Here is a 57,671-nt window from a genome sequence, read left to right on the forward strand (position 1 = left end):
GTATCGGGAGAATTCAGGTATTTGGGTTTGGAGTCATCCAATACGCGGCCACCAAAGCCGATGACCTGTCCGCGAGGATTGCGGATGGGGAACATAACCCGATGGCGAAAGCGGTCATAATGTTTGCCTTCGTTATCAATGACCATACCCGTATCCACTAACGCAGTATTCGGATAGGGTTGGAATACTTGCGCCAAAGGTTGCCAACCGTCAGGCGCATAGCCCAAACCATAATGCGCGATGACTTCCGCACTCAAGCCGCGCTTATCCAAATAAGCCTTCGCCACCGGATTGAATTTCAACTGTTGCGCATAAAAATCCGCCGCCGCCGCCGTCGTTTCTTCCAAAGTTTGTTGCTTTTTTTTACGTTCGGCACGGATTTCGGGGTTGTCTTCCTGCCCGCGAACTTTAGGCACTGTCATACCGACGCGATCAGCCAAAAACTGCACCGCCTCCGGAAACGACAGCCCCTGATGTTCCATCACAAAACCAATCGCCGAACCATGAGCCCCGCAACTGAAGCAATGGTAAAACTGCTTGGTCGGGCTGACCGAAAACGATGGCGTCTTTTCCTTATGAAACGGACAGCAGGCCATATAGTTCGCCCCGCCTTTCTTCAGCGGAACCTGTTCGTCGATAATATCGACAATATCGACTTTGGACAAAAGCTCGTCAATGAAATCAGATGGAATCATGGTTCGGCAGAAGAGGATGGACGGAAAATATTTCAGACGGCCTTATAAACAGACAAAGGCCGTCTGAAAATGGAATTTTAGATGAGGGTCGAGATGAGTTTTGTATTATAGCAAATAGTTGTAATACATGTGTCTTATCCTTTTGAGGTAGGGTATTAATAATCGTATTTCATTCGTTATTAAGATAGATATGATGTCGTTAAAGCAAAGGCCGGCTATAAGATATTCAGACGACCTTTGCTGTTGTCTTATTTTGCGATTCAGTTGCGCTTTCATGGTATGAATATGATAATGAACGTATATCCTCGGTTTTAGAAAGGTCGTTTCTCATGAAAGATTTTGCACGTTTGCTCAATCATCCCGATATTTCCTTTTCTCCGATTCCAGATGCCATTAAAGTTGATAACCCTGCAACAGGTGAGGCTTTGGCGTTTGTCCGTAAGACTGATTCAGACGGCCTGAAGCTTTTGATTCAAAAGGCAGAGGCGGCACAAAAATTATGGGCGGCAAAAACTGCGTTGGAGCGGGCCGATGTGTTGTGGCGCTGGTATTTTTTGATTAAAGAAAACAAAGAAGAACTCGCGCGTATCATGACGATGGAGCAGGGCAAAAGCCTGACTGAGGCGCGTGGTGAAATTGATTATGCGGCTTCGTTTGTGCGCTGGTTTGCGGAAGAGGCGCGGCGGATTGACGGCGATGTGCTGACAAGTGTGAAAGCGTCGCAAAAACTGGTTGTACTGAAACAGCCTGTCGGCGTTACCGCTGCGATTACGCCGTGGAACTTCCCGTCTGCGATGATTGCGCGCAAGGCTGCGCCTGCTTTGGCGGTGGGCTGTGCGATGATAGTTAAACCTGCATCGCTCACGCCTTTGAGTGCGTATGCATTGGTCGTTTTGGCTTATGAAGCCGGCGTGCCGCAGGATTTGTTGCCTGTTGTCAGCGGTAGTGCTTCGGAAATCAGCCATGAATTTGCCACGAATCCGACTGTGCGCAAAATCAGCTTTACTGGCTCAACCGAAGTCGGCGCGAAGATTTTTGCCGACAGCGCGGCAGACATTAAAAAACTCAGTTTGGAACTGGGCGGCAATGCGCCGTTTATCGTGTTTGACGATGCCAATTTGGACAAAGCCGTTGAAGGCGCTCTGGCCAGCAAGTTCCGCAACAGCGGTCAGACCTGCGTCTGCACCAACCGCGTTTACGCTCAATCCGGCATTTACGACGAATTTTGCAGCAAATTAAGTGAAAAAGTGGCTGCGCTCAAATTGGGCAACGGCTTGGATGAAGGCGTCAACCAAGGGCCATTGATTGAGGAAAAAGCGGTGGAGAAAGTCGAGCAGCACATCGCCGACGCGCTCTCCAAAGGCGCGGTTTGCCTGACTGGCGGCAAACGCAGCGCGTTGGGCGGAACATTTTTTGAGCCGACTGTTTTAAGCGGCGTTACGGCGCAAATGGCGGTAGCTCGCGAGGAAACCTTCGGACCTTTGTGTCCGGTGTTCCGTTTTGAAACCGAAGCCGAAGTTATCGAGGCTGCGAACAATACGGAATACGGTTTGGCAGCTTACCTTTTTACCTCTGACACCGCCCGTCAATGGCGCGTCGGCGAAGCCTTGGAATACGGCATGGTCGGCATCAATACGGGCTTAATCAGTAATGAAGTAGCACCGTTTGGCGGCGTAAAACGCAGCGGTTTGGGACGTGAAGGCAGTAAATATGGTGTGGACGAATATTTGGAATTGAAATATTTGTGTATTGATATGGCGGAATAAGGCTGTACAGTAAAGGCCGTCTGAAATTTGGTTTTCAGACGGCCTTTGTTTTAGAGTAGATCCTGGATGGCTGAACGCTCTTCTTCCAATTCGGCCAGCGTAGCGGCGATACGTTTTTGGCTGAATTCATCCGACAAGTCCAAGCCTTGGACGATGCGGTAGCTGCCTTCGTCACAAATGACGGGGAAGCCAAAAATCAAACCTTCGGGAATGCCGTAAGAGCCGTCGGATGGAACGCCCATGGTTATCCATTTACCACTGCTGCCGAGCAACCAGTCGCGCAGGTGGTAGATGGCGGCATTGGCGGCAGAGGCAGCGGATGATGAACCGCGTGCGGCAATAATGGCGGCACCGCGTCCGGCAATTTTCGGCATGAAGACTTCGGTGTTCCAGTCGGGTTCGGTAATCATGTCTTGGACGGACTCGCCGTTGCTGGTGGCGTAGCGGTAGTCGGCGTACATAGTCGGGCTGTGGTTGCCCCAGACACACATTTGCTCGATGGAAGTAATCGGGCGGTTGATTTTTTCGGCAATTTGGCTGACGGCGCGGTGATGGTCGAGACGCATCAGGGCGGTAAAATTTTCCGGAGGGATGTCGGGTGCAGATTTCATGGCGATGTAGGCGTTGGTATTGGCCGGGTTGCCGACAACGAGGACTTTAACGTTGCGATTGGCAACTTTGTTCAACGCCGCGCCTTGTACTTTGAAAATTTCGCCATTGGCGTGCAGCAAGTCGGCGCGCTCCATGCCTTGCGTACGCGGGCGCGCTCCAATCAAGAGGGCGATGTCGGCATCTTTGAAGGCGACTTCGGGGTCGTCTGTGGCGAAGATGTCGGCAAGGAGCGGGAAGGCGCAATCCTGCATTTCCATAATCACGCCGCGCAATGCCTGTTGTGCCTGCGGCAGGTCGAGCAGCTGTAGGATAACGGGTTGGTCGCGTCCGAGCATGATGCCGCCGGCGATACGGAAGAGGGTGGCGTAGGCGATTTGGCCTGCCGCGCCGGTAACGGCAATTCGGACGGGTGGCTTGAGGGTCATATTTTTCCTTTTGAAGTCGTTGTTTTACTTGATTTTCGGATTATAGCAGTATTATGGGGAGAATGATGTAGTAAGGCCGTCTGAAATTTGATTTTCAGACGGCCTTAAGTGTTTGAAAAGATTATTCGCCGTTTTTCTTTTCGGCTTGTTCTTCGGCAGCTTCATAGGCTTCGACGATTTTTTGCACCAAAGGATGGCGGACGACGTCTTCGCTGGTGAAGGTGTGGAAATACAGGCCTTCTACATCGCGCAGTTTTTCGCGTGCATCTTTCAAGCCGGATTTGATGTTGCGCGGCAGGTCGATTTGGCTGATGTCGCCGGTAATGACTGCTTTGGCACCGAAGCCGATACGGGTCAGGAACATTTTCATTTGTTCGGGCGTAGTGTTTTGCGCTTCGTCCAAAATGACATACGCGCCATTTAAGGTGCGGCCGCGCATATAGGCCAGCGGCGCAATTTCAATCAAACCTTTTTCCATCAGTTTGGTTACACGGTCGAAACCCATCAAATCGTAAAGCGCATCGTAAAGCGGTCGCAGGTAGGGATCGACTTTTTGCGCCAAATCGCCCGGCAGGAAGCCTAATTTTTCGCCTGCTTCGACTGCTGGGCGCACCAAAACGATGCGTTCGATTTGATGTTTTTCCATGGCATCGACGGCGGCGGCAACGGCAAGATAGGTCTTACCCGTACCGGCAGGGCCTAAGCCGAACACGACATCGTGGTTGAGCAAGGCGCGGATATAGCCGTTTTGGCGCGGGGTGCGGCCGCCGATGCTGCCGCGTTTGGTGCGGAAATAGTATTGTTGGTCGTGGTGTTTCTCTTCGTGTTTTTCATCTGCGGTTTTGGCTTCAACGGCCGCTAGGCTGATGGCGTTGTCGTCTAAGTCGCCTTTTTCTGCGGCTTCGGCAAGCGACAGCAAGGCACGGCGGCCGGCGTGTGCCAGTTCGCCCATGAAGGTGAAATGTTCGAAGCGGCGGCTGATTTGGATATCAAGGGCTTTACCTAAGGCTTCGAGATTGCTGTCGAGCGCGCCGCACAGGCGTTGCAACACGGTATTGTCAATTTCTTCAAACTGCAGATGGACGGTGTGGGTCATATTGGTTTCCGTAAATAAATCTAATTTTTCCGTATTATACCCTTGTTCAGACGGCCTGCTTTATAATACGTCGCTTCTTTTTAATAAACCGTTTCAATCAAAATGAATCACACTGCTTCTCCTCAATCGGAATTTCTGCGCGGTATCAAAGAATGTTCCCCCATGCTGATCGGCTTGTTGCCGTGGGCGCTGATTTTGGGCATGCAGGGCGGGCAAAAGGGCATGAGCTGGCTGGAAATGCTGTTGATGACGGGCATGAACTTTGCCGGAGGTTCGGAATTTGCCGCAGTCAATTTGTGGGCAAATCCTTTGCCAATTATGCTGATTGCAACAGTTACGTTTATGATTAATTCGCGCCATATCCTGATGGGTGCGGCGATTGCGCCGTATATGAGGGATATGCCGCTGAAAAAGGCGATGCCCGCGCTGTTTTTTATGTGTGATGAAAGCTGGGCAATGGCATTTGCTGAAATTCAAAAGCGTAAGGCGGCAGGTTTGCCTGCATTCAATATGCCGTTTTATGCCGGCGTGTGTTTTATTTTGTATGTAACGTGGATTGGTTTTGCGGCGTTTGGCGCGGCAGTCGGCCCGATGTTCGGCGATGTGGCGGCTTGGGGCTTCGGCATGGCGTTTCCTGCGGTGTTTTTAGTGTTGCTGCGCGGTATGTGGAAGAGCTTTGCGGCTTCACGCCCTTGGTTTGTCAGCTTGATTGTGGCGTGCGCAACTTATTTGACCGTGGATGGCGCATGGTATGTTCCGGCCGGGACGTTGTCGGGCTTGTTGGCGGCGTATGTGTGGGGAGAGCAAAAATGAAGGATTTGTTGTCGCTGCAATCGTTTTTGCTGTTTTTAAGCATGTTGGCCGTTACTTATTCAACCCGATTAATCGGCTTTTTTGCATTGCGCAACCGTATGTTGAGCCGTCGCGCGCAAGTGGTGATGGAGGCTGCGCCGGGCTGCGTGTTGATTTCTGTAATTGCGCCTTATTTTGTGTCGGACAAACCGCATGAGTTGATTGCCATTGCTTTGACGGTATTGGTGGCCAGCCGGTTTTCGATGTTGGTGACGGTATTAATCGGCGTTGGCACTTCGGGCATACTCGGTTATTTGATGAAATAAAAAATTTTCAGACGGCCTTACTTGTTATAATGGCCATCTAAATTTTTTGATAAAGCAAAAACATGGCAAACCAACGACTCATCTATGGCTTTCACGCCGTCAATGCCCGTTTGTGGCAAAACCCGAAATCGATTACCGAACTCTATATCCAAGAGGGCAAATCTGATGCGCGCACCCGCGATGTATTGGATAAAGCGGCCTCTGAAAACGTACGCGTGCATTTTGCTGATGCCGACCGCCTGAATGCCATCAGCAAAGGGGCGCGTCATCAGGGCGTGGTCGGATTTATCGATGCTTCCAAAAACCATGTTCATTTGGAAGATGTGTTGGAAAACCTGAGCGAACCGCCGTTTTTGCTGGTATTAGACGGTATTACCGACCCGCACAACCTTGGCGCGTGCCTGCGTACTGCCGATGCGATGGGTGTACATGCCGTGATTGCGCCCAAAGACAAAAGCGCCGGCCTGAATGCGACCGTCAGCAAAGTTGCCTGTGGCGCGGCGGAAACTGTGCCGTATATTACCGTAACCAATCTTGCCCGTACTTTGCGTGAATTGAAAGAATACGGCATTTGGATTGTCGGCACAGACATGGGCGGCGACTCCGACCTTTACCACTGCGACCTGCCTGACAGCGTGGCTTGGGTAATGGGCAATGAAGGCGAAGGCATGCGCCGCCTGACGCGCGAGCATTGCGATATGCTGGTATCGATTCCGATGTTTGGCACGGTAGAAAGCATGAACGTTTCCGTCAGCGCGGGCATGGTATTGAGTGAAACCCGCCGTCAACGGGTGTTGAAATCGGAAAAATAAAAAGTTTAATTAAAAGGCCGTCTGAATATTTTTCAGACGGCCTTTTTCAGGTTTTATTCTTTAACCAAAGGACCTGATTTCTTTTCGCTACCGGCGGCAATGCGTACCAATTGGAGAAATTCCGATTTCAGTTCAAACGGATCGTTGCCTTGGACTTGCTGCGCCATTTTTTCGATGTCGCTCCAGCCCAGTTTGCCGTTGTATTCACCGCCGCGCAGGGCTTGGGCATAGGAAGCTGCGGCAAGGGCAAGTAGGGTGTCTTTATCGGCTTGCTCCAGCAGTTTGCTGCCAACGGGAATTGCTTGTTCCATCAACTTGCTGTCTTTTTCTCCGGGCAGTTTGTAGCGTACTTTGACAAAGGCGTATTCGTTTTTACTGCCTTTGACGGCAGGGGCTTTTTGATAGCGTGATTCGTTCAGCCAGCCGTTTTTGCCTGCCGGAATGATTTCATAGATGGCGGTCACGCTGTGGCCTGAGCCGATATCGCCCGCATCTACTTTGTCATTGTTGAAGTCTTCATTGCGCAAGGTGCGGTTGGTGTAGCCGACCAAGCGGTATTCTTTGACAGTGGCAGGATTAAATTCGACTTGGATTTTGACATCTTGCGCAACGGTGGCAAGCGTGGAAGTCAGTTGCTGCTGCAGAACTTTTTTCGCTTCTTTTTCATTGTCGATATAGCTGTAATTGCCGTCGCCTGCATCGGCAATTTGTTCCATCATGTCTTCGTTGTAATTGTCTGTACCGAAGCCTAGCGTGCTGAGTGAAACGCCGGTTTTACGTTTTTCGGCAACTATGGATTTGAGCGTCTCGGTATCAGATACGCCAACGTTAAAGTCGCCATCGGTTGCCAGCAGGATACGGTTGATGCCGTTGGGTACAAAGGCTTTTTGCGCTTCTTCGTAGGCCATGCGTAAAGCGGATTCGCCCGAAGTCGAGCCTTCGGCTTTCAGTTTGTCGATGGCCTTCAGGATGGTTTCTTTATCTGAACCTGATGTAGGCGGAAGTACCAGCTCTTCGCCTGATGAATAGGTAATCAGGGTAACTTTGTCCTGAGGACGTAATTGTTGGGTCAAGATCTGCAGCGTTTTTTGAACCAACGGAAGTTTATTTTTTTCATCCATGCTGCTGGATACGTCCACGAGGAACACAAGATTGGCAGGCGGAAGATCTTTCTTTGCCGTGTCTTGTGCTTGGATACCGATTTTGATCAGCTTGGCTTCCGGTTGCCATGGAGAATCAATGGTTTCAGTGTGAACGGCAAATGGACGGCCGTCAGTAGGCAGTGGATAGTTATAAGGGAAGTAATTGATGATTTCCTCAATTCGTACAGCATCTGTAGGCGGCTGTTCGCCGCTGTTCAGAAATCGGCGGACGTTGGCGTAGCTGCCGGTATCGACATCGATGCTGAATGTGGAAACAGGTTCTTGAGCAACGGATTTAACCGGTTGGTCAGGTTGTTCTTGGTAGCGTTCAGTGTTTTCTGTAAGAGACAGATTTTCTTCAGCAACGGCAGCAGCAGGCAATGTTGAGTCCGGTGCGCCCTGAAGATTTTCGGTTGACGAGTCTGATCGGTCGAGTGGACCGGAACACGCAGTCAAAGCCGCTAAAGTGAGTATGGAAATGGTTTTCAGGAAGAAACGGGGCATGATTTAAGCTCCTGGGAAATATCACATGCTGATTGTTAAAAGTGTTGATGGCAGTGTATTGGCAGAGTTAACGCTGGCGCTGAGTTACTTTTTTTGAATTTTAATGTGTGAATAGTGGGTTAAGTTTAAATCAGGACAAGGCGGAGTAATGCGGTACTGGTTTAAACTTAACCCACTATGTTTATGACTTGGGCAAGATTTTGTCGGGCTGAGACGATTTTGTAAAGGCCTCAGCCCCGAATTATCTTACATTAACTTTTCTTCCGGCGACGTTCGCCTGGCAGCAGCATATCTGCCCATTTGATGATGTTGGCGACTTCTGCCGGATTGAGTTCGTAGAACTGGCCGCGTTTTAGGCGGTTTGGCAGGCCGATGGGGCCGAAGCCTACGCGGACAAGGCGGCTGACGGTCAGGCCTTGGCTTTCAAAAATGCGACGTACTTCGCGGTTTCGGCCTTCTTTGATGACGACGTTATACCATTTGTTTGCCCCTTCGCCGCCTTGTTCGTAGATGCGTTCGACTTTTGCCAAACCGTCTTCGAGCATCACGCCTTCTTCGGTCAGGACGCGCATTTGTTCGGTGGTCAACTCGCCCAATACGCGTACGGCGTATTCGCGTTCGACTTCAAAGCTGGGGTGGGCAAAGCGTTGAACAAGTTCGCCTGAGGTGGTCAGGATCAAAAGGCCGCTGGTATTGATGTCCAAACGGCCGATGGCTACCCAGCGGCTGCTGGCTGCTTGCGGCAGGCGATCGAAAATGCTGACACGGCCTTGCGGGTCGTCGCGGGAAACAATTTCGCCTTCTTGTTTGTAGTAGAGGATGATGCGTGGCAGGCGGTCTGCCCATTTGAGTTTGATGATGCTGCCTTTGACGGTAACATGATCGTCGGGCGTGACTTTTTCACCCAGTTGGGCTACGCGGCCGTTGACCGTTACCCAGCCGTTGCTAATCCATTCTTCCATTTCACGACGTGAGCCGACGCCGGAAGCGGCCAGGACTTTTTGCAGGCGCTCGGGTTCGAAGCGGGAAAGGTCGCTGCGGCGTTCTTTCAAATCGCGGGCGTGCTCCATGATTTTTTGGTTTGGGTTGCGGACCACCAGTTTTTTGGCTTTGGCAGCACGTTGTTTAGGTGCGGTATTTTGAGCTTTGGGGCCGTCTGAAACTTTTTGGCCGTAAGGTTTGCCTGATGTTTTGCGCTCGTCGTCTGGACGTTTTTTATTGGCAAAGGATTTGACCGGTTTGGAAGGTTTTTTGGCGGTAGATGATACGCCGTCGCGCCATTGGCGTTTGCTGGAAGGCTGTTTGGACATGATTTTTCCTAACTCGCTTGAAAAAGCGGTTCTTCTGCGGCAGTTGCGGCAGGGGTTGGATTGGGGGAAAAGGCCGTCTGAAAATCAGATTCAGACGGCCTGCCGATGAAAGGCTGTATTGTAACTCAACCAGTAAATTTTTGTTTGAAAATCCGAAAATTATGGCGAAAGGCGTTCGCGTATCCAGTTGCCGTCAACCAGGCGGTATTGGATGCGGTCGTGCAGGCGGCTGGGGCGGCCTTGCCAGAATTCGATACGGTCGGGAATAACGAGGTATCCGCCCCAATGCGGCGGGCGGGGAACATGCAGGGGATGTTTGACACCGACGGCCGCGGCCTTGGCCACCAATACGGTTTTGCTGGAAATCACTTCGCTTTGCGCGCTTGCCCATGCGCCGATACGGCTGGTATACGGGCGGCTTTCAAAATATTCGTCCGAAGCGGCGGCATCGAGTTTTTCAATGCGTCCTTCAATGCGCACTTGGCGTTCGAGTTCCGGCCAGAAAAAAGTCATGGCGGCAAAAGGGTGTGCCGTATAGGAGCGTCCTTTACGGCTGTGGTAATTGGTAAAGAAAACAAAGCCTTTGGGGTTGACTTCTTTCAGCAGTACCATACGGCTGTTGGGCCTGCCGTCTTCGCCTACGGCGGCAACATTGACCGCTGTCGGCTCGTTGACTTCGGCGTGAATCGCTTCGTTCAGCCATTGCTCGAATTGGACAATCGGGTCGGCGTGGCATTCGGCTTCCGACAGCTCGCGTTTGCTGTAATCTTCGCGGATATTGTGCAGTTCCATGATTTTTCTCCTTAGGTTTGACTGAATCATACCCCGTTTTTTCAGACGGCCTCAAGGGCATTTGTGTATAATCGTAGCCCTTTCCAATATAGAACAATACGGAGTCCTGTCATGCAAACCGAAGTCGAACTGAAAATCTTAAATCCGAAAATGGCCGATTCCCTGCCTGCTTATGCAACGCCCGGTTCTGCCGGTTTGGACTTGCGTGCCTGCCTGGATGAAGCTGTTGTATTGCAGCCGGGCGATGTGTATCTCGTGCCGACCGGTTTGGCGGTGCATTTGGCCAACCCTGCGTATGCAGCCGTTTTGTTGCCGCGTTCCGGCTTGGGTCATAAGCACGGTATTGTTTTGGGCAATTTGGTCGGTTTGATTGACTCGGATTATCAAGGCGAATTGAAGGTTTCTCTGTGGAACCGTGGTAAAGAAGCGTTTACCATCGAGCCGATGGAGCGCATCGCGCAAATGGTGATTGTGCCAGTTGTCCAAGCCGCGTTTAAAGTCGTGGACGAGTTTGCCGCCAGCGAGCGCGGTGAAGGCGGATTCGGCAGCACCGGCAAAGCCTGATGATTTGAAAGGCCATCTGGAACGGGATAAATTGAAATATTTGATTTCGGTTTGCCGCTGTTCAGACGGCCTTTTGGTTGAGCCAACCTTTGCATAATTACACACAAGATTGCATTTTTATATCTTGCCTGCATGGCCGACGCACCCAATAATACAGGCCGTCTGAAACCTTTACGGAGCGTTATTATGTCCCGCCCCTCACTTTTTCTGCCTCTGTTTTTGATTATCTTTGGCGCGATTTGGTTTTTACGCGCTACGGATATTTTGCCTGCGACATCGACAATGATTGCCGGCGCATTAATTATTTTAGGCCTTGCCGTGTTGATTATGGACGGCATCAACAAACAGTCCATCGTTTCCGGCCCGATGCTGGTTTATATCGGTACAGCCATTTATCTGCACATGAGCTACTGGATTTACCTCTCGCCGTTGCTGGCCATCGGCATGGTCGTGTTGGGTTGCCTGCTGTTGCTCTCGCGCAGCGACATGATTCCTGAGAAACACACAAAATAGAAAGATGAGAGATTTGGGTTTTGCCCTATAAAGGCCGTCTGAACAATGGTATAATCTCGCCGTTTCAGACGGCCTTTTTTATTGTGGTTTAAATTTGAAATTTATCCTCCCGGCCGCACCGTTTTCTTACATTTTGCAAAGTTTCCGCCATGACTCAAGACAAAATCCTTATTCTCGACTTCGGCTCGCAAGTTACCCAGCTGATCGCCCGCCGCGTGCGCGAAGCCCACGTTTACTGCGAACTGCATTCTTTTGACATGCCTTTGGAAGAAATCAAAGCTTTCAATCCGAAAGGCATCATCCTCTCCGGCGGCCCTAATTCCGTTTACGAATCCGATTATCAAGCCGATACCGGCATTTTTGATTTGGGCATTCCGGTCTTGGGCATTTGCTATGGCATGCAATTTATGGCGCACCACTTGGGCGGCGAAGTTACCCCGGGCAACCAACGCGAATTCGGTTATGCACAAGTTAAAACCATCGACAGCGAGCTGACACGCGGCATTCAAGACGATGCGCCAAACACGCTCGACGTATGGATGAGCCATGGCGATAAAGTTTCCAAACTGCCTACCGGCTTCTCTGTTATCGGCGATACCCCGTCTTGCCCGATTGCCATGATGGAAAACGCTGAGAAACAATTCTACGGCATCCAATTCCACCCTGAAGTGACCCACACTAAGCAAGGTCGCGCGTTGTTGAACCGCTTTGTCTTGGATATTTGCGGCGCACAACCAAGCTGGACCATGCCGAACTACATCGAGGAAGCCGTTGCCAAAATCCGCGAACAAGTTGGCAGTGACGAAGTGATTTTGGGTTTGTCCGGCGGCGTGGACTCTTCCGTAGCGGCCGCACTGATTCACCGCGCTATCGGCGACCAACTGACCTGCGTGTTTGTTGACCACGGTCTGTTGCGTTTGAACGAAGGCAAAATGGTGATGGATATGTTTGCCCGCAACTTGGGCGTACGCGTGATTCACGTTGATGCAGAAGAGCAGTTTTTGGCGAAACTTGCCGGCGTGACCGATCCGGAGAAAAAACGCAAAATCATCGGTGCGGAATTTATCGAAGTATTCGATGCTGAAGAGAAAAAACTCACTAACGCCAAATGGTTGGCGCAAGGTACGATTTACCCTGACGTAATCGAATCCGCAGGCGCAAAAACCAAAAAAGCCCACGCCATCAAATCCCACCACAACGTCGGCGGCCTGCCTGAAAACATGAAGCTCAAGCTGCTTGAGCCTTTGCGTGATTTGTTCAAAGACGAAGTGCGCGAATTGGGCGTCGCTTTGGGTCTGCCGCGTGAAATGGTGTACCGTCATCCGTTCCCGGGCCCCGGTTTGGGCGTGCGTATCTTGGGCGAAGTGAAAAAAGAATACGCCGACTTGCTCCGTCAAGCAGACGATATTTTCATTCAAGAATTGCGCAATACTACCGATGAAAACGGCACATCTTGGTATGACCTGACCAGCCAAGCCTTTGCCGTATTCCTGCCTGTGAAATCCGTCGGCGTGATGGGTGATGGCCGTACTTACGATTACGTCGTTGCCTTGCGTGCCGTGATTACCAGCGACTTTATGACTGCGCACTGGGCAGAGCTGCCTTACTCGCTGCTCGGCCGCGTTTCCAACCGCATCATTAACGAAGTCAAAGGCATCAACCGCGTGGTTTATGATGTCAGCGGTAAACCGCCTGCCACAATTGAGTGGGAATAATCCCTAAATAATAAAGGCCGTCTGAACAGATATTGTTCAGACGGCCTTATTTATTAGGGACTAAGCCCAATTAAAATTGATTTTTCAATTCACGCAAAGCGGCGAAGACTTCGAGTTCGCTGTTTAATTTTCGTCCGCTCAATTCTTCGGCACGTGCTTGAACTTGTGGCAGGTATATGCGGAAAAATGGGTTGACTTTGCGCTCGTGCGCCAGGCTGACAGGCAGTGTCGGCGTGTGTTCGGCTGCGGTCAAGGCCGTCTGAATGTCGGCATTGTCCGGTTCGATATGCTGGGCAAAACGCAGGTTGGAGGCGGTGTATTCGTGCGCCGGATAAAACAGCGTTTCTTCGGGCAGCTGGTTGAATCGGTGGAAACTGTCGTAAAGCTGCTCGATTGTGCCGGTAAATACGCGGCCGCAACCGGCGGAGAACAAGGTATCGCCGCAGAAAACGTGCAGGCCGTCTGAATTTTCCAGTAGATAGCTGATGTGGCGGTCGGTATGGCCGGGGGTCGCCCAAACGGTAACCAAGCCTTCGCCAAACGGGAACTGCGTACCTGCGGTGACGGTATGCGTCGCCACGTCGATGTCGCTTTCGCCATAGATTGGGGATTCTAAGAAGCCGTTGTGCAGCGCTTTTGCGCCACCGGTATGGTCTGGGTGCGGGTGGGTAATCCATGTTTGCGCCAGCATCAAGTGGTTGTGCACAAGGAATTTTAAGACCGGCGTGGCATCGGACGGATCGACGCAGACGGCATGGTTGCCTTCTTGAATCATCCAGATGTAGTTGTCGTTTAGGGCTTGGATTGGTGTGATTTTCATATGCTTTCTTCTGGTTTGGGGTTTCAGACGGCCTCTAAATAATCTTTGATATTCGGGCTTTGGCCGAACACGGCTTCATGGGCTTGCTGGATGCACAGTCGGTTGAACAGCAATCTTTGGGTTTGGTCGCCGTCGACAATCCGCACTTGGCCTTGCAGTTTGGGCGCGTCGTGATGAAAGGTGTTTTTAAACGCGTGCCAACGGTCAGCTTGCAGATGAACGATGGCAAACATATCGTGCGAGATATTAACGCCGATGCTGAATAGCTTGGATGAGGCTTGCAGGCAGAAACTGCTGTCGCCAAACAGGCACAGCCCCGTGTTTTCCAGATAGCGGAACAATTCGATTTTCACGGCTTCGGGTTCGGCAAAGATATTGCAAAACAGCCGTTCAAACAACGACGGCTGCGCCACGCCTTCGCTCAACATACCGTAAAGACCGCCCAGCCAATCGACATAGCCGAGAAAGGAAAAACGGTAGTCCTGCATAATGGCTTCGATGCGCTTGGGGTCGCGTTTGCTGATCAAGCGGACAAATTCAAAACCGACTTCCGGCAGCCGCGCCCGAAGCGTTTGGTGCAGGCGGTGGGCAAACAGGTTTTTATGGTTGTGCGGATTGCGCAGAATGCCGAGGAATTTCAGCCGCAATATCCGCCACAAGGCATCCGGTACTTTGACGGTATCGGCATTTGCCGTAGGTATTTTCAGACGGCCTGCAGGCAGGGTGCGCAGATGGTTGCAGGCATCTTCGTAGCCGCTTTCATGACGGTTGAACCAGCTTTCCAGATTGTATTGGTTGGCGGAGTCTTCGACAAAGGTCAGCGTATAGAGGTTTTTCGCCGCCAAGTTGCCGATGATGTTGACGCTTATCGCTTCGCTGCGGTTTTGTTCTTTGCTGCGGGCTTTTTCGCCAGGATGGAACATGGATAAGGGTAGCTTGTAAACATTCTGATTCTGCGGGCTGACCTGCGGATTATGCGCGTGCTGTCGCTGCTCGGTCTGGGCGACGAAGTGGTGCTCCTTAGTCGGATTCGCGGTCAATAGGGCGTAAGGCTTTTCGCCGCATTCGGAAAATTCGCAATCGCTGAGGATAAAGGCTTGTCGAGTCATAATGTCGGGAAAGGCCGTCTGAATATGTTGATTATAGTTTAAAAGAGGGAAATACAGAATGACGGCAGCCGGTTTCTATAAATAAAGTAAACTTAAAGGCCGTCTGAAAACAGGAGGCGGAAAATTTTGCCTTTCCTGTTTCAGACGGCCTTGCTTAAAGCCTGATCAAATCAAGCTTTTCATTAGCCCAAAGCTTTTCTTGCGCCGGCAAAGAGGCGATACCAGCCAGACAGTTCCGTCCAGTCTTCCGGTTTCCAGCTCATTTGCGCGGCACGGTACACGCGTTCCGGATGCGGCATCATGATGGTAACGCGGCCGTCGGTGTTGGTCACGCCGGCAATGCCTTGTGGCGAGCCGTTGGGGTTGAGCGGATAAGTTTGGGTCACTTGGTTTTGACCGTCCACATATTGCAGCGCAATGCCCAAATCGGTGGAAATATTGCCGCCGTGAAGCGCGAAGTCAGCGCGGCCTTCGCCGTGGCTGACCACGACAGGCAGGCTGGAGCCTTGCATTTCGTTCAGAATCAGCGACGCGGATTTCGGAACATGAACCATGCTCAGGCGCGCTTCAAACTGTTCGCTCAGGTTGCGCTTGAACTTCGGCCATGTTTCTGCGCCCGGGATAATCTCGGCAAGGTTGCTGACCATTTGACAACCGTTGCACACGCCCAATGTAAGCGTGTTCGGATCGGCAAAGAAGGCGGCAAATTGGTCGCGCAGAGCAGGGTGGAACAGAATCGATTTCGCCCAGCCTTCGCCCGCACCGAGTACGTCGCCGTAGCTGAAGCCGCCGCACGCCGCCAGCATTTTGAAGTCGGCAAGGTTAACGCGGCCTGCCATCAGGTCGGACATATGCACGTCGTAGGCATCGAAACCGGCGCGGGTGAAGGCGGCGGCCATTTCGATTTGCCCGTTCACGCCCTGTTCGCGCAGGATGGCGATTTTGGGTTTCGCGCCGCTGTTGACGAAAGGCGCGGCGATGTCTTCGTTCACGTCGAACTTCACGTCGGCAAACAATGCGCTGCATTCATTGTCGCCAATCAGGGCGAACTCGCTGTCTGCGCAGGCGGGGTTATCGCGCAGGCGTTGGATGGCGTGGCTGGTTTCCTGCCATGCGCGTTGCAGGTCGGTAAGGGATTGATTGAAAATTTCTTCTCCTGCATTGATGACCATATGGCCGCTGTCGGCAAACTCTCCCAAATGGTGAAGCGTGAGATTCAGTTTCTCGCACAAATTGAAAATATATTCGTGGTCGGCAGCGTGAACAGCAATAACGGCTCCTAATTCTTCGTTAAACAGGGTAGTTAGGACAAATTTTTGCCATTCTTGAGGCGAGTAATACTCGTTTTGAACGTTAATATTTTTACTTACCATTGTCAGCAGGTCGAGATTCATGCCACGGCGAGAAGCAAATGCCATTTCTGCCAGAGTCACAAACAAACCGCCGTCGCTGCGGTCGTGGTAGGCCAGCAACTTATCTTCTTGAACGAGTTGCTGAATTAACTGATAAAACGCTTTCAGATGGCCTGCATTAATATCAGGTGCTTCGCCGCCGCTTCGGTTATACACTTGAGCCAGTGCAGAACCACCCATACGGCACTTGTTGTTGCCTAAGTCAATCATCAGCAGAATAACGGACGAATTGGCATTGTCTTTTAATACGGGCGTAACAGTCTTGCGCACGTCTTGAACTGGCGCGAACGCGGAGATAATCAGGCTCAACGGCGAGACGACGGATTTTTTCTCTTCGCCGTCCTGCCAAACGGTTTTCATCGACAGGCTGTCTTTACCTACCGGAATGCTCAAATCCAATGCCTGACAGGCTTGGGAGACGGCTTCGACGGTGCGGTAGAGTTTTTCGTCTTCGCCCTCGTTGCCGCACGCCGCCATCCAGTTGGCGGAAAGTTTGATGTTGCCGATGTCGCCGATGTTGACCGCCGCGATGTTGGTGATGGCTTCGCCGACGCACATTCTGCCCGAAGCAGGCGCGTCAAACAGGGCGACGGTCGGTTTTTCGCCCATAGACATTGCTTCGCCGCGATAGGTGTTGAAGCCCATCATGGTAACGGCGCAATCGGCTACGGGGGTTTGGTATTTGCCGACCATTTGGTCGCGGTGGGTCATGCCGCCGACGCTGCGGTCGCCGATGGTAATCAGGAAGTTTTTGGCGGCTACGGTAGGCAGGCGCAAAACGCGGTAGGCGGCTTCGGTAATGTCGATATCGCCGGCGTTAAACGGTTTTTCAGACGGCGTAACTGTTTTGTCGCTGCGCGTGGTTTTGGGCGGTTTGCCGAGCAAAACGTTTAACGGCAAATCGACAGGGTTGTTGGAGAACAAGTCGTCGCGCACTTTCAAATGGCCGTCGTCAGTCGCTGTACCGACTACCGCAAACGGGCAGCGTTCGCGTTCGCAGATGGCGCGGAAGGTGTCCAAATCTTTTTCCAAAATGGACAACACATAACGCTCTTGCGATTCGTTGCACCAGATTTGCAGCGGGTTGAGGCCGTGTTCTTCCAGCGGCACTTCGCGCAACTTGAATACCGCGCCGCGTCCGGCATCGTTGACGAGTTCGGGGAAGGCGTTGGACAGACCGCCCGCACCGACGTCGTGGATGGAGATAATCGGGTTTTTGTCGCCAAGCTGCCAGCAGCGGTCGATCACTTCTTGCGCACGGCGTTCGATTTCAGGGTTGCCGCGTTGTACGGAGTTGAAGTCCAAAGACGCGTCGTTTGTTCCGGTATTCATCGAAGAAGCCGCGCCGCCGCCCAAGCCGATGAGCATGCCCGGGCCGCCCAGTTGGATCAGCAAGGCGCCTTCGGGGATTTCGTCTTTGTGTGTTTGTTGTGCCTGAATGCTGCCCAAACCGCCGGCAATCATAATCGGTTTGTGATAGCCGCGAACCTGACCGTCAAATTTTTCTTCAAAAGTGCGGAAGTAGCCCAAGAGGTTCGGGCGGCCGAATTCGTTGTTGAACGCTGCGCCACCGATCGGGCCTTCGATCATGATGTCTAAAGGGGAAGCAATATGGCCGGGTTTGCCGTAGGCTTGTTCCCAAGGCTGCTCCAGGCCCGGGATATTCAGGTTGGAGACGGTAAATCCGGTCAAGCCCGCTTTCGGACGCGAACCTTTGCCTGTTGCGCCTTCATCACGGATTTCGCCGCCCGCACCCGTTGCCGCGCCCGCAAACGGAGCGATGGCGGTCGGGTGGTTGTGCGTTTCCACTTTCATGATGATATGGGTATCTTCTTCGTGGAAACGATAGCCTTGATTTTCCGCCGCATTCGGATAGAAACGCTCGATTTTTGCGCCTTCGATCACGGACGAATTGTCTTTATAGGCAACGACTGTGCCTTCGGGATGCGCGTTGTGCGTGTCGCGAATCATGCCGAAAAGGGATTTCGGTTGTTTTTCGCCGTTGAGGATGAAATCGGCGTTGAAGATTTTGTGGCGGCAGTGTTCGCTGTTTGCCTGAGCGAACATCATCAATTCAACATCGGACGGATTGCGGTTTAAAGCCTGATAGTTTTCAACCAGATAATCGATTTCGTCGGCTGAAAGCGCCAAGCCCATTTCGGTATTGGCTTTGACCAAAGCCTCTTTACCGCCGCCCAAAACATCTACGCTGGAGAAGGTTTCCGATTGGATGTGGTGGAACAGTTGCGCCGCTGCATCGATGTCGGTCAACACGCTTTCGGTCATGCGGTCGTGCAACAGGGCTGCCCATTGTTGTTTTTGCCCGTCGGTAAGCGCACCTTCCAACCATACGGCCATGCCGCGTTCAATACGCTCAATGCCTTCCAGACCGCAGTTTTCGGCGATATTGGTTGCTTTGGAAGCCCAAGGCGAAATGGTGCCCAAACGGGGCGTTACCAAAAATAAATGCAAGCCCTCGCGCGCTTTGGGCGTTTGTTCAACGCTTTGCGCCGCCAGTAAGGCTTGCAGTTTTTCGACTGTCGCGGCATCAAGTGCTTTTTCGCTACCGACAAAATACCAAAATTCGCTGCTTAATTTGACTTCGGGCAGGCCGAGTGCGGCTGCTTTTTGAAAGAGTTTTTCAACACGGAAATCGGAAAGGGCGGTTACACCGCGCAAGGGCAGAACAACAGACATGGATTCAGCTCACAAAATGCAGTTGGGGAATCCATTATTATACCTGAAAAATGCAATTTTGCTTGTGAATTTATACTTGAAATGTTGACAATTTTTACTTGTGAACAGAAGACGGAAGAAGCCGTCTTTCCGTCCTTTTGTTTATTTTATATCTGATTATTCAGCTATTTTTATTTATTTTTGAAGGATTGGGCGAAATGGCGTTGGATAGGTGCGTCGACGTAAAGTGAGGATTATTGGATGGTTGTTTGTGATTTTTTGCTGACAATAAGGCCGTCTGAAACCTTGTTTTCAGACGGCCTTGCGTTATCCTTTCTTTTTATTCCCCAGCATATCCAGCAAGCCTGCTAAATGACTTTTGCCTTCTTCCTTGCTCACAATCGGATCGCCGCCTTTGCGTCCTAAAATCTTGATGTCTTCCTGCGGCATTTCGTCTATGAAGCGGCTGGGCTCGGGGAATTGCCATGTGCCTTGTTTTTTGCGTTTGAGGCAGTGGGTCAGTGTAAGCTGGCGTTTGGCGCGGGTGATGCCGACGTACATCAGACGACGTTCTTCTTCGACATTGTCTTCTTCGATGCTGTCGTTGTGTGGCAAGATGCCTTCTTCGCAACCGACAAGGAAAACGTAGGGGTATTCCAAACCTTTGGAAGCGTGCAGTGTCGAGAGTTTGACGGCATCGACTTCTTCTTCGCCTTTACCTTCTAAAAGCGTCATTAAGGCGATGGTTTGGGCAAGTTCGATGATGTTTTTGCCGTCCTGCTCGCCTTTGCGTTCCAGCCAGCCGGTCAGGTCGGTAACGTTGCGCCATTTGATTTCGCCTGCTTTGCCTTCTTCACTGGCAAGCAGGTGGTTTTCGTAGTCGATTTCTTTCAGTAGGTTATGAATAAGCTCGCCTGCTTCGCTGGTTTCGGCTTTGGCGCGGTAACTTTCCATCATATCCATGAAGGCTTGCAGGTGTTGGCGGTTGGTGTTGTTCAGCAAAGCAAGGGCTTCTACAGTTTGCGCGGCTTCATACAGGCTGCATTCGTGTTCGTGCGCGTAGGTGTTGAGCTTGCCCAGCGTTACATCGCCGATGCCGCGTTTGGGCGTGGTCACGGCGCGCAAGAAGGCAGGATCGTCGTTGGGGTTGGCAAGCAGGCGCAAATAGGACAAAACGTCTTTGATTTCGGCTTTGTCGAAAAAACTTTGTCCGCCGGAGAGCTGGTAGGGAACGCGTGCGCTGCGCAGGGCTTCTTCAAAAATCCGCGCCTGATGGTTGCCGCGGTATAACACGGCGAAATCGGCGTATTGGGTTTTGTCGCCGCCGACCAGCTTCTGCTTGACGATTTGGCTGACAACCCAGTCGGCTTCGTGCTGCTCACTTTGACAGGCAACGACTTTGACGATTTCGCCTTCGCCGAACTGCGACCAAAGTTTTTTGGTAAAGAGTTTGGGATTGTTTTCAATGACTTTGTTGGCGATTTTGAGAATCCGCGCGGTGGAGCGGTAGTTTTGCTCCAGCTTGATAACCTTCATCTGCGGATAGTCTTCCTGCATTTTACGCAGGTTTTCCATGTTCGCGCCGCGCCAAGCGTAGATGGACTGGTCGTCATCGCCGACGGCAGTAAACATGCCTTCCGCGCCGGTCAAGAGCTTCATCAGGGTGAATTGGCAGGTGTTGGTGTCTTGGCATTCATCAACCAGTAGATACCGCAGCCGTCGCTGCCATTTGTTGCGCACTTCACTGTTTTGCTGCAACAGCACGGCGGGCAGACGGATTAAGTCGTCGAAGTCCACCGCCTGATAGCTTTGCAGGGTTTCCTGATAGCTCGCATACACGCGCGCTGTTTGCTGTTCCCACACATTGGAGGCCGTCTGAAGCAAGTCTTTGGGCGTTTTTAAATCGTTTTTCCACAGGGAAATCTGGTGCTGCGCTTTGAATACAGCTTCTTTGCCCGTGCCGCCTAAAAGTTCGCTGATGATTTTCGCGCTGTCGGTAGAGTCGAGGATGGAGAAGTTTTTTTTGTAACCGATTTGGTTCGCCTCTTCGCGCAGAATCTTCATGCCCAAAGAGTGGAAGGTACAAATTGTCAGCCCGCGCATTTGCGATTTGGGCAGCATTTTGGCAACGCGTTCCTGCATTTCCGTAGCGGCTTTGTTGGTGAAGGTAATCGCGGCGACGGTATGCGGCAGATAGCCGACGTTGACAATCAAATGCTTTATTTTTTGCGTAATCACGCCGGTTTTACCGCTGCCTGCACCGGCAAGGACGAGCAGGGGGCCGCCAAGATATTGGACTGCGGCTTGCTGTTGGGGGTTGAGTTTCATTGAAGGGGGAAGACGGGTAATGTGGGGAACAATTATACAACAAGGCCGTCTGAAATTTTCAGACGGCCTTGGGCGTTTTTTAGCGTAAACCTTATGCTAAATATTTCAATTTGCCTTTGAAGTCTTCCAGTTTTTCGTAGCCTTTTTGCGCCATGATGGCTTTTAATTCAAGGGAAACCCGTTCAAAAATATCTACGCCTTGCTGGTGTAGCGCCGTGCCGATCTGCACCATGCTTGCGCCGCACAAGATGTGTTCAAACGCATCCCGGCCGCTGTAAACGCCGCCTGTTCCAATGACTTGAATAGACGGATCCAGTCTTTGATAGAACGCGTGGACATTGGCAAGCGCAGTCGGTTTGATGTATTGGCCGCCTATGCCGCCGAAGCCGTTTTTCGGGCGGATGACGACGGATTCGTCTTCGATATATATGCCGTTGCCGATGGAGTTGACACAGTTGACGAATTTTAGGGGATGATGGTTGAACACTTCTGCCGCTTGATCGAAATGGACGATATCGAAATATGGTGGTAATTTGATGCCTAAAGGTTTATCGAAGTAGCTGAAGGCTTCGCTCAAAATCTGCTCGGTGGTTTCAAAATCATAGGCGATTTGCGGCTTACCGGGGACGTTTGGGCAGGAAAGATTGAGTTCGGTAATGCCGTTGAATCCACTGTTTTGCACTTTTTTTAACAACATATGCGTTTCATCGGGCGACATACCGACCAGTGAGAGGAAAAATGTCCGTTCTGGCTGAGTCTCTTGGAGTGAAAGCAGGTAATCCAGATAGTAATCAATGCCTTGGTTTGGCAAGCCCATCGAATTGATGCTGCCGAGAGGAACATCGTGATAACGTGGCTCAGGGTTACCTTGACGCGGGGTAAGCGTTGCAGTCTTGGTAACGAAAGTGCCTGCTGAAGACTGTCTGACCGCTTCCAATTCCTCAACAGTCATACATGACACCCCAGCGGCATTCATCAGGCAGTTGTCAAAGGAAAAACCGGCGATTTGGGTTTTCAACGATACCATCTCCTGCTCCTTTTCTCTGTAAAATCAAAATGTTTGACAAGCGTAACATGAAGAGGCGGTACGATTTTTAACAAACATCAAATGACAGGGAATATAGGCGGATGTTGTTTTCAATATTGAAAAAAGGCCGTCTGAAAAACTTAAACGGTCTTTCAGACGGCCTTCACTAAGCTGTCGGCTGATTTAGCTATTGGGCTTTGAAAATCAGGCCAACCATTCGTTCAAAGCCGCTTCAAAACGTTTCAAGCCTTCGGCCATGTCCTCATCGTTCAGCAACAGGCTGGGGGCGAAACGCACCACATTGGCTCCGGCAACCAGTACCATCAGGCCGTGTTTCAAAGCAGCGGCGGTAATTTCCGATGCCTTGCCTGCGTATTCGTCTGCCAACACGCAGCCGAGCAGCAAGCCCATGCCGCGGACTTCTTTAAATACGCCGGTTTTCACGCCTAATTCACGCAAGGCCGTCTGAAGTTTTTGGCCTTGTTGCTCAACGTGTGCCAATGTTTCGGGCGCATTGATGATGTCAAACGCACGGCTGCCGACCGCGCATGCCATCGGATTGCCGCCGAAGGTTGAACCATGTGTTCCGGGGCCGAAGGTTGGGGCGATTTTATCGGTGGTCAGTATCGCGCCAATCGGGAAACCGCAACCCAAGGCTTTGGCGGAGCTGATGATGTCGGGTGTTACGCCGTAATGCTCGTAGGCAAACAGTTTGCCCGTATGACCCATGCCGGTTTGCACTTCGTCCAAAATCAGCAAAGTGCCGTGTTTGTCGCATAAACGGCGTGCGGCTTGCAGATATTCTTGGGTGGCAGGCAGAATGCCGCTTTCGCCTTGAATCGGCTCGATAATTACGGCGCAGGTTTTGTCGCCGACGGCGGCTTCCAATGCGGCAATATCATTAAATGGAACATGGGTAATATCTGACGGCAGCGGCGCGTAGTCTTTGCTGTATTTGGGCTGGCCGCCGACGGATACGGTAAACAGGGTGCGGCCGTGGAAGCTGTTGAGGCAGGAGATGATTTCGGTTTTGTGTTCGCCAAAATGATCGCGGCCGTATTTGCGCGCCAGTTTCAACGCGGCTTCATTGGCTTCTGCGCCGGAATTGCAGAAAAACACTTTGTCGGCAAAGGTGTTTTCGACCAGTTTTTTGGCTAATTCTTGCGCCGGTTGGGTAGTGTAAATATTAGAAATGTGCCAGAGTTTTTGAGACTGCTCGGCCAAGGCTGCGACCAAATCGGGATGGCAATGGCCCAGCGCGTTCACAGCAATACCGCCTGACAGGTCAATGTATTCTCGTCCTTCAGTATCCCAAACCCGGCTGCCGAGTGCGCGTTCCGGAATCATGGGGGCGAATGAGAAATTGGGCGTCAGGTAGTTTTGCATGTTATTTTCCTTTTAATATTGTCAACAATTTCTTCAATTATGCGCCTATTGATTCAGAGATTCAATATGGCAATCAGGCCGTCTGAAAACTGGCTTTCAGACGGCCTGATGCTTATTTATGCTTGATTTCCCAGCATTGATGGATTTTTTTGTTGCGGAAATCGTCGGGAACGGATTGTTTGGAAATGTCTTTGACTGCGTATTGTTCTGCGACCGAATCGTCCAACACAAAGCTGCGCAGGTTGTTGGAGAAATACAGAATGCCGTCTGAAGCGAGCAGGCTCATTGCGCCGTCAATCAGCTTTTTATGGTCGCGCTGGATGTCGAGGATGTCGAGCATCTTTTTGCTGTTGGAAAAGCTGGGCGGGTCCATGACGATCAGGTCGAACTTTTTGCCTTCGTCTGCGGCGTTTTGCAGATATTGGAACACGTCGGCGCGGACGATTTTGTGTTGTTTGGTATCGATGCCGTTGAGTTCGAAATTGCGTTTCGCCCAATCGAGATAAGTGTTGGACAAATCGACGGTTTCGCTGGATGCCGCGCCGCCGGTGGCGGCATAGACGGTGAAGCTGCCGGTGTAGGAAAACAGGTTGAGGAAGCGTTTGCCCGCCGTGGTGTCGCCGACTTTTTTGCGCGTGTTGCGGTGGTCGAGAAAGAGGCCAGTGTCGAGGTATTTGTCGAGGTTGACCCAAAACTTGCAGCCGTTTTCCGTGATGATGAAATCGTCGCCGGTTTTGCCGGTTTTCTCGTATTGTTGCAAACCTTTTTGGCGTTCGCGACGTTTGAGGTGGATTTGTTCGGGCGCAAAACCGGTCACAAAACCGATGGCTTCCAATACATCGGCAAGCCATGCTTCGTATTCTTCAGGCTGCATCAGCCAGCCGGTATCGTATTCCTGAAGGTGGATTTGGTTGCCGTAAACATCGACGGCAAAGGGAAATTGGGGAATATCGCGGTCGTAAATGCGCCAGGCTTCGATATTGTTGCGTTTGGCCCATTTCATAAGATGTTTGATGTTTTTGCCCAAGCGGTTGGCAAAGGGGGTAATGTCGGTCATGGTTTTCAGACGGCCTGAATAAGTATTGGGAAGGGGTTGGATTTTAACGCACTTGATGCCTTTTTGCTTGACTGTTATCCATAAAATCTATATTATCCGCCGTTCGCCTTTTGATACGAAGCCATCGTCATCCAACCTAAACCGCCGTTTCGGGCGCGTTTCTTTTATTGCTTGCTTATTGGCAAAGCCTTTTCTGTGCAGGTTGTCGTCGATGTTAACCACAAGCAAGATGCTTGCGACAACCCTGTAACTTCACATTTCCCGTATCGTTACTTTCCTTTGCTTCAGGTCGTCTGAAATTGTTCAGGCGTGCGCGTTGTTGTCTCTTAGGATAGATATGTCTATTAAATTTGCCGATTTGAACCTTGATAAAAACATTTTGTCCGCCGTGCGCAGCGAGGGTTACGAAAACCCGACGCCGATTCAGGCGCAAGCGATTCCGTTTGCTTTGGACGGCCGCGACATTATGGCTTCGGCACAAACCGGCTCCGGTAAAACCGCAGCCTTCCTGCTGCCGACTTTGCAAAAACTGACCAAGCGCAGCGAAAAACCGGGGAAAGGCCCGCGCGCGTTGGTGTTGACGCCGACCCGTGAATTGGCGGCTCAAGTGGAAAAAAATGCGCTGGTGTATGCTAAAAATATGCGCTGGTTCCGTACTGTCAGCATTGTCGGCGGCGCATCTTTCGGCTACCAAACCCGTGCTCTGAGCAAACCGGTTGACCTGATTGTCGCCACTCCGGGCCGTCTGATGGACTTGATGCAAAGCGGCAAAGTTGATTTCGCCCGTTTGGAAGTGCTGATTTTGGACGAAGCCGACCGTATGCTGGACATGGGCTTTATCGATGACATCGAAACCATCGTCGAAGCCACTCCGACCGACCGTCAGACTTTGTTGTTCTCCGCCACTTGGGACGGCGCAGTGGGCAAACTGGCGCGCAAACTAACCAAAGACCCTGAAATCATCGAAGTCGAGCGCGTGGACGACCAAGGCAAAATCGAAGAGCAGTTGTTGTACTGTGATGATATGCGCCACAAAAACCGCCTGCTCGACCACATCCTGCGCGACGCCAACATCGACCAATGCGTGATTTTCACGTCCACCAAAGCCATGACCGAAGTCATCGCGGATGAATTGTACGAAAAAGGTTTTGCCGCCAATTGCCTGCACGGCGATATGCCGCAAGGCTGGCGTAACCGTACGCTGATGGACTTGCGAAAAGGCCGCTGCAAAATTTTGGTTGCCACCGACGTTGCCGCTCGCGGTATCGACGTGCCAACCATTACCCACGTTATCAACTACGACTTACCAAAACAGGCTGAAGACTACGTTCACCGTATCGGCCGTACCGGTCGCGCTGGCCGTACCGGTATTGCGATTACTTTTGCCGAAGTGAATGAATACGTCAAAGTACACAAAATTGAAAAATACATCGGCCGCAAATTGCCTGAGCTGACCATCGAAGGCATGGAGCCGACACGCAAACGTAAATCTGCCGGCGGCAAACCGAAAGGCAAAGGCGGCTGGGGCGATCGTAAATCCGGCGGCTGGCGTGGCGATAAGAAACCGGGCAAAGAAGGCTTCGGTGGCAAATCACGCAGCGAAGGCCATAAAAAAGACGGTTTCAAAAAAGATGGCTTTAAGAAAGACGGTTTCAAGAAGTCTGACGGTTTCAAAAAAGGCGGCGAAGGCTTTAAAGGCAAACGTAAGTCTAACGACGGCTTTGCCGGTAAACATAAAAAAGGTTGATTGCTTCAATCTTAAGGCCGTCTGAAATAAGACGAAAGGGCGTGTGAAGATACGCCCTTTTTTATGCTTTCGAGTTTTTACATATAAAAAAGCGTGGAATTGGCCCCACGCTTTTTCAGACGGCCTCTTACAAAGCGGCCAATACGGCATCGCCCATTTCGGAGCAGGAAACCAGTTTGGTACCTTCTTCGTAAATGTCGCCGGTACGCAAGCCTTGTTGCAATACTTTTTGTACGGCGTTTTCAACTTGTTGAGCGCGTGCTTCGTCGTTTAGGCTGTAACGCAGCAACATGGCAAGAGACAATACGGTCGCCAGCGGATTGGCTTTGTTTTGACCGGCAATGTCGGGAGCGGAGCCGTGAGACGGTTCGTACAGGCCTTTGCCGTTTTCGTCCAAAGAAGCGGAAGGCAGCATACCGATGGAGCCGGTCAGCATGGAGGCTTCATCAGAGAGAATGTCGCCGAAGATGTTACCGGTGGCAATCACGTCAAACTGTTTGGGCGCGCGTACCAACTGCATGGCGGCATTGTCGACGTACATATGGGAAAGCTCAACATCAGGATATTGTTTGCCGATTTCTTCAAAGATTTCGCGCCACAGTTCGGTGGTTTCCAAAACGTTGGCTTTGCCTACGGAGCAGACTTTTTTGCTGCGTTTTTGGGCGGATTGGAAGGCAACGTGGGCAATACGGCGGATTTCGCTTTCGCTGTATTTCATGGTGTTGTAGCCTTCGCGTTCGCCGTTTTCCAAAACACGGATGCCGCGCGGTTCGCCAAAGTAAATATCGCCGGTCAGTTCGCGTACGATAAGGATGTCAAGGCCGACTACAATTTCCGGTTTCAGAGTGGAAGCATTGGCCAGCTCTTTATACAAAATGGCAGGGCGCAAATTAGCAAACAGATTCAAGTCTTTACGGATGGCCAACAAGCCGCGTTCAGGGCGTAGCGGACGGTCGAGATTGTCGTATTGAGGAGAACCGACGGCACCAAGCAGAACCGCATCGGCTTTACGGCAAAGGTTTTGCGTGAATTCTGGATAAGGATGGCCGTATTCGTCATAGGCTTCGCCGCCCAAAGGCGCATATTCGTAGCTGACATCCAAACCTTGTTCGATAAGTTTGTCGAGTACGCGGACGGTTTCTGCAACGATTTCAGGGCCGATGCCGTCGCCGCGCAAGATAGCGATATGTTTGGTCATTTCGGGTTTCCTTATGGGAAGGTTTTAGGTAAAGGGCAGGTCGCCTGTTTTTCAGACGGCCTTAAATCAATTTGCTCTGAAAACGCTGATTGTACCATTATGGTACTGGTAAAGCTGGGTAGAAATCGCATAGGCAGAGTCTTCAAATGCCTGCAGGGCAATATTCGCCATCGCCTGCAAAGCTTCTTCATCGGATGGGCTGCAAACGAGCAGGGCGTTGCGTGCCGGGACTGCAAAAACAGGGTTGACCGGCAGCATAGGATCGTCTTTAAGCACTTCGTTCAAAAGCAAAATCAGGGAAGCATCATAGTCGTTGTCCAAATGGATTTGGGTCAATGACCAACCTTCGGCATGATGAATTTGAACACGTCCATTCATCCGTTGGCGCAAATTATCCATGGCGGTACGATATAAGGCGTCTTCATCTTCAATACCGGCCTCTTTCATATGCTCACGATTGAGCGTATGCATGGATTCTTCCGTATCCACCATATAAAGCAACATGATATCGCCTGCAATCAGTTTGTATACCAGGTAATCGGCAGGCTCGTCTTCGTCCGTATTTGTAATCAGTCTGACGTTTTCCAGATAAATCGTATTTTTAATTGTCGGAAGAATTTGTTGTGCTGAAACACTGGCATCAGTGTCTTGAATCTTATCGATAACCGCTAAATTGGCAGCAACAATAGCTTCCAAGGCCTCGGGATTCTGCAGATAACTTGTGTAATGGTTGCTCAAATATGTGCTGAACGATGCTTCATCGTCTTCGGAAAACTGGACGATGATAGGCGAAGAAGCAATGTTTTCGCCCCAGTCGATTTTCGCCTCAAGATCCAATTCTTCTTGGATACGACGGGCAAAGTATTCGACAAATTCCTGCCAAGTCATTAATTTAGGTTTGGAGCGGAACAACCTGCTGAAAAAAGACATATTGTGTCCTGAATAAGGGGATAAGGCCGTCTGAAAGATTATAGGCGTTCGGTTTCAACACGGATTTTAAAAACAACTTTGCGTATGTTTGCCCTGTCGCCGACCAATGGGGCATGCGCATCATTCGGGAAAAATAGCGCAAATTCGCCGGGCTCCAAGGTCAGCCAGGTTTCCGGCTCACAGTCGAAAAATTCGATATCGCGCTTTTCATTGTAGCCCAAACCGTTTTTCAGACGGCCTCTGTCTATCCAGCCATATGTTTCGCTGCCATCAATCGGCGTTTGAATATCAATGTGTTTTAAGTGCGCTTCAGGCTGAGCTTCGCCTTGAGTCCTCATCGGCTCGCTGCCGATAAAAATACGGATATTGGGATTCTCGCATGGCACTTGGCCGTCTGGCAGCTTGGCAAAATCCAAGGTCTGCAACAGATGGAAGGCCTCTGCAAAGTCGGGATGCAGGGCAGCATAGCGGGTGGCATTGCTTATGGTGTCGGTAATCATGGTGTGGTTAGGTAGAATTAAACTTCAGACCAATACGTTTTTAAGGATGCTTTATTTGAATTGTAACAACAAGGCCGTCTGAAAATGCTTTTTATGGAGTTGTGTTTTGCAAATCCAAAGTGGAAGCATAATGTTCCTCTATGGGAACACGCTTACGGCTGACTTGGTTTATATCGCTGCCTTCTTCAGTCCATAAAAACGGAAAGAACGTATAAACGCTGTCGCCATTCAAATCACGGATTTCTTCGCGCCAATTTTCCCAACGCAGGTTTTCGTAAAACAACTGCAAATCGCCGGTCAATGCCCAATTTAAGAAGTCGCCGTAACCTTTACCGCAATCTTCCCATTCCAAGGTATCCAGCGGCAGGTAGAAAACATTACCTACTTTGCCATTCAATCCCCCGCCATTAATTGCAAAATAGCCTCCAGCAACATCATCGGCAAACAGATAATAGGGAGCAGGGCCTGCTGGCTCGGATTGTGTGCGGCCCAGATTCCAACTTCCCAAACCACGGGGTAGCTTCGTACTGCCGGAACCCAGTATCCGCAACCAGCCGTCGTCAATCAGGATGCCGCCGGTTTCATAAACGACAGCGCCCATAAACGAACGTGTTGTTGACAAGTTCTTCCTTTGCCTTTTCAAGCGTGCGGGGCAGGACTTCAACGCTGTTTGTCGTTTCCGCAAGCCACTCTTGAATCAATGGCCATGCAGGGTCTTGGGTTTGGATTAATTCGTCGAATGATCTCATGGACTATTTCAAAACATTCAGTAAAGGCCGTCTGAAACACTTAAATTTTTCAGACGGCCTTTTGTATGTCAACCGTTAAACAGCCAAGGCTGGCTTTGGCGGCGTTTTTCTTCGAAGGCGTGAATTTCGTCAGCGTGTTGCAGGGTCAGGCCGATTTCGTCCAAGCCGTTTAAGAGGCAGTGTTTGCGGTGTTCGGTAACGTCGAATGTGAATGTTTCGCCGCTAGGGGTGGTCAGGGTTTGCTCGGCAAGGTCGATGGAGAGCTGATAGCCTTCGTTGGCTTCAACTTCTTTGAAAAGCTGGTCAACCTGTTCTTCTGTCAAAACTATAGGCAAAAGGCCGTTTTTGTAGCAGTTGTTGAAGAAGATGTCGGCGAAGCTGGGGGCGATGACGGCGCGGAAGCCGTAGTCGTCCAATGCCCAAGGGGCGTGTTCGCGTGAAGAGCCGCAACCGAAGTTTTTACGCGTCAACAGGATTTGTGCGCCTTGATAGCGTGGCTGGTTCAGGGAGAAATCAGGATTCAACGGGCGTTTGCTGTTGTCCATGCCAGGTTCGCCGTGGTCGAGGTAACGCCATTCATCAAAGGCATTGGGGCCGAAGCCGCTGCGTTTGATGGATTTCAGAAATTGTTTGGGGATGATGGCATCGGTGTCGACGTTGCTGCGGTCGAGCGGGGCAACGATGGCGGTAATTTTGGTAAAGGCTTTCATGTCAGATTCTTATAGTAATAATGGGAAATTATTTTATGGCTATTCGGGTTAGCGTGTGCTGTGCAAACCGATTCGGTTGCCTTCTGTGTCTTCGATAAATGCTGCAAAGCCGTTGGCAATGCGGAATTTCTCTTGTAACAGTTTGCCGCCTGCTTCAACGGCTTTTTCTGCTGTTTCGGCGCAATTCGGGCAATTAAAGAAAATGGTTGTACCGCCGTGGCCGGGCTGGGCATTGCTGTCGTGCCAAATCATGCCGGCCGTACCGTGTTGGGTGTAATCGGCTGGGAAAATGATGAAACGGAATCCGTTGCCGCCAACGTCTTGCAGGGGCTTACCGAATACGGATTCGTAAAAGGCTTTGGCGCGATCCAAATCATGAGCATGAATACCAAACCAGCTTGACGGATTACTCATTGTTTCTTCCTTTGCTTTGAATCGTGAAAATGTCTGAAAAATTAATAATGTATCAGGCCGTCTGAAACGGAGTCAGGAGCTTCAGACGGCCTGATTTACCGAATTATTCGGTAGCGGCTTCGATTTTTTCTCCAACATGGCTCATGCCGCGGCCTACTGCATTGCCGCCTTTTTTAACGGCTTCGCCGGTTTTGTCGGCAACGTGTTCTGCCGTTTCTTTGGTTTTATCGGCTACACGCTCGGCAGTCTCTTTGGTTTTGTCCCAATTGCGGTTGGTATCGTCTTTTGCACCGGACCAAGTGCTGGAACAAGCTGACAGGATGAGGGCTGCGGCAGCTAATGCAAACAGTTTTTTCATACTAGATTCCTTTCAAGTTATCAATGATTAAGAAGGTTTTCGGACGTTTTTCGCAATACAATAGGAAAACTTACTTGAGCAAGGTATTGTTTCAGACGGCCTGATCAATAAAGGCCGTCTGAAAATACTTTAAGCCATAGTGCGGATATCGGTAAAGTAGCCGGTCACTGCGGCTGCGGCTGCCATGGCAGGGCTGACGAGGTGGGTGCGTCCGCCGTTGCCTTGACGGCCTTCAAAGTTACGGTTGGAAGTAGAGGCACAACGTTGTCCCGGGGTCAGGCGGTCGGCATTCATGGCGAGGCACATAGAGCAACCCGGCTCGCGCCATTCAAAACCGGCTTCTATAAACACTTCGTGCAAGCCTTCTTTTTCTGCCTGCTCTTTAACCAAACCGGAGCCGGGGACAATCAATACGCGTTGTACATTGTCCGCTTTTTTGCGGCCTTTGGCGATAGCGGCGGCTTCGCGCAAGTCTTCGATACGGCTGTTGGTGCAAGAACCGATAAAGACGATATCGACAGGGATTTCGTTTAATGGCGTACCGGCTTCCAAACCCATGTATTCAAGGGCGCGTTCCATGCCGCTGCGTTTGACCGGATCGGCTTCTTCGGCAGGATTAGGCACTTTGCCGCTGATGTCTAAAACCATTTCAGGCGAGGTGCCCCAAGTTACTTGAGGCTCGATGTCTTCGGCTTTGAAGTGGTATTCTTTATCAAATACGGCACCTTCGTCAGACACCAGCGTACGCCAGTACTCGACGGCTTTGTCCCACGCTTCGCCTTTAGGTGCGAAAGGTTTGCCTTTTACATAGTCGATGGTGGTTTGGTCGACGGCAACCATGCCTGAGCGCGCACCGGCTTCGATCGCCATATTGCACAAGGTCATGCGGCCTTCCATAGAAAGGCTGCGGATGGCTTCGCCGCCAAACTCGATGGCGTAGCCCGTACCGCCTGCCGTACCGATTTGGCCGATGATGTAAAGTGCCACGTCTTTGGCAGTAACACCGGGTTTCAGACGGCCTTCAACGGAAATCAGCATAGATTTGGATTTTTTTGCGGTAATGCACTGGGTCGCCATGGTGTGTTCGACTTCGGAAGTGCCGATACCGTGCGCCAATGCGCCGAATGCGCCGTGGGTAGAAGTGTGCGAGTCGCCACAAACGACGGTCATGCCGGGCAGGGTAGCGCCTTGCTCCGGGCCCATAACGTGCACGATGCCTTGGCCTTTATCCATAAACGGGAAGTAGGCGAGTGCGCCAAACTCTTTAATGTTTTTGTCCAAAGTATCGACTTGCAGTTTGGAAATCGGATCTTGGATACCTTTGTCCCAGTCGCCGGTCGGGGTGTTGTGGTCGGCTGTGGAGACCACGCTGTCGATACGCCAGAGTTTGCGGCCGGCCATTTTCAAGCCTTCAAATGCTTGCGGGCTGGTTACTTCGTGAACCAGGTGGCGGTCGATGTAAAGCAGGACAGTGCCGTCTTCTTCTTCGCGGACAACGTGGCTGTTCCAAAGTTTATCGTAAAGGGTTTGTGCGCTCATGATGAGTATTCTTTGCTATTGGTAGGTATGAATGATGGTTTGCGTTTATGGGCGGATTTTAGGCTTTTTATAGGGGCTGCGCAATAGAAATTTGTCCAATTTTTAAAATTTGTCGCAAAGTTTCAAAAACGCTTATCAAAAATTGGACAAATTGTAGAATTGTTAACAAAAAGATGCATCTTATCTGAAAGAATGCTTGTCGAAATGCACTAAAAAGTTCTATCATTCTCACTCAACATCCACACTTACCAAGAGGTATAGAGAATGAAATTACCGGTAATGGCTCCTGAGCATCTGACTCAATTACGGGAATTTGAGAAAAAAGTCCTTGCCAATCATGCCAAAATCGAAGCATGGTTCCGTTCGCATTGGAACGAACACCGTCCGCCGTTTTATGGCTCGGTTGACATCCGTAATGCCGGTTACAAAATTTCATCTATCGATATGAACCTGTTTCCGGGCGGCTTCAATAATTTGAATCCCAACTTTATCCCGCTGGCGGCGGTTGCCGCGCAAGATGCGGTACAGCGCGCATGTGAAACGGCAAAATCCGTATTGATTATTCCTGAAAACCACACGCGCAACACATTCTATCTGCAAAACGTTTACGCCCTCAGCGAGATTTTGCGTTCGGCAGGATACGAAGTGCGCTTGGGCAGCTTGAATCCTGAAGTGACTGAGCCAACCGAGTTTGAAACCGCATTAGGCAACAAAATTTTGCTTGAACCTTTATTGCGTACCCGTGAGCGTGTACATCTTGCCGACGGTTTCTCGCCTTGCGTTGTTTTGTTGAACAATGACTTGTCTGCGGGTGTTCCTGAAATCCTTAAAGGTATCAACCAAACCGTTTTGCCTCCATTGCACGGCGGCTGGACGACTCGCCGTAAAACCGAACATTTCGGCGCGTACAACCAAGTTGCTGCCGACTTTGCCAAGTTGATTGATATCGACGAATGGCAAATCAATCCTTATTTTGAAAAAATCAGCGGTTTGGATTTCCAAGAGCGTGAAGGCGAGGATGCGTTGGCAGACGCGGTAGAACGCGTATTGGCGAAAATTCAAGCCAAATACGATGAATTGGGCATTACCGACCAGCCTTTCGTTATTGTGAAAGCCGATGCAGGTACTTATGGCATGGGCGTGATGAGCGTTAAATCTGCGGATGAAGTGCGCGGCTTGAACCGTAAAAACCGCAACAAAATGGCGAAAGTCAAAGAGGGTTTAGAAGTTAGCGAAGTCATTGTCCAAGAAGGTATTTATACCTACGAAACCATGAACGGCGCCGTGTGTGAACCTGTCGTTTATATGATGGACCGTTTCGTTATCGGCGGTTTCTTCCGTGTACACGAAGGCCGTGGTGCAGACGAAAACCTCAACGCCGGCGGCATGGTATTCGTCCCGCTGTCCAACAGCATCCCCACCGGCAGCGGCGACAATTCCCAAGAAGCGCCCGAAGCCTGCAAGCGCGTATTTGAACAATGGGACTCGCTCGGCATGCCACGTTCTGAAAAAGACTGCGACGTCGACAATGAACACAACCGCCTCTACGTTTACGGCGTAATGGCGCGCCTGTCCTTGCTTGCTGCCGCATTGGAATTGGAGAAAACCGCGCCTCAAGCCTAATAAAGCATAAAGCGTTGATCGATATTGTCAGGCCGTCTGAAAATTTGTTTTCAGACGGCCTTTTCTGTCTGTACAATTCATTCTAACTAAAAAACATGATTTATTTTTATGAGCAAACCAGCCAATCCAGTTGAGACAACCGACAATCTGCAAGACCAAACCATGCAGCGCAGCAATACCGACAATGCGCCGCGTTCTGCTATCCATCAAACCTTGTATTCCGCCGATACCTTTGTTCAGCATGATTATCTTGCCGGAAAAAATTTGCCCGATATTGCCCATCCGCAAGAAGGTCAAATCAACTGGCTGCATTTTGTCGGTATTAATGATGTCGTCTTGCTCAAACACGCGCTTGAACCTTATGGTATTCATGAGCTAGTTATTGAAGATATTCTCAGCCGCAAGCAGCGTCCGAAAATCGAAGACTACGGCAACTATGTATTTACTGCCGCACAGGTATACCACTATACCTCTACGGGCAAACTCCATTCTGACCAAGTGTATGTGATTATCGGCAAAGATTTTGTGTTGTCTTTCCAACAAAAACCGTTGGGCTTGTTCAGCCATCTCCGTCGGCAGATGCACGAAAATCCGCACAATATTTTGAACAAAAATACGGCGTTTCTTGCTTATTGCCTGCTTGACCGTATTGTGGACGACTATTTCATTGTTTTGGAGTCATACAACAACCGCGTCGAAGTCATAGACAAGTCCCTGTTTAAAAATGAAAACAGCGATATTCTCAGTAAGATTCACCGCCTCAAGCGAGATGCCGTCCGTCTGCGACGCACGCTTTTACCATTGCGCGATGTGTTCTATCAACTGGCCGTGCGCGGCGATTTTGCCATTTTCAAAGGCGAGTCGACCGTCTATCTGCGCGACGTGTACGACCACAATATGCAACTTATCGAATCGCTTGATGCCTCGCGTGATATGGTGTTGAGCATGATGGACATTTACCTTTCCTTCCAATCCAACCGCATGAACCAGCAAATGCGCGTGTTGACGGTTATTACCATCATCTTTATGCCGCTGACCGTCATCACCGGCATCTACGGCATGAACTTCGACAATATGCCCGAGCTGCATTGGCATTACGGCTACTTCATGGTTTTGGGTATGATGCTGTGCATTATTATCGGACTGCTGATTTTCTTCTCACGTAGAAAATGGCTGTAAACAGGAAGGCAATGGGTTGAAATTCAACGATTAAAAACGGTAGAATGATTTTGCACACGTGCAGTCTGAAGTTTTCAGACAATTTTAAAATAAATATCAAAAGGAGAATAAACGATGAAACCGGAACGCCAACTACCTTCCCATGAACTGATTATGTCCGAACTGATGATGCCTTATACGGCAAACTTCAGCGGAAATGTTCACGGCGGCGATCTTCTGCGCCTGCTCGACCAAGTAGCATATTCCTGCGCCTGCCGTTACAGCGGTACCTATTGCGTTACTCTGTCTGTTGATAAAGTATTGTTTAAAGAGCCTATTCATGTCGGTGAGTTGGTAACCTTTTACGCCAGTATCAACTATACCGGCCGTACTTCTATGGAAGTCGGTATCCGTGTGGAGGCGCAAAACATCCACACAGGCGAAGTGCGTCATACCAACAGCTGCTACTTCACCATGGTTGCCGTTGAAGACGGTAAGCCGGTTCCTGTACCACCTTTGGAAATCAATACACAGCGCCAACGCTGCCGTTATGAAAGGGCTAAAAAGCGTAAAGAGTTGAGTTTGCAGGCTGCGAACGAAGATTCTGGCTGCAACTAAATTAAATTTATTAAATAACGAAGGCCGTCTGAAATCCTGTTTCAGACGGCCTTCACGCAAAAGCCATAAACCGCTTGTTTTGTGGTAGAATCAACAAGATTTTTGCCATACGAAATTACAGATAATCATGACCGACGCAACCATCCGCAACGACCATAAATTTGCACTTGAAACCCTGCCTGTCAGCCTTGAAGACGAAATGCGCAAGAGCTACCTCGATTACGCCATGAGCGTGATTGTGGGACGAGCCCTGCCGGATGTCCGCGACGGTCTCAAGCCGGTACACCGCCGCGTGTTGTACGCGATGCACGAGTTGAAAAACAACTGGAATTCCGCCTATAAAAAATCGGCGCGTATCGTCGGCGACGTTATCGGTAAATATCACCCCCACGGTGATACAGCCGTTTACGACACCATCGTCCGCATGGCGCAAGACTTCTCCATGCGTTATGTACTGATTGACGGTCAGGGCAACTTCGGTTCTGTCGACGGATTGGCCGCAGCAGCCATGCGTTATACCGAAATCCGCATGGAAAAAATTTCCCATGAAATGCTGGCGGATATCGAAGAAGAAACCGTCAATTTCGGTCCCAACTATGACGGCAGCGAACATGAGCCGCTGGTATTGCCGACCCGTTTCCCGGCGTTGTTAGTCAATGGTTCGTCCGGTATTGCCGTCGGTATGGCAACCAATATCCCGCCGCACAATTTGGGCGATACCATCAATGCTTGCCTGCGTTTGTTGGATGAGCCTGAAACTGAAATCGACGAGCTGATCAACATTATCCAAGCACCCGATTTCCCAACCGGCGCAACTATTTATGGCTTGAGCGGCGTGCGCGAAGGCTATAAAACCGGCCGCGGCCGTGTAGTGATGCGCGGTAAAACCCATATTGAGCCTATCGGTAAAAACGGCGAGCGCGAAGCCATCGTTATCGATGAAATCCCATATCAAGTAAACAAAGCCAAGCTGGTTGAGAAAATCGGCGAGTTGGTACGCGAAAAAACGTTGGAAGGCGTATCCGACCTGCGCGACGAGTCCGATAAATCCGGTATGCGTGTCGTGATCGAATTGAAACGCAATGAAAATGCCGAAGTCGTTTTGAACCAACTCTACAAACTGACCCAGCTGCAAGACAGCTTCGGTATCAACATGGTGGCCTTGGTTGACGGCCAGCCGCGCTTGCTGAACCTGAAACAAATCCTGTCCGAATTCCTGCGCCACCGTCGCGAAGTCGTTACCCGTCGTACTTTATTCCGCCTGAAAAAAGCGCGTCATGAAGGCCATATTGCCGAAGGTAAAGCAGTTGCCTTGTCTAATATCGACGAAATTATCCGCCTGATTAAGGAATCTGCCAATGCGCCGGAAGCCAAAGAAAAACTGCTGTCCCGCCCATGGCGCAGCAGCTTGGTTGAAGACATGCTCAGCCGTACGGATTTAGACCTGCACATGATGCGCCCTGAAGGCTTGCCAGAGAATTTGGGCCTGCATAGCCAAGGCTATTACCTGAGCGAATTGCAAGCCGATGCCATTTTGCGCATGAGCTTGCGTAACCTGACCGGTCTCGATCAGGAAGAAATTGTCGGCGAATATAAAAACCTGATGAGCAAAATCATTGATTTCGTGGATATTCTTTCCAAACCTGAGCGCGTTACCCAAATCATCCGCGAAGAATTGGCAGACATCAAAGCCAACTTTGGCGATGAGCGTCGCAGCGAAATCAATCCGTTTGGCGGCGATATCGCCGATGAAGACCTGATTCCGCAACGTGAAATGGTCGTTACCCTGACTCATGGCGGCTACATCAAAACCCAGCCGACTACCGATTATCAGGCGCAGCGTCGCGGCGGCCGCGGCAAACAGGCAGCGGCAACCAAAGACGAAGACTTTATCGAAACCCTGTTTGTTGCCAATACGCATGATTATTTGATGTGCTTTACCAATTTGGGCAAGTGCCATTGGATTAAAGTGTACAAACTGCCGGAAGGTGGCCGCAACAGCCGTGGTCGTCCGATTAACAACGTTATCCAATTGGAAGAGGGCGAAAAAGTCAGCGCGATTTTGGCCGTCCGCGAGTTCCCGGAAGACCAATACGTTTTCTTCGCCACTGCACAAGGCATGGTGAAAAAAGTCCAGTTGTCTGCGTTTAAAAACGTCCGCAGCCAAGGCATTAAAGCCATCGCGCTTAAAGAAGGCGATTACTTGGTCGGCGCAGCGCAAACCGGCGGTGCGGATGACATTATGTTGTTCTCCAACTTGGGCAAAGCCATCCGCTTTAACGAATATTGGGAAAAATCCGGTAACGATGAAGCAGAAGATGCCGATATCGAAACCGAAAACGAAGATTCAGACGGCCTGGATGATGAAAATGCCGAAAACGCATTGCCAAGCGGCAAACACGGTGTCCGTCCGTCCGGTCGCGGCAGTGGCGGTTTGCGCGGTATGCGCCTGCCGGCCGATGGCAAGATTGTCAGCCTGATTACCTTTGCCCCTGAAGCCGAACAAAGCGATTTGCAAGTATTGACCGCTACCGCCAACGGCTATGGCAAACGTACCCCGATTGCCGATTACAGCCGTAAAAACAAAGGCGGCCAAGGCAATATCGCTATCAATACCGGCGAGCGCAACGGCGATTTGGTTGCCGCAACTTTGGTCAGTGAAACCGACGACCTGATGCTGATTACCAGCGGCGGTGTCCTGATTCGTACCAAAGTTGAGCAAATCCGCGAGACCGGCCGCGCTGCCGCAGGCGTGCGTCTGATTAATTTGGATGAAGGCGAAACCTTGGTCAGCTTGGAGCGCGTGGCCGAAGAGGCTGAAGATGAAGCCGCTTTGGAAAGCGATGCAGCTGAAAACCAAGTGGTAGAAGCTGAAGATACTCCGTCTCAAGAATCTTAAACGTCAATGAAAAAGGCCGTCTGAAAAGTTTTCAGACGGCCTGCTTATTCCAAAAGAAAATCCCGTGAGCGCAACCGAACCGTTCGATTTACCTCTTTTTCTGAAAAATCTGCCCAATCTACCGGGCGTGTACCGTTTTTTTGACGAAGACAACAATGTTTTGTATGTCGGCAAAGCGGTCAATCTCAAGCGGCGCGTTTCCAGCTATTTCCAAAAAAACGACCATTCGCCGCGCATCGCATTGATGGTAAAACAGGTTCACCATATCGAAACCACCATCACGCGTTCTGAAGCCGAAGCGCTGATTCTCGAAAACAACTTCATCAAAGCCTTGTCGCCGAAATACAATATTCTTTTCCGCGATGACAAAAGCTATCCTTATTTGATGCTCAGCGGCCATCAATATCCGCAAATGGCGTATTACCGCGGCACGCTGAAGAAACCAAATCAATATTTCGGCCCATATCCTAACAGCAACGCCGTGCGCGACAGCATTCAAGTGTTGCAAAAAGTCTTTATGCTGCGTACCTGCGAAGACAGCGTATTCGAGCATCGCGACCGTCCTTGTCTGCTGTACCAAATCAAACGCTGCACCGCGCCTTGTGTCGGCCACATCAGCGAAGAAGATTACCGCGACAGCGTGCGCGAGGCCGCAACTTTCCTCAATGGCAAAACCGACGAATTGACGCGCACCTTGCAACACAAGATGCAAACTGCCGCCGCGAATCTGCAATTTGAAGAAGCTGCCCGTTACCGCGATCAAATCCAAGCACTCGGCATCATGCAGAGTAATCAGTTTATCGACAGCAAAAATCCGAACAATCCCAACGATATTGATTTGCTCGCGCTGGCGGTTTCAGACGGCCTGGTTTGCGTACACTGGGTCAGCATACGCGGCGGACGGCATGTCGGCGATAAAAGCTTTTTCCCTGACACCAAAAACGATCCCGAGCCAAACGGGCAAGATTACGCCGAAGCCTTCGTCGCTCAACACTATCTGGGCAAAAGCAAACCCGACATCATCATCAGCAACTTTCCCGTTCCCGATGTGCTGAAAGAGGCTTTGGAAGGCGAACACGGCAAGCAGATGCAATTTGTCACCAAAACCATAGGCGAACGAAAAGTCTGGTTGAAAATGGCGGAACAAAACGCACAAATGGCGATTGCACAACGCCGCCTGCAACAAAGCAGTCAGCAACACCGTATTGATGAACTGGCCAAAATCCTCGGCATGGATTCAGACGGCCTCAACCGCCTTGAATGTTTCGATATCAGCCACACGCAAGGCGAGGCCACTATTGCGTCCTGCGTTGTGTACGATGAGCAAAACATCCAGCCTTCACAATACCGCCGCTATAATATCACGACCGCCAAGCCTGGCGATGACTACGCCGCCATGCGCGAAGTGTTGACGCGCCGTTACGGCAAAATGCAGGAGGCCGAAGCCAACGGCGAAAGCGCCAAATGGCCAGATGTCGTGTTGATTGACGGCGGCAAAGGGCAAATCGGCGTAGCCGTATCAGTATGGGAAGAACTTGGGTTGCACATTCCTTTGGTCGGTATCGCCAAAGGCCCTGAGCGCAAAGCCGGTATGGAAGAACTCATACTGCCTTTTACCGGCGAAGTCTTCCGCCTGCCACCCAACAGCCCGGCCTTGCATTTATTGCAAACCGTACGCGATGAATCGCACCGCTTTGCAATTACAGGCCACCGAAAAAAACGCGACAAAGCACGCGTTACTTCATCACTCAGCGAAATCCCCGGTATCGGCAGCAAACGCCGCCAAGCATTGCTTACCCGATTCGGCGGTCTGCGCGGTGTGATTGCAGCCAGCCGCGAGGACTTGGAAAAAGTGGAAGGCATCAGCAAAGCCTTGGCGGAAACCATTTACGAGCATCTGCACTGATTGGCTTGAACAGCAAAAAGGAACAATATGAAACCTGTCATCATCAAAAATATCGAGATCGGCAAAGGCCTGCCTAAAATTGCCGTGCCGCTGGTGGCCGCCAATACGCAGGAATTGGAGCAGGCTTTGCGCGTATTGAAAGAGACGGCTTTTGACATTATTGAATTTCGTGCAGATTTTTTTCAAGAAGCGCTTGATGCCGATTTTATTACCGAACAATTAGGCATTGTCCGACAGGCTTTTCCTGACAAGCCTTTACTGTTTACGTTTAGAAGGGCGCAAGAGGGCGGCAATACACCTTGTTCGGATGACTATTATTTTGAATTATTGGAAAAAATCATCCGTTCCAAACAAGCTGATATGATCGACATTGAGCTTTTTGCCGAGGAAAATGGCGTAAAACAAACCATAGCTTTGGCACATGAACATCAAACTGCCGCCTTGCTTTGCAATCACGATTTTCAAGCCACGCCGTCTTTGGTAGATATTACAGGCCGTCTGAAAACAATGGCCGAGTGGGGCGCGAATATCTGCAAAATTGCCGTGATGCCGCAATCGTCGCAAGATGTATTGACCTTATTACAGGCAACATATGATGTTTCACAAATTATCGACCGCCCGATTATTACTATGTCTATGGGTAAAATCGGAGCTGTCAGTCGCTTGGCCGGCTCGACTTTCGGCTCGGCCGTTACCTTTGGTGCGGCACAAAAAACGTCGGCCCCCGGCCAAATTGATGCCAACGAATTAAGGAAAATCTTGGCAATTTTGGGATAGTTTAATTATTAATATTCAAGGCCGTCTGAAAAATATTTTTCAGATGGCCTGATTTTTTTAAATTTATTTCTTTTAATTTTAAATAAAATAGGTAACAATGGGTTTCCTATTTTAATAACCAGAGGAGAAATAAAATGACTACTACTAAAGAAAACCTGGCGAATCCAGGTCCAGTAGGCCTGTGTGGCTTTGCATTGACAACTTGGTTGCTCAGCCTGATTAACGGCGGCTTTTTTACTGCTCAAGAGGGTGTCGGCTTAGTTTTGGGCATGGCTCTCGCCTTTGGTGGTATCGCCCAAGTTATTGCCGGCATGTTTGAGTTCAAGAAAGGTAATACGTTTGGCTTTACCGCTTTTATCAGCTATGGCGCCTTCTGGTGGACATGGGCTTTGTTTACCATCTTTTTTAAAGGTGAAACAGCCCCGGCATTTATCGGTTGGTATCTCTGCGCATGGGGTATGTTTTCGCTAATGATGTTTGTGGCCACCTTGACCAAGCCTAAAGTATTGAGCGGTATTTTCTTTTGCTTGACACTGACTTTCTTTGCATTGGGTATTGGCGATGGCATGGAAAATCATAGCATCGTCCATATCGGCGGTTGCTTAGGCTTGGTAACTGCACTTGGTGCGTTCTACTTGGCAGCGGCAGAAGTCATCAACGAATCTTTCGGCAAGACGGTTTTGCCGGTTGGCGAACGTAAGTAAGCTTGACCATACAAAATGCCGTCTGAACGGTGGAAATGAAATCAAAGATTTCGGCCACAATGTTCAGACGGCATTTTTTATTTATCTTCAAATAAATCGACATCAAATAAGTCCGGCTCTTTGATGCGCTCCCGACAATCGAGCTTGATGTCTTCAGTAACCCGACAGCAACACGGCAAAATTTCTCCGGGCGCGACAAAAGCGAGCGGAAAATTATCATAAGAGACTTTTCCATCCAAGATTTTGACCCGGCATGAACCGCAATAACCGCTGCGACATTGGTATTCAACCTCGTGACCGGTGCGCTCCAAGCCCTCCAATAAGGTTTCGCCTTGTTGGAGTTGGAAGGTTTTGTCGTGTGTGCTGATGAGTGCCATATGATTTGTTTGGATTGGAAAGGCCGTCTGAAACGGTGTAAAGACGAAATCAAAGATTTCTGCCACACCGTTCAGACGGCCTTGATCATAAAACCGAATGTTCGATTACAGCTCGAAATCGCCCAAATCGTCGGCATTGACTTCCGAATCAATCTGACCAATCAGGTAAGAGGAAATTTCTACTTCCTGCGGCGCAACCTGTACATTGTCAGAAGACAGCCATGCGTTAATCCAAGGAATCGGATTTTGAGTCGCACCTTCAAATCCAGCAGGAAGGCCAACCGCCTGCATGCGCAGATTGGTAATATATTCAACGTATTGAGCCAAAATTTCTTTATTCAGGCCAATCATGGAACCGTCTTTAAACAGATATGCCGCCCATTCTTTTTCCTGCTCGGCTGCTTTTTTGAAGAGATTGAAACACTCGTCCTGTAATTCATTTGCAATTTCAGCCATTTCAGGATCATCGGCACCGGCACGCATCAGGTTCAGCATATGCTGGGTGCTGGTTAAATGCAGTGCTTCATCGCGGGCAATCAGCTTGATGATTTTGGCGTTGCCTTCCATCAATTCGCGCTCGGCAAAGGCGAACGAGCAGGCAAATGAAACGTAGAAGCGGATGGCTTCCAATACATTAACGCACATCAGGCAGAGATAGAGTTTTTTCTTCAGCTCACGTAAAGACACGGTAACAAGCTTGCCGCCGACATTGTGTGAACCTTCGCCCAACAGATTGTAATATTGGGTGTATTCAATCAAATCATCGTAATAGCAGGCAATGTCTTCAGCACGGGCGATGATGTATTTGTTTTGCACAATATCATCGAACACGACTGACGGATCATTTACGATATTGCGGATGATATGAGTGTAGCTGCGCGAGTGGATGGTTTCGCTGAAGCTCCACGTTTCAATCCAAGTTTCCAGCTCGGGAATAGACACCAAAGGCAAGAACGCGACATTCGGGCTGCGGCCTTGGATCGAATCGAGCAGGGTTTGGTATTTCAGATTGCTGATGAAAATATGTTTTTCATGTTCGGGCAGATTGGCGTAGTCAATACGGTCGCGCGACACGTCGATTTCTTCCGGACGCCAGAAGAAAGACAATTGTTTTTCGATCAGTTTTTCAAATACTTCGTATTTCTGCTGGTCATAACGGGCGACATTTACCGGTTGACCAAAAAACATCGGCTCTTTCAGCGCGTCGTTTTTGGTTTTGGAAAAGGTGCTGTATGACATGGTTAGGTGTTCGCAGGACATAATGTCTCTCTTTTTAAAAATTAGTCGACTTTTCTATTAATTGTTAATTCACCATATGAAACATGTTGAATTTTATCAATAAAGTGCCATCCTAAAATAGCGAAGACTAAAAGAACACTAATAAATACATAAAATTTATATTCAGCTAAGAATGACCAAATGGCATCCATATTTTTCCTTTTCTGGAAAATAACAACTTAGCTTCATATAGTAGTAGGTTTTAATTTAAGAAAATCCTTAAAGCCTTCTACTATCTAGAAGCCTTGGATATATTTCAAAAATCAGCCTATTTTAAATCTTACAAGCCCCGCCCGAACAGCCGTCATCTTGAATATCGGTCTGCGTATCGTCTGCGCCATCACGGGTGTTGTGGTAGTACAGGGTTTTGACGCCGTATTTATAGGCGGTCAGCAGGTCTTTGAGCATTTGTTTCATGGAAACTTTGCTGCCTTCAAATTTGTTCGGGTCGTAGGCGGTATTGGCGGAAATCGATTGATCGACAAATTTTTGCATTACACCGACGAGTTTCAGGTAGCCTTCGTTACCCGGAAGCTGCCACAGGGTTTCGTAGGCATCTTTCAGGGTTTCAAATTCCGGTACGACTTGTTTCAAAATACCGTCTTTTGATGCTTTAACGCTGACCAGGCCACGTGGAGGCTCGATGCCGTTGGTGGCGTTGGCAATTTGCGAGCTGGTTTCAGACGGCATGAGTGCGGTCAGGGTAGAGTTGCGCAGGCCGTATTTGACGATGCCAGCGCGCAGGCTTTCCCAGTCGTAATGCAAAGGCTCGCTGCACACGGCGTCCAAGTCTTTTTTGTAGGTGTCGATAGGCAGTTTGCCTTGCGAATAAACGGTTTGGTTGAAGAGCGGGCATGCGCCGTATTCTTTGGCAAGGTTTACCGATGCTTTGAGCAGGTAATACTGCATGGCTTCAAAGGTACGGTGGGTCAGGCCGAGCGCGGAATCGTCGCTGTAACGTACGCCGTTTTTCGCCAGATAGTAGGCGTAGTTGATGACGCCGATACCAAGCGTGCGGCGGTTCATGGTTGCGGTGCGTGCTGCTGCAACCGGATAGTCTTGATAATCCAACAGGGCATCAAGTGCGCGTACGGTCAAATCGGCAAGCTCTTCCAGTTCGTCCAAGTTGTTCAATGCGCCCAAGTTGAAGGCAGACAAGGTACACAAGGCAATTTCGCCGTTCGGATCGTTGATGTTATCCAAAGGCTTGGTCGGCAGGGCGATTTCCATACACAAGTTGGACTGATGAACAGGCGCAACGTGTGGATCAAACGGGCTGTGCGTGTTGCAGTGGTCAACGTTTTGGATGTAGATTCGACCGGTACCGGCGCGCTCCTGCATCAGGGTAGAGAACAATTCTGTTGCCGGCAAAGTACGTTTGCGGATGTTTGGATCTTGCTCGTATTGAGTGTAGAGGCGCTCGAATTCGTCTTGATCGGCGAAGAAGGCATCATACAAACCCGGAACTTCATTCGGCGAGAACAGGGTAATATTGCCGCCTTTGATCAAGCGGGTGTACAGCAGACGGTTGATTTGCACGCCGTAGTCCAGTTGGCGGATACGGTTGTCTTCTACGCCGCGGTTGTTTTTCAATACCAACAGGCTTTCGGCTTCGATGTGCCACAATGGGTAGAACAAGGTTGCCGCGCCACCGCGTACGCCGCCTTGCGAGCAGGATTTAACCGCCGCTTGGAACATTTTGAAGAATGGGATACAACCGGTGTGTTGTGCTTCGCCGCCACGGATTTCACTACCCAAGCCACGGATACGGCCGGCGTTGATGCCGATGCCTGCTCGTTGGGAAACGTATTTCACAATCGCGCTGGTGGTGGCGTTGATGGAGTCAAGGCTGTCGTCGCATTCAATCAACACGCAGCTTGAGAATTGACGGGTAGGCGTACGCACGCCGCTCATGATAGGTGTAGGCAGCGATACTTTGAATGTGGAAACGGCATCGTAAAAGCGTTTGACGTAATCCAAACGGGTCTCTTTCGGATATTTGCTGAAGAGACACATGGCGACCAAAATATATAAGAACTGCGGCGTTTCATAAATTTGGCGGGTAACGCGGTTTTGAACCAGATATTTGCCTTCCAGCTGTTTTACGGCTGCATAAGAGAAGGTCATATCGCGGCTGTGGTCGATATAGGCATTCAGCTCGTCGAATTCTTCGCGGCTGTAATCTGCGATGATGTGGCGGTCGTATTTACCTGCTTCGGTCAGTTTTTTAACGTGATCGTAGAGGTGGGGCGGTTCGAATTCGCCATAAGCGATTTTACGCAGATGGAAAATGGCGAGGCGGGCGGCCAGATATTGATAATCAGGCGTATCTTGTGAGATCAGGTCGGCCGCGGCCTTGATGATGGTTTCATGGATGTCGTCGGTACGGATACCGTTGTAAAACTGAATATGTGATTTGAGCTCGACTTGCGATACGGAGACGTTTTGTAAGCCTTCCGCCGCCCAAGTAACAACACGGTGGATTTTGTCTAAATTGATATCTTCCAAGCGTCCGTCGCGTTTGGTTACTTTAATATTCGTTGCTGCATTCATTGTTCAGTCTTCCCATTAAAAAACACAAGATACGGTATGTGATTGCTTTGAACGGCACAATATAATGTATTTTTCTTTGTTTAACTAGACTTGACAATGCGCTTTTTTCGGGGTGTGGATTAGGGGATGGGAGGCTTAAACTAGATTTTATGTGGCTTTGTGGCGATTTGGCATTATTTTGCGTTTGCATCACATTTTGCCAGACATTGGCTAGAGGCTTATGAAATAAAGAAATTTATATTCAGGTTTCGTCTAAATGGAAGGAGTGTTAAATTTTGCAAAGCAAGTAGTATGATGTAGTAATTAACCACATTTTTGTCATGTAAAAAATGGGCGTTTTGCCGGTGCCCTGGCGAAACATATAATGGAAAAACTATTTAGGAGGCGAATCATGTTAATGTTGAAAAATTTAGGTTCCGCACTGACGGCGGTTGCCGTATTGAGCTTGGGTACTTATTCTGCCGAAGTTGCGGCCAAACCGCATGGCCATCATGTGAGCAAACACCAGCAGGCAAAGAAAAACAAATTGCATCCTGCTTGTAAGAGATACCTTGAGCGCCGTGCCGCTTGGTATCGCTACAAAGGCAATAAGGCCGAGTTGAGGGAAAACCGTAAAGCGGCAAAAGCGTTCCGCGGTTTGTCTTATGCCGAGCAAAAAATTCAATGCCAAGCTGCTTATCAGGCATTTGATGATTTTGATCACGGCAAATTCCGCCGCCGTTAATCGTCTGATTTAAACAAAGGCCGTCTGAATGTTTCAGACGGCCTTTGATATTTATTTCTCAACAATGATTTTGTTTTCGGCTTGAGGCTCGTATTGGGTGGATTCATCACCGTAATACAACACGCCCAGCTTGATGGGGATGCGGCCTTGCGATTTGCGGTGGGCATTGGAGTCACGCAGGGAGTAGGCGCAACCGCAATATTCTTGTTGGTAGAAATGCTCGCGCTTGCTGATTTCAATCATGCGTGCGCTGCCGCCGCCTTTGCGCCAGTTGAAATCCCAATAAACCAAGTCATCGTACGGCTCGGCAGCGCGATGGCCGCAGCCGTTAATTTGTTTCATGTCTTTCCAGCGTGAAATGCCCAGTGAGCTGGTGAAGACATGAAAGCCGTTTTCATGGGCGTATTGCGCCGCTTTTTCAAAACGCATGTCGAAACACATGGTGCAGCGGATACCGCGTTCGGGTTCGAATTCCATGCCTTTGGCTTTGGCGAACCATTCTTTACGGTCGTTTTCGTAGTCATCGTCTTTATCGACAAAAGGGATGCCAAATTTGTCCGCAAAGCGCATATTTTCTTCTTTGCGCAACATATATTCTTTGTGTGGATGGATATTGGGGTTGTAAAAATAAATGGTGTATTCGATGCCGCTGGCAAGCATGGCTTCCATCACTTCGCCGGAACATGGGGCGCAGCAGGAATGCAGCAGGACTTTTTTATGGCCGCCGGGCGGAACGAGAATAGGGCGGTCAATATCGGTAACGATAGGCGTGGTTTTTTCGGTCATGGTTGTATTCTGTTTTTGATATTTTTTCAGACGGCCTTTATCTCTGAGGCCGTCTGAAGGGGTTGAAATCTATTTGTCTATTTTAACAGAGCAATACTTTATGGAACAGTTTGTTACTGCTTTTTCTTTTCGTTCAATGGCTTGAACTCTTGTTCATCCAGAGGCGGGGCTGCGAAGATGGTGTCTGGATTGGGGTGTGCCGCAAATTCTGCCAGCAGGTTGCGATAGTCCAGCGACTGCTTCATCAGTTCGGCCGCGGCGGTGCGCAGGTTGTCCACATCTTCTGGTGGCAGATAAAAACTGGTCGGAATGTTCAATACTTTTTCCCTCAACTCGGAAGGAGGGAGGTCTTTGAGGTTGAGGCTGACGAAGGAGAAGCTGATGCCGTCGGTTTGTTTGTCTTTATTCCACTGATCGACGAAGGCACGGAAACGGCGCAGGGATTCTTGCGAGTTTTGGTCAATGGGGATATTGACGATGGAGGAGACGACGTCGCGGAAACCGGGAACGGCCGCAGTTTTGTCCAAATTGCTGCTGACTTGGTTTTGCGCATTGACGTTGATGACGACGATATGGCGGATGTTGTTTTGCAGGATTTTGTTTGTCAGGATTTTTTCCGGGTACATTTCCGTCATATCCAAAAGGCTACGCATACCCAGATTGTCGGTCAGGCCGCCGTCTATCAGGTGGATGTAGGGTCGGTTTTTCCCGTCTGCGTATTTTTGGAAGCGCTCGTAAAATTCTTTTATGGTGCGGCTTTGTTGTCTGCCTGTTTCGCTGTCGTCTGCATCTTCGATTTTGATCGGCGGCGTGTAGTTGCAGCGTCCGCCGTTGTTGTTTAGGGTGATCGGTGCAAAGACCATGGGGACGGAACTGGATGCGGCGACGGCGCGGGCAAGTCGCAAGTCGCCCAAGTCGATACACATCGGGTCGAAATATTCCTGCGTGAAATTGAAACGCTCGCCTATGCCCATATCGGTGGCGGAAATGATGGCAAACGGGCCCTTGGCATTTTTTTCCAAATCGCGGAAAGTGGTTTTGCCGAAAAGGTAGTTTTCAAACTGCTCCTGCAACAGATCGCCGCGTCCGTATTCAGGCGAGGCCAGTCGGGGCAGGTTGGACATGGAAAACGCTTGTTTGACGACTTGGCGTTGGAAGTTTTGGTGTAGGAAACGTTTATAAAACAAGGGAATGGTTTCTTCGCCCTTGAGTGCAAAATAAGCTGCCAAAACCGAGCCGCCGGATACGCCGACCACTACATCGACATTCGACATCAAAGACTGTTTTTTGCCTCCGATAGTAATCTGCTGCTTATGAAGCTGCTCCAACACGCCATAACCCAAGGCCGCCGCGTGCGTACCACCGCCGGAGAACATCAACACAATAAGCGTATCGTCTTCATCGTTGTGCTGAAGCCGGCTGGTTTCAAAGCGGTAGCCGCGTTGCAGGTCGACCGTATCAATACTGGCAACAGGCTGATATTTCACCAGCGAACAGGCGGATAATAGGGCTGCGGAGAGCAGGGAAAGGGCAGATTTAAAAGGGAATTTCGGCATAAACACAGGAAAGTCGGTTGTTCATTCAAAACGGATTATAAAGGTTTTTAGACGGCCTTTATAGAAGGCGGACTTTTAGACGGCCTTTTTGCATCGATTTTCCGTTATAATCGACACAATCTTTATCTTTCCAAACCCTTATGGCGCAACCAAACCGCATCAACCACGAACCTGTCTTTCTGCTTGCTTCCGCCCCTTGGCGCGAGAGCAGCTTGTGGGTGGAGGCTTTCAGCCGCCGTTATGGACGGGTGGCTTTGTTGGCCAGAAGCGCGCGTAAACGACAGAGTGAATTGCGCGGCGTATTGGTGCCGTTTGTGCCGGTGAGCGCGTCTTGGTATGGCTCGCAAGAGTTGAAGACTCTGCATCGCGCCGAATGGATAGGCGGTTGGCCGCAGCCGCAGGGCAGGGCTTTGTTCAGCGGATTGTATGTGAACGAGTTGATGCTGAAGTTGACCGTCCGCGAAGACCCGTTGCCCGAGCTTTACGATGTTTTGGCGGAAACCATGAAAACCATTTGTTGCGAGGCCAACCACATAGCCGCTTTGCGCCGTTTTGAATGGACGCTGCTGACACGATTGGGCTTTGCCCCCGATTTGTTCCATGACGGCAACGGCAATGAAATCAATGGAGAAGAAACATATTGGCTCACGCCTGAAGAAGCTGTGGTTCCCCTGGCCGAGGCTGACCGTTTCCATGCGCTTAATAAGGGCGTTGCCGTATTGGGTGCGACCTTAATCGATTTGAGGGAAGGCAGTTTCGTTCATCAGGAAAGTCTGGGGCAGGCTTTGAAAGTAACGCGGCTTTTGATTGACAACCTTCTGCCTGAAGGCATCAAATCAAGACAGGTTTTGCAGCAGTTGCAACAGTTTGGCTTGGGCAGTTGAATTTTTTCAGACGGCCTTTGATAGGTAATGACTCAGGCCGTCTGAAACCTTAATGAAAGGACATTATTATGTTGTTAGGCGTAAATATCGACCATATTGCCACCGTCCGCAATGCGCGCGGTACGATTTATCCCAGCCCTGTCGAAGCGGCGCTGATTGCAGAAACCCACGGCGCAGATTTGATTACCATGCACTTGCGTGAAGACCGCCGCCATATTAAAGATGCGGACGTGTTCGCCGTTAAAAACGTCATCCGCACGCGTCTGAATTTGGAAATGGCGCTGACGGAAGAAATGCTGGAAAACGCGCTCAACGTCATGCCGGAAGATGTGTGCCTCGTGCCTGAAAAACGTCAAGAAGTAACTACCGAAGGCGGTTTGGACGTATTGGCGCAACAGGATAAAGTGGCTGAGTTCACCAAAATTTTGACCGACGCAGGTATCCGCGTGTCCTTGTTTATCGATGCCGACAACGCGCAAATCCAGGCCGCTTATGATGTCGGCGCGCCCGTTATCGAATTGCACACCGGTGCATATGCCGATGCGCACAGCTACGCCGAGCAGATGAAACAATTCGAGCGCATTCAAAACGGTGCGCATTACGCCAGCGATTTGGGTTTGGTCGTCAACGCCGGACACGGCCTGACCATTCACAATGTTACGCCGATCGCTCAAATTCTCGCCATCCGCGAGTTGAACATCGGCCATTCGCTGATTTCCCAAGCACTCTTCCTCGGCCTGCCTGAAGCTGTCCGTCAGATGAAGGAAGTCATGTTCAGAGCAAGAATGCTGCCTTAACGGCATCAGCCATACAGGCTAAAGCGGTTTGCTTTGGCCGGTATCCACACTTTCAGACGGCCTGACTATTTTTAAACAAGGAGCAGACCCATGATTTACGGAATAGGTACAGACATTGTTTCCCTCAAACGCATTATCCGCCTGAACAAAAAATTCGGACTGGCATTTGCGCAACGCATTCTCAGCCCGGAAGAGCTGTTGGAGTTTCCGCAGGCAGGCAAACCGGTCAACTATCTTGCCAAACGCTTTGCCGCCAAAGAGGCTTTTGCCAAAGCCGTCGGTACGGGCATACGCGGAGTGGTGTCTTTCCGCAATATCGGTGTCGGACATGACGCATTGGGCAAACCTGAATTGTTTTTTGCGCCGGTTTTGACCAAATGGCTGGAAGAACAGGGCATCCGAAGCTGCCATCTCAGTATGAGCGATGAAGAGGATACCGTTATGGCTTTTGTCATTGCGGAAAAATAAGGCCGGATTTAAGTATTCTGAAAGATAAAATCCTTTTCAGACGGCCTGAAGGATTAGATATTTGTTAAAAGTCGGGCGTATGGGCCCGACATCGTTTTTTTACGCATAAATTGGCAGGTGTCGCCGCCTGCCGCATATAAGAATAATCTCATGATGACTGAAGACACACGTCCATTGGTGCAAGTGGTTGCCGGAATTTTGCTCGACAAAAACGGCCGCTACCTGCTCAGTTCCCGCCCCGAGGGTAAACCGTATGCCGGTTATTGGGAATTTGCCGGCGGCAAGGTTGAGGCAGGCGAAAGCGATTTTCAAGCCTTGCAACGCGAGTTTGAAGAAGAACTCGGTATCCGTATCCTTGCCGCTGCTCCGTGGTTGACCAAAATCCATTCCTACGAACACGCACATGTACGCCTGCATTTTTTATGGGTAGAAGCCGACCAATGGACAGGCGAAATCCAATCGAGGGAAGGGCAGAAATGGGCATGGCAAAAGGCAGGGGATTTTACCGTTGCGCCGATGTTGCCTGCCAATAGCGCATTATTACGCTCCCTATCTATTCCGCGCCAGCTTCAAGGCCGTCTGAAAAGCGGCTTGAGCGGTCAAAACAGCATGGGCGAATATCATGTTGTGCCGTATATGTCGGCTCAGCATCAAACCGCATCTGCCGTATTGCTGGATTTTTCCGATTGGCAACAAGGCAAGCCGATAGAAGCGCCTAGCGTGTGGCCAATCATTGAAAACGCCGAACAATGGCAGCAGGCGCAAAATGCCGATGCTGTCGTATGGAAAGTGGAGAATGAAGCGGCAGCCAAGCAAGTTGTCGATATTTTGGCGCAAGGTGTGGCTATGCCGCTAATTGTAGCTGCTCCGGAAAGTATGGTTTCCATTTATCGCGAACAGTGGCAGAGCATGGGTGCGCACGCCGTTGTGACCGATAATGACATTGAGGCCGTCTGAAATGAGTAAAAATCAAAAGCTACTGATTGCCGCTGTTTTACTGATTGTATTTGCGGCGACCAAACTGCTGCTCTTGGATTGGTGGCAGCGGCAACAGATAAAAGTGAATGTAGTCGAATGTAGTCTGACACAAGGCTGCGTCCTGCCTGACGGTTCAAAAGTGCGTGCGACCTCCATCAATACACACGAGCCTTTCGATATTGTGGTTGAGAATGTGCCGAAGAATACGGGCGCGGTCAGTATCAGTTTCAGTATGAAAAACATGGACATGGGCTTCAACCGCTACAACCTGACGCAACAATCGCCGCAAAGTTGGCAGGCTGCGCAAATCCGTTTGCCGTTTTGCGTCGAAGGCCGCCATGATTACACTGCCGACATTACCATTGGCAAACAGACTTTTCAGACGGTATTTAGTGCAGAGTAGTCATCATGCAAAGGCCGTCTGAAAATTTAAAGGCAAAAATTTTAATTTTTTTCAGACGACATATTTAAAAATTCTTTATAAATGAATCAATTATAAATTATTTTTAGACGGATTGTTTACAATTATTCTGACTATCAGCCAAAAGCACAAAACGGGCAGAAGCTAGTCCACATAAGGGTTTGATGTGGTACAGCCTGTCCGTTTTTTACATTTGTTGCAAAAAAATCGTTTATTAATAACTGAATTTTTTATAATTTTTTTGAAAAAAGTGTTTGACAAGACCTGTTTTATTTTTTAAATTTGTTTCCATAAATAAAAACTACATCGCACTACAAAGGAACATCATCATGAATCTGTATCAAATCACTCTCTCTTGTTATAGATTTTCTCCCATCTCTGCTGCTCCCGTCGCCGCCAGTTTATTGGCAGTCCCGACGGTCTGAAGGCTCTCAACCCGAATCCAGTTTCCGCATTCCTACAAACGCTTCGGGTTTTAAAATATCTGTATCTCCAATCGAATTCATATTTTGATTAATAAAAATTAAAAAACGTACACCTCCGCTTCAGCCTTATTGTATTTATTGTTTTTGATAACTATTTGTATTTATTGATTTTAAATTTTCAGATGGTTGATGATTGAAATTTTACAGACCGTCTGAAAACAGTTTTTAGAACGATTGTTTCTTTTTAAACGATTCGTTTCAAGTTGTGAAAAAACCGAGCCGTCCGATTAATACTGATGAAAAAAGTCTATAAAGGAGAAATATGATGAGTCAACACTCTGCCGGAGCGCGTTTCCGTCAAGCCGTGAAAGAATCGAATCCTCTTGCCGTAGTCGGTTGCGTCAATGCTTACTTTGCACGATTGGCCACCCAAAGCGGTTTCAAGGCGATTTATCTGTCTGGCGGCGGCGTGGCAGCCTGCTCTTGCGGTATCCCTGATTTGGGCATTACCACAATGGAAGATGTGCTGATCGACGCGCGACGCATTACGGACAACGTGGATACGCCTCTGCTGGTGGACATCGATGTGGGTTGGGGCGGTGCATTCAATATTGCCCGTACCATCCGCAACTTTGAACGCGCTGGTGTTGCAGCGGTTCACATCGAAGATCAGGTAGCGCAGAAACGCTGCGGCCACCGTCCGAACAAAGCCATCGTTTCTAAAGATGAAATGGTCGACCGTATCAAAGCTGCCGTAGATGCGCGCGTTGATGAGAACTTTGTGATTATGGCGCGTACCGATGCGCTGGCGGTAGAAGGTTTGGATGCCGCTATCGAACGTGCTCAGGCTTGTGTCGAAGCCGGTGCAGACATGATTTTCCCTGAAGCCATGACCGATTTGAAAATGTACCGCCAATTTGCAGATGCAGTGAAAGTACCTGTATTGGCCAACATTACCGAGTTTGGTTCCACTCCGCTTTATACCCAAAGCGAGCTGGCTGAAAACGGCGTGTCGTTGGTGCTGTATCCGCTGTCATCGTTCCGCGCAGCAAGCAAAGCCGCTCTGAATGTTTACGAAGCGATTATGCGCGATGGCACTCAGGCCGCAGTGGTTGACAGTATGCAAACCCGTGCCGAGCTGTACGAGCATCTGAACTATCATGCCTTCGAGCAAAAACTGGATAAATTGTTTCAAAAATAAGTAACCGCTTTCAGACGGCCTTTCAACAAATCCGCATCGGCCGTCTGAAAAATAAAACCCACAAAAATACAAAGGAGAAATACCATGACTGAAACTACTCAAACCCCGACTTTCAAACCTAAAAAATCCGTTGCGCTTTCTGGCGTTGCGGCCGGTAATACCGAATTGTGTACCGTTGGCCGTACCGGCAACGATTTGAGCTATCGCGGTTACGACATCTTGGATTTGGCACAAAAATGCGAGTTTGAAGAAGTCGCCCACCTGCTGATTCACGGTCATCTGCCCAACAAATTCGAGCTGGCCGCTTATAAAACCAAGCTCAAATCCATGCGCGGCCTGCCTATCCGTGTGATTAAAGTTTTGGAAAGCCTGCCTGCACATACCCATCCGATGGACGTAATGCGTACCGGCGTATCCATGCTGGGTTGCGTTCATCCTGAACGTGAAAGCCATCCGGAAAGTGAAGCGCGCGACATCGCCGACAAACTGATCGCCAGCCTCGGCAGCATCTTGTTGTATTGGTATCAATATTCGCACAACGGCAAACGCATTGACGTTGAAAGCGACGAAGAGACCATCGGCGGTCATTTCCTGCACCTGTTGCACGGCAAACGTCCAAGCGAATCACACATCAAAGCCATGCACGTTTCACTGATTCTGTATGCGGAACATGAATTCAACGCCTCCACTTTCACCGCCCGCGTGATTGCCGGTACGGGTTCGGATATGTATTCCTGCATCACCGGCGCCATCGGCGCGTTGAAAGGTCCGAAACACGGCGGCGCGAACGAAGTGGCTTACGATATTCAAAAACGCTACCGCAATGCCGACGAAGCTGAAGCCGACATCCGCGAACGCATCGGCCGCAAAGAAATCGTGATCGGTTTCGGTCATCCGGTGTACACCATTTCCGACCCTCGCAACGTTGTTATTAAAGAAGTGGCACGCGGTTTGAGCAAAGAAACCGGCGATATGCGCCTCTTTGACATTGCCGAACGCTTGGAGAGCGTGATGTGGGAAGAGAAAAAAATGTTCCCGAATCTGGACTGGTTCTCTGCCGTTTCCTACCAAAAATTGGGCGTACCGACTGCTATGTTCACACCGCTGTTCGTAATTTCCCGTACAACCGGTTGGAGCGCACACGTTCTCGAGCAACGCAAAGACGGCAAAATCATCCGTCCGAGCGCAAACTACACAGGCCCTGAAGATTTGGCATTCGTGGAGATTGAAAACCGCTAATACGCGTAACAGCAGGGTGGGCCGCCAGCCTGCCCCATCTCGAAATGCCGTTTGAAAACAATGAATAAATTAAGTTTTCGTTTTTCGACGGCCTAGTGCAGTATGCGAGAGAGAGAGCCGGCCGTTTGGAAAACATGCTGCTCTGCTGTCGTCATTCCCATACAGGCAGAAATTCAAAAGTTGAAATGTTCTGCTGTAAAGAGTGCTGAAAGATTTAAGTTTGGATTTCCGTCTATACGGGAATGATGGTAGCGGAGCAGCAATTTTTTTTCATACCGCGAATAGATTTCAGACAACAAGCAATAAAACAGAATTTATGGTTTCAGACGGCATTAAGGGCCGTCTGAAATCCCAAAACCAAAAAAAGAATAGATTTTAGGAGAACCGACATGACTGCCAACCAACGCTACCGCAAAGCTTTGCCCGGTACGGATTTGGAATATTATGACGCGCGTCAGGCGTGTGAAGACATCAAACCAGGCTCTTACGACAAGCTGCCTTATACAAGCCGTATCTTGGCTGAGAACTTGGTCAACCGCGCAGGCAAAGTCGACCTGCCTACGCTGCAAAGCTGGTTGGGCCAGCTGATTGAGGGAAAACAGGAAATCGACTTTCCTTGGTATCCGGCGCGCGTGGTGTGTCACGATATTCTGGGTCAGACAGCGTTGGTGGATTTGGCAGGACTGCGCGATGCGATTGCCGAAAAAGGCGGCGATCCTTCCAAAGTGAATCCGGTGGTGCAAACCCAGCTTATCGTTGACCACTCTCTGGCCGTTGAATGCGGCGGCTACGATCCTGATGCTTTCCGTAAAAACCGCGAAATCGAAGATCGACGCAACGAAGACCGTTTCCACTTCATCAACTGGACAAAAACCGCATTTGAAAATGTGGACGTGATTCCGGCGGGCAACGGCATTATGCACCAAATCAACTTGGAAAAAATGTCTCCGGTTGTCCAAGTCAAAAACGGTGTAGCGTTCCCTGACACCTGCGTCGGTACTGACTCACATACGCCGCACGTTGATTCATTGGGCGTGATTTCCGTAGGCGTGGGCGGTTTGGAAGCCGAAACCGTAATGTTGGGCCGTGCCTCCATGATGCGTCTGCCTGATATTGTCGGCGTTGAGCTGACCGGCAAACGCCAGCCGGGCATTACTGCCACCGACATCGTGTTGGCACTGACCGAATTCTTGCGTAAAGAGCGCGTGGTTGGTGCATTTGTCGAATTCTTTGGCGAGGGCGCAAGAAGCCTGTCCATCGGCGACCGTGCCACCA

The 57,671-nt window shown here is 50.0% G+C and carries 49 protein-coding genes and 1 pseudogene (2 of these 50 running past the window's edge); 24 read left to right on the plus strand and 26 right to left on the minus strand.

The window, feature by feature from the left end; genetic code table 11:
* Window positions 1-695, minus strand: partial view of a DNA primase gene (gene dnaG / locus ACTHUR_RS02725; protein WP_049335257.1) — the 5' end (the start) only. 1,078 nt of this gene lie to the left of the window's left edge; 695 of the gene's 1,773 nt are visible here — the first part of the coding sequence; it begins with the start codon at window positions 693-695; its stop codon lies beyond the left edge, outside the window.
* A gap of 329 nt (window positions 696-1,024) precedes the next feature.
* Here dnaG and ACTHUR_RS02730 point away from each other — a divergent pair, with 329 nt between their 5' ends.
* On the plus strand, window positions 1,025-2,461 hold the full coding sequence (locus ACTHUR_RS02730; protein ID WP_004520316.1) for an NAD-dependent succinate-semialdehyde dehydrogenase: 1,437 nt from the start codon (window positions 1,025-1,027) through the stop codon (window positions 2,459-2,461).
* A gap of 50 nt (window positions 2,462-2,511) precedes the next feature.
* On the opposite strand, the gene ACTHUR_RS02735 is transcribed toward ACTHUR_RS02730, so the two are convergent.
* Together ACTHUR_RS02735 and ACTHUR_RS02740 are read right to left on the minus strand one after the other, a co-directional pair.
* Window positions 2,512-3,498 (minus strand): malate dehydrogenase, encoded by a 987-nt coding sequence (locus ACTHUR_RS02735; protein ID WP_003680720.1) that lies wholly within the window; start codon window positions 3,496-3,498, stop codon window positions 2,512-2,514.
* A gap of 121 nt (window positions 3,499-3,619) precedes the next feature.
* The gene (locus ACTHUR_RS02740; protein ID WP_004520317.1) at window positions 3,620-4,594 is read right to left on the minus strand and encodes a PhoH family protein; all 975 of its coding nucleotides are present in this window, start codon (window positions 4,592-4,594) and stop codon (window positions 3,620-3,622) included.
* A gap of 102 nt (window positions 4,595-4,696) precedes the next feature.
* Here ACTHUR_RS02740 and ACTHUR_RS02745 point away from each other — a divergent pair, with 102 nt between their 5' ends.
* The 3 genes from ACTHUR_RS02745 to rlmB all read left to right on the plus strand — a co-directional run bounded on the left by ACTHUR_RS02745 (window position 4,697) and on the right by rlmB (window position 6,524).
* Window positions 4,697-5,407, plus strand: coding sequence for an AzlC family ABC transporter permease (locus ACTHUR_RS02745; RefSeq protein ID WP_049335254.1), 711 nt, complete (start codon window positions 4,697-4,699; stop codon window positions 5,405-5,407).
* Window positions 5,404-5,712 carry an AzlD family protein gene (locus tag ACTHUR_RS02750; protein ID WP_049335252.1) on the plus strand — a complete coding sequence of 103 codons (309 nt, stop codon included), beginning with the start codon at window positions 5,404-5,406 and terminating at the stop codon, window positions 5,710-5,712. The genes ACTHUR_RS02745 and ACTHUR_RS02750 overlap by 4 nt, the downstream gene beginning before the upstream one ends.
* A 62-nt stretch (window positions 5,713-5,774) precedes the next feature.
* On the plus strand, window positions 5,775-6,524 hold the full coding sequence (rlmB, locus tag ACTHUR_RS02755) for a 23S rRNA (guanosine(2251)-2'-O)-methyltransferase RlmB (RefSeq protein WP_004520319.1): 750 nt from the start codon (window positions 5,775-5,777) through the stop codon (window positions 6,522-6,524).
* A gap of 53 nt (window positions 6,525-6,577) precedes the next feature.
* Here rlmB and ACTHUR_RS02760 read toward each other — a convergent pair whose 3' ends face one another.
* The 3 genes from ACTHUR_RS02760 to pdxH all read right to left on the minus strand — a co-directional run bounded on the left by ACTHUR_RS02760 (window position 6,578) and on the right by pdxH (window position 10,272).
* The gene (locus tag ACTHUR_RS02760; RefSeq protein ID WP_440361115.1) at window positions 6,578-8,170 is read right to left on the minus strand and encodes a vWA domain-containing protein; all 1,593 of its coding nucleotides are present in this window, start codon (window positions 8,168-8,170) and stop codon (window positions 6,578-6,580) included.
* A 251-nt stretch (window positions 8,171-8,421) separates the two neighbouring features.
* Window positions 8,422-9,480, minus strand: a complete 1,059-nt coding sequence (locus ACTHUR_RS02765) for a pseudouridine synthase (RefSeq protein ID WP_440361114.1) — start codon at window positions 9,478-9,480, stop codon at window positions 8,422-8,424.
* 159 nt (window positions 9,481-9,639) lie between these two features.
* Window positions 9,640-10,272: a pyridoxamine 5'-phosphate oxidase gene (gene pdxH, locus ACTHUR_RS02770; protein WP_440361113.1), complete on the minus strand. Its 633-nt coding sequence runs from the start codon at window positions 10,270-10,272 to the stop codon at window positions 9,640-9,642.
* Window positions 10,273-10,383: 111 nt separating this feature from the next.
* Between pdxH and dut the strand changes: the two genes are divergently transcribed.
* The 3 genes from dut to guaA all read left to right on the plus strand — a co-directional run bounded on the left by dut (window position 10,384) and on the right by guaA (window position 13,064).
* Complete coding sequence (dut, locus tag ACTHUR_RS02775) at window positions 10,384-10,836, plus strand: dUTP diphosphatase (RefSeq protein WP_003680707.1); 453 nt, start codon at window positions 10,384-10,386, stop codon at window positions 10,834-10,836.
* A 186-nt stretch (window positions 10,837-11,022) separates the two neighbouring features.
* Entirely contained in the window at window positions 11,023-11,349 is a 327-nt protein-coding gene (locus ACTHUR_RS02780; protein ID WP_004464437.1) for a hypothetical protein, read from the plus strand.
* A 149-nt stretch (window positions 11,350-11,498) separates the two neighbouring features.
* Window positions 11,499-13,064 carry a glutamine-hydrolyzing GMP synthase gene (guaA, locus tag ACTHUR_RS02785; RefSeq protein ID WP_070461856.1) on the plus strand — a complete coding sequence of 522 codons (1,566 nt, stop codon included), beginning with the start codon at window positions 11,499-11,501 and terminating at the stop codon, window positions 13,062-13,064.
* A gap of 70 nt (window positions 13,065-13,134) precedes the next feature.
* Here guaA and gloB read toward each other — a convergent pair whose 3' ends face one another.
* The 7 genes from gloB to ACTHUR_RS02820 all read right to left on the minus strand — a co-directional run bounded on the left by gloB (window position 13,135) and on the right by ACTHUR_RS02820 (window position 24,879).
* Window positions 13,135-13,884, minus strand: a complete 750-nt coding sequence (gene gloB / locus ACTHUR_RS02790) for a hydroxyacylglutathione hydrolase (RefSeq protein WP_440361112.1) — start codon at window positions 13,882-13,884, stop codon at window positions 13,135-13,137.
* A 23-nt stretch (window positions 13,885-13,907) separates the two neighbouring features.
* Window positions 13,908-14,993 carry a hypothetical protein gene (locus tag ACTHUR_RS02795; RefSeq protein ID WP_049322084.1) on the minus strand — a complete coding sequence of 362 codons (1,086 nt, stop codon included), beginning with the start codon at window positions 14,991-14,993 and terminating at the stop codon, window positions 13,908-13,910.
* A gap of 182 nt (window positions 14,994-15,175) precedes the next feature.
* Complete coding sequence (gene purL / locus ACTHUR_RS02800; protein WP_049322085.1) at window positions 15,176-19,102, minus strand: phosphoribosylformylglycinamidine synthase; 3,927 nt, start codon at window positions 19,100-19,102, stop codon at window positions 15,176-15,178.
* A 306-nt stretch (window positions 19,103-19,408) separates the two neighbouring features.
* Window positions 19,409-21,409, minus strand: coding sequence for a DNA helicase Rep (gene rep, locus ACTHUR_RS02805; RefSeq protein WP_049359451.1), 2,001 nt, complete (start codon window positions 21,407-21,409; stop codon window positions 19,409-19,411).
* 91 nt (window positions 21,410-21,500) lie between these two features.
* Window positions 21,501-22,436: a dihydroorotate oxidase gene (locus ACTHUR_RS02810; RefSeq protein WP_049322087.1), complete on the minus strand. Its 936-nt coding sequence runs from the start codon at window positions 22,434-22,436 to the stop codon at window positions 21,501-21,503.
* A gap of 204 nt (window positions 22,437-22,640) precedes the next feature.
* Window positions 22,641-23,822 (minus strand): aspartate aminotransferase family protein, encoded by a 1,182-nt coding sequence (locus tag ACTHUR_RS02815; RefSeq protein WP_049359457.1) that lies wholly within the window; start codon window positions 23,820-23,822, stop codon window positions 22,641-22,643.
* 112 nt (window positions 23,823-23,934) lie between these two features.
* Window positions 23,935-24,879, minus strand: coding sequence for a class I SAM-dependent methyltransferase (locus ACTHUR_RS02820; RefSeq protein ID WP_049322089.1), 945 nt, complete (start codon window positions 24,877-24,879; stop codon window positions 23,935-23,937).
* Between the two features lie 337 nt (window positions 24,880-25,216).
* On the opposite strand from ACTHUR_RS02820, the gene ACTHUR_RS02825 reads away from it, so the two are divergent.
* Complete coding sequence (locus tag ACTHUR_RS02825) at window positions 25,217-26,626, plus strand: DEAD/DEAH box helicase (protein ID WP_049322090.1); 1,410 nt, start codon at window positions 25,217-25,219, stop codon at window positions 26,624-26,626.
* A 127-nt stretch (window positions 26,627-26,753) separates the two neighbouring features.
* On the opposite strand, the gene leuB is transcribed toward ACTHUR_RS02825, so the two are convergent.
* The 8 genes and pseudogenes from leuB to leuC form a co-directional block, all read right to left on the minus strand.
* Window positions 26,754-27,824 (minus strand): 3-isopropylmalate dehydrogenase, encoded by a 1,071-nt coding sequence (gene leuB, locus ACTHUR_RS02830; protein WP_049322091.1) that lies wholly within the window; start codon window positions 27,822-27,824, stop codon window positions 26,754-26,756.
* 66 nt (window positions 27,825-27,890) lie between these two features.
* A complete protein-coding gene (locus ACTHUR_RS02835) occupies window positions 27,891-28,754 on the minus strand; it encodes a DUF1444 family protein (protein ID WP_049322092.1) in 864 nt (287 codons plus the stop codon).
* Window positions 28,755-28,792: 38 nt separating this feature from the next.
* Entirely contained in the window at window positions 28,793-29,254 is a 462-nt protein-coding gene (locus ACTHUR_RS02840; protein WP_049322093.1) for a YhcH/YjgK/YiaL family protein, read from the minus strand.
* 91 nt (window positions 29,255-29,345) lie between these two features.
* Window positions 29,346-30,003 (minus strand): annotated as a pseudogene (locus ACTHUR_RS02845) (DUF2625 domain-containing protein).
* Window positions 30,004-30,071: 68 nt separating this feature from the next.
* Entirely contained in the window at window positions 30,072-30,713 is a 642-nt protein-coding gene (leuD, locus tag ACTHUR_RS02850) for a 3-isopropylmalate dehydratase small subunit (RefSeq protein WP_063067850.1), read from the minus strand.
* A gap of 48 nt (window positions 30,714-30,761) precedes the next feature.
* Complete coding sequence (locus ACTHUR_RS02855; protein WP_049335221.1) at window positions 30,762-31,127, minus strand: VOC family protein; 366 nt, start codon at window positions 31,125-31,127, stop codon at window positions 30,762-30,764.
* Between the two features lie 103 nt (window positions 31,128-31,230).
* The gene (locus ACTHUR_RS02860) at window positions 31,231-31,485 is read right to left on the minus strand and encodes a hypothetical protein (protein WP_049335219.1); all 255 of its coding nucleotides are present in this window, start codon (window positions 31,483-31,485) and stop codon (window positions 31,231-31,233) included.
* A gap of 129 nt (window positions 31,486-31,614) precedes the next feature.
* Window positions 31,615-33,024 (minus strand): 3-isopropylmalate dehydratase large subunit, encoded by a 1,410-nt coding sequence (gene leuC, locus ACTHUR_RS02865; protein ID WP_049335217.1) that lies wholly within the window; start codon window positions 33,022-33,024, stop codon window positions 31,615-31,617.
* A 264-nt stretch (window positions 33,025-33,288) separates the two neighbouring features.
* Here leuC and gshA point away from each other — a divergent pair, with 264 nt between their 5' ends.
* The 7 genes from gshA (at window position 33,289) to ACTHUR_RS02900 (ending at window position 42,709) form a co-directional block, all read left to right on the plus strand.
* On the plus strand, window positions 33,289-34,647 hold the full coding sequence (gene gshA / locus ACTHUR_RS02870) for a glutamate--cysteine ligase (protein ID WP_004520351.1): 1,359 nt from the start codon (window positions 33,289-33,291) through the stop codon (window positions 34,645-34,647).
* A gap of 108 nt (window positions 34,648-34,755) precedes the next feature.
* Window positions 34,756-35,826: a magnesium/cobalt transporter CorA gene (gene corA, locus ACTHUR_RS02875; RefSeq protein ID WP_004520352.1), complete on the plus strand. Its 1,071-nt coding sequence runs from the start codon at window positions 34,756-34,758 to the stop codon at window positions 35,824-35,826.
* A gap of 114 nt (window positions 35,827-35,940) precedes the next feature.
* Complete coding sequence (locus ACTHUR_RS02880; RefSeq protein ID WP_003686444.1) at window positions 35,941-36,423, plus strand: acyl-CoA thioesterase; 483 nt, start codon at window positions 35,941-35,943, stop codon at window positions 36,421-36,423.
* 127 nt (window positions 36,424-36,550) lie between these two features.
* The gene (gene gyrA / locus ACTHUR_RS02885) at window positions 36,551-39,322 is read left to right on the plus strand and encodes a DNA gyrase subunit A (protein WP_049335215.1); all 2,772 of its coding nucleotides are present in this window, start codon (window positions 36,551-36,553) and stop codon (window positions 39,320-39,322) included.
* A 64-nt stretch (window positions 39,323-39,386) separates the two neighbouring features.
* Window positions 39,387-41,228 (plus strand): excinuclease ABC subunit UvrC, encoded by a 1,842-nt coding sequence (uvrC, locus tag ACTHUR_RS02890; RefSeq protein WP_049335213.1) that lies wholly within the window; start codon window positions 39,387-39,389, stop codon window positions 41,226-41,228.
* Window positions 41,229-41,255: 27 nt separating this feature from the next.
* Window positions 41,256-42,005 (plus strand): type I 3-dehydroquinate dehydratase, encoded by a 750-nt coding sequence (gene aroD, locus ACTHUR_RS02895; RefSeq protein ID WP_004520356.1) that lies wholly within the window; start codon window positions 41,256-41,258, stop codon window positions 42,003-42,005.
* A 134-nt stretch (window positions 42,006-42,139) separates the two neighbouring features.
* The gene (locus tag ACTHUR_RS02900) at window positions 42,140-42,709 is read left to right on the plus strand and encodes an acetate uptake transporter (RefSeq protein WP_004520357.1); all 570 of its coding nucleotides are present in this window, start codon (window positions 42,140-42,142) and stop codon (window positions 42,707-42,709) included.
* Window positions 42,710-42,786: 77 nt separating this feature from the next.
* On the opposite strand, the gene yfaE is transcribed toward ACTHUR_RS02900, so the two are convergent.
* The 3 genes from yfaE to nrdA form a co-directional block, all read right to left on the minus strand.
* Entirely contained in the window at window positions 42,787-43,086 is a 300-nt protein-coding gene (gene yfaE / locus ACTHUR_RS02905; protein ID WP_003686421.1) for a class I ribonucleotide reductase maintenance protein YfaE, read from the minus strand.
* Window positions 43,087-43,191: 105 nt separating this feature from the next.
* Window positions 43,192-44,325, minus strand: a complete 1,134-nt coding sequence (gene nrdB, locus ACTHUR_RS02910; RefSeq protein WP_004520359.1) for a class Ia ribonucleoside-diphosphate reductase subunit beta — start codon at window positions 44,323-44,325, stop codon at window positions 43,192-43,194.
* Between the two features lie 312 nt (window positions 44,326-44,637).
* The gene (gene nrdA, locus ACTHUR_RS02915; RefSeq protein ID WP_004520361.1) at window positions 44,638-46,917 is read right to left on the minus strand and encodes a class 1a ribonucleoside-diphosphate reductase subunit alpha; all 2,280 of its coding nucleotides are present in this window, start codon (window positions 46,915-46,917) and stop codon (window positions 44,638-44,640) included.
* Between the two features lie 391 nt (window positions 46,918-47,308).
* Here nrdA and ACTHUR_RS02920 point away from each other — a divergent pair, with 391 nt between their 5' ends.
* Window positions 47,309-47,641, plus strand: coding sequence for a hypothetical protein (locus ACTHUR_RS02920; protein WP_039862332.1), 333 nt, complete (start codon window positions 47,309-47,311; stop codon window positions 47,639-47,641).
* Between the two features lie 51 nt (window positions 47,642-47,692).
* Here ACTHUR_RS02920 and ACTHUR_RS02925 read toward each other — a convergent pair whose 3' ends face one another.
* Together ACTHUR_RS02925 and ACTHUR_RS02930 are read right to left on the minus strand one after the other, a co-directional pair.
* Window positions 47,693-48,427: an epoxyqueuosine reductase QueH gene (locus tag ACTHUR_RS02925; RefSeq protein WP_004520363.1), complete on the minus strand. Its 735-nt coding sequence runs from the start codon at window positions 48,425-48,427 to the stop codon at window positions 47,693-47,695.
* Window positions 48,428-48,540: 113 nt separating this feature from the next.
* A complete protein-coding gene (locus ACTHUR_RS02930; RefSeq protein ID WP_440361111.1) occupies window positions 48,541-49,983 on the minus strand; it encodes a patatin-like phospholipase family protein in 1,443 nt (480 codons plus the stop codon).
* A gap of 140 nt (window positions 49,984-50,123) precedes the next feature.
* Between ACTHUR_RS02930 and recO the strand changes: the two genes are divergently transcribed.
* The 8 genes from recO to acnD all read left to right on the plus strand — a co-directional run.
* Window positions 50,124-50,867 (plus strand): DNA repair protein RecO, encoded by a 744-nt coding sequence (gene recO / locus ACTHUR_RS02935; RefSeq protein ID WP_107769050.1) that lies wholly within the window; start codon window positions 50,124-50,126, stop codon window positions 50,865-50,867.
* Window positions 50,868-50,935: 68 nt separating this feature from the next.
* Window positions 50,936-51,664: a pyridoxine 5'-phosphate synthase gene (gene pdxJ / locus ACTHUR_RS02940; protein ID WP_107769051.1), complete on the plus strand. Its 729-nt coding sequence runs from the start codon at window positions 50,936-50,938 to the stop codon at window positions 51,662-51,664.
* Window positions 51,665-51,754: 90 nt separating this feature from the next.
* Window positions 51,755-52,132 (plus strand): holo-ACP synthase, encoded by a 378-nt coding sequence (acpS, locus tag ACTHUR_RS02945; RefSeq protein WP_107769052.1) that lies wholly within the window; start codon window positions 51,755-51,757, stop codon window positions 52,130-52,132.
* A 153-nt stretch (window positions 52,133-52,285) separates the two neighbouring features.
* Window positions 52,286-53,089: an NUDIX domain-containing protein gene (locus ACTHUR_RS02950; RefSeq protein ID WP_199904675.1), complete on the plus strand. Its 804-nt coding sequence runs from the start codon at window positions 52,286-52,288 to the stop codon at window positions 53,087-53,089.
* Between the two features lies 1 nt (window position 53,090).
* A complete protein-coding gene (locus ACTHUR_RS02955; protein ID WP_107769054.1) occupies window positions 53,091-53,513 on the plus strand; it encodes a hypothetical protein in 423 nt (140 codons plus the stop codon).
* A gap of 768 nt (window positions 53,514-54,281) precedes the next feature.
* Window positions 54,282-55,157, plus strand: coding sequence for a methylisocitrate lyase (gene prpB, locus ACTHUR_RS02960; protein WP_039862334.1), 876 nt, complete (start codon window positions 54,282-54,284; stop codon window positions 55,155-55,157).
* Window positions 55,158-55,241: 84 nt separating this feature from the next.
* Window positions 55,242-56,396 carry a bifunctional 2-methylcitrate synthase/citrate synthase gene (gene prpC, locus ACTHUR_RS02965; RefSeq protein ID WP_070695615.1) on the plus strand — a complete coding sequence of 385 codons (1,155 nt, stop codon included), beginning with the start codon at window positions 55,242-55,244 and terminating at the stop codon, window positions 56,394-56,396.
* A gap of 389 nt (window positions 56,397-56,785) precedes the next feature.
* Window positions 56,786-57,671 carry the 5' portion of a Fe/S-dependent 2-methylisocitrate dehydratase AcnD gene (gene acnD / locus ACTHUR_RS02970; RefSeq protein WP_070695614.1) on the plus strand. The gene runs 1,721 nt beyond the window's last position, so 886 of the gene's 2,607 nt are visible here — the first part of the coding sequence; it begins with the start codon at window positions 56,786-56,788; its stop codon lies off the right edge, out of view.

It is taken from the genome of Neisseria sp. P0021.S007, from assembly GCF_051956855.1.

Excerpts from the sequence above, each read along its gene's own strand:
- acpS (WP_107769052.1), top strand. The coding sequence starts at position 51,755 with ATGATTTACGGAATAGGTACAGACATTGTTTCCCTCAAACGCATTATC.
- ACTHUR_RS02730 (WP_004520316.1), top strand. The coding sequence starts at position 1,025 with ATGAAAGATTTTGCACGTTTGCTCAATCATCCCGATATTTCCTTTTCT.
- ACTHUR_RS02930 (WP_440361111.1), bottom strand. The coding sequence starts at position 49,983 with ATGCCGAAATTCCCTTTTAAATCTGCCCTTTCCCTGCTCTCCGCAGCC.
- recO (WP_107769050.1), top strand. The coding sequence starts at position 50,124 with ATGGCGCAACCAAACCGCATCAACCACGAACCTGTCTTTCTGCTTGCT.
- purL (WP_049322085.1), bottom strand. The coding sequence starts at position 19,102 with ATGTCTGTTGTTCTGCCCTTGCGCGGTGTAACCGCCCTTTCCGATTTC.
- ACTHUR_RS02880 (WP_003686444.1), top strand. The coding sequence starts at position 35,941 with ATGAAACCGGAACGCCAACTACCTTCCCATGAACTGATTATGTCCGAA.
- dut (WP_003680707.1), top strand. The coding sequence starts at position 10,384 with ATGCAAACCGAAGTCGAACTGAAAATCTTAAATCCGAAAATGGCCGAT.
- pdxH (WP_440361113.1), bottom strand. The coding sequence starts at position 10,272 with ATGGAACTGCACAATATCCGCGAAGATTACAGCAAACGCGAGCTGTCG.
- ACTHUR_RS02900 (WP_004520357.1), top strand. The coding sequence starts at position 42,140 with ATGACTACTACTAAAGAAAACCTGGCGAATCCAGGTCCAGTAGGCCTG.
- ACTHUR_RS02860 (WP_049335219.1), bottom strand. The coding sequence starts at position 31,485 with ATGAAAAAACTGTTTGCATTAGCTGCCGCAGCCCTCATCCTGTCAGCT.
- ACTHUR_RS02920 (WP_039862332.1), top strand. The coding sequence starts at position 47,309 with ATGTTAATGTTGAAAAATTTAGGTTCCGCACTGACGGCGGTTGCCGTA.
- corA (WP_004520352.1), top strand. The coding sequence starts at position 34,756 with ATGAGCAAACCAGCCAATCCAGTTGAGACAACCGACAATCTGCAAGAC.
- prpC (WP_070695615.1), top strand. The coding sequence starts at position 55,242 with ATGACTGAAACTACTCAAACCCCGACTTTCAAACCTAAAAAATCCGTT.
- ACTHUR_RS02955 (WP_107769054.1), top strand. The coding sequence starts at position 53,091 with ATGAGTAAAAATCAAAAGCTACTGATTGCCGCTGTTTTACTGATTGTA.
- aroD (WP_004520356.1), top strand. The coding sequence starts at position 41,256 with ATGAAACCTGTCATCATCAAAAATATCGAGATCGGCAAAGGCCTGCCT.
- ACTHUR_RS02810 (WP_049322087.1), bottom strand. The coding sequence starts at position 22,436 with ATGGTATCGTTGAAAACCCAAATCGCCGGTTTTTCCTTTGACAACTGC.
- rlmB (WP_004520319.1), top strand. The coding sequence starts at position 5,775 with ATGGCAAACCAACGACTCATCTATGGCTTTCACGCCGTCAATGCCCGT.
- gloB (WP_440361112.1), bottom strand. The coding sequence starts at position 13,884 with ATGAAAATCACACCAATCCAAGCCCTAAACGACAACTACATCTGGATG.
- prpB (WP_039862334.1), top strand. The coding sequence starts at position 54,282 with ATGAGTCAACACTCTGCCGGAGCGCGTTTCCGTCAAGCCGTGAAAGAA.
- ACTHUR_RS02950 (WP_199904675.1), top strand. The coding sequence starts at position 52,286 with ATGACTGAAGACACACGTCCATTGGTGCAAGTGGTTGCCGGAATTTTG.
- ACTHUR_RS02925 (WP_004520363.1), bottom strand. The coding sequence starts at position 48,427 with ATGACCGAAAAAACCACGCCTATCGTTACCGATATTGACCGCCCTATT.
- guaA (WP_070461856.1), top strand. The coding sequence starts at position 11,499 with ATGACTCAAGACAAAATCCTTATTCTCGACTTCGGCTCGCAAGTTACC.
- leuD (WP_063067850.1), bottom strand. The coding sequence starts at position 30,713 with ATGAAAGCCTTTACCAAAATTACCGCCATCGTTGCCCCGCTCGACCGC.
- rep (WP_049359451.1), bottom strand. The coding sequence starts at position 21,409 with ATGAAACTCAACCCCCAACAGCAAGCCGCAGTCCAATATCTTGGCGGC.
- ACTHUR_RS02780 (WP_004464437.1), top strand. The coding sequence starts at position 11,023 with ATGTCCCGCCCCTCACTTTTTCTGCCTCTGTTTTTGATTATCTTTGGC.
- ACTHUR_RS02825 (WP_049322090.1), top strand. The coding sequence starts at position 25,217 with ATGTCTATTAAATTTGCCGATTTGAACCTTGATAAAAACATTTTGTCC.
- ACTHUR_RS02835 (WP_049322092.1), bottom strand. The coding sequence starts at position 28,754 with ATGTCTTTTTTCAGCAGGTTGTTCCGCTCCAAACCTAAATTAATGACT.
- ACTHUR_RS02745 (WP_049335254.1), top strand. The coding sequence starts at position 4,697 with ATGAATCACACTGCTTCTCCTCAATCGGAATTTCTGCGCGGTATCAAA.
- ACTHUR_RS02765 (WP_440361114.1), bottom strand. The coding sequence starts at position 9,480 with ATGTCCAAACAGCCTTCCAGCAAACGCCAATGGCGCGACGGCGTATCA.
- nrdA (WP_004520361.1), bottom strand. The coding sequence starts at position 46,917 with ATGAATGCAGCAACGAATATTAAAGTAACCAAACGCGACGGACGCTTG.
- ACTHUR_RS02750 (WP_049335252.1), top strand. The coding sequence starts at position 5,404 with ATGAAGGATTTGTTGTCGCTGCAATCGTTTTTGCTGTTTTTAAGCATG.
- ACTHUR_RS02760 (WP_440361115.1), bottom strand. The coding sequence starts at position 8,170 with ATGCCCCGTTTCTTCCTGAAAACCATTTCCATACTCACTTTAGCGGCT.
- ACTHUR_RS02840 (WP_049322093.1), bottom strand. The coding sequence starts at position 29,254 with ATGATTACCGACACCATAAGCAATGCCACCCGCTATGCTGCCCTGCAT.
- ACTHUR_RS02820 (WP_049322089.1), bottom strand. The coding sequence starts at position 24,879 with ATGACCGACATTACCCCCTTTGCCAACCGCTTGGGCAAAAACATCAAA.
- yfaE (WP_003686421.1), bottom strand. The coding sequence starts at position 43,086 with ATGGCACTCATCAGCACACACGACAAAACCTTCCAACTCCAACAAGGC.
- ACTHUR_RS02735 (WP_003680720.1), bottom strand. The coding sequence starts at position 3,498 with ATGACCCTCAAGCCACCCGTCCGAATTGCCGTTACCGGCGCGGCAGGC.
- gshA (WP_004520351.1), top strand. The coding sequence starts at position 33,289 with ATGAAATTACCGGTAATGGCTCCTGAGCATCTGACTCAATTACGGGAA.
- ACTHUR_RS02795 (WP_049322084.1), bottom strand. The coding sequence starts at position 14,993 with ATGACTCGACAAGCCTTTATCCTCAGCGATTGCGAATTTTCCGAATGC.
- pdxJ (WP_107769051.1), top strand. The coding sequence starts at position 50,936 with ATGTTGTTAGGCGTAAATATCGACCATATTGCCACCGTCCGCAATGCG.
- gyrA (WP_049335215.1), top strand. The coding sequence starts at position 36,551 with ATGACCGACGCAACCATCCGCAACGACCATAAATTTGCACTTGAAACC.
- leuB (WP_049322091.1), bottom strand. The coding sequence starts at position 27,824 with ATGACCAAACATATCGCTATCTTGCGCGGCGACGGCATCGGCCCTGAA.
- ACTHUR_RS02815 (WP_049359457.1), bottom strand. The coding sequence starts at position 23,822 with ATGCAAAACTACCTGACGCCCAATTTCTCATTCGCCCCCATGATTCCG.
- ACTHUR_RS02740 (WP_004520317.1), bottom strand. The coding sequence starts at position 4,594 with ATGACCCACACCGTCCATCTGCAGTTTGAAGAAATTGACAATACCGTG.
- leuC (WP_049335217.1), bottom strand. The coding sequence starts at position 33,024 with ATGAGCGCACAAACCCTTTACGATAAACTTTGGAACAGCCACGTTGTC.
- ACTHUR_RS02855 (WP_049335221.1), bottom strand. The coding sequence starts at position 31,127 with ATGAGTAATCCGTCAAGCTGGTTTGGTATTCATGCTCATGATTTGGAT.
- nrdB (WP_004520359.1), bottom strand. The coding sequence starts at position 44,325 with ATGTCATACAGCACCTTTTCCAAAACCAAAAACGACGCGCTGAAAGAG.